The sequence below is a fragment of the Streptosporangiales bacterium genome (assembly GCA_009379825.1).
In the GTDB taxonomy this organism is placed as follows: domain Bacteria; phylum Actinomycetota; class Actinomycetes; order Streptosporangiales; family WHST01; genus WHST01.
Map to the genome: position 1 here is coordinate 55,955 of WHTA01000014.1, position 52,474 is coordinate 108,428.

Sequence of the window (52,474 nt, forward strand, 5' to 3'; positions counted from 1 at the left end):
CCGAGGTGGCGGTGAGCCGCGTCACCGAGCGTGGTGCGACGAGAGCCGACGACAGGACCAGTGAGGCAGCGATGGAAGACCGGAAGCGGGAGGGCTACTTCTGATGGACCTCCTTCGCTTCGCGACCGCCGGGTCGGTCGACGACGGGAAGAGCACGCTGATCGGGCGACTGCTCTACGACTCCAAGGCGATCTTCGAGGACCAGCTCGACTCCGTCGAGCAGGCCAGCCAGAAGCGCGGTGACGAGTACACCGACCTCGCGTTGCTCACCGACGGCCTCCGCGCCGAGCGGGAGCAGGGCATCACCATCGACGTGGCGTACCGCTACTTCGCCACCCCGAGCCGCAAGTTCATCATCGCCGACACCCCGGGCCACGTGCAGTACACCCGCAACATGGTGACCGGTGCGTCCACGGCGAACCTCGGCATCGTGCTGGTCGACGCGCGTACCGGGCTGTCCGAGCAGAGCAGGCGGCACGCGTTCCTGCTGAACCTGCTGCGCGTACCGCACCTGGTGCTCGCGATCAACAAGATGGACCTCGTCGACTACGACGAGGATGTGTACCGCAAGATCAGGGAGGAGTTCGAGGTCTTCGCCACCAGGCTCAGGCTGAACGACCTCACGGTCATCCCGCTGTCGGCGCTCAAGGGCGACAACGTCGTGGACCGCTCCGACAAGATGCCCTGGTACACCGGTTCGACGCTGCTCGGCCACCTGGAGAACGTGCACGTGGCCAGCGACAGGAACCTGATCGACGTCCGGTTCCCGGTGCAGTACGTGGTCCGGCCGAAGGCCAAGGAGTACCACGACTACCGCGGGTACGCGGGCACCGTCGTCGGTGGCGTGATGAAGGTCGGCGACGAGGCGCTCGCCCTGCCGTCCGGCTTCACCACCCAGATCACGGCGATCGACACGTACGACGGGCCGGTCGAGGAGGCGTTCCCCGACATGGCGGTCGTCGTCCGGCTGGCCGACAACATCGACATCTCCCGCGGTGACATGATCTGCCGGCCGCACAACCAGCCGCGCGTCACCCAGGACGTCGACGCGATGATCTGCTGGATGAGCGAGTCCGGTGGGCTGCGTGCCGGTGGTCGCTACCTGCTCAAGCACACCACCCGCACCACCCGGGCGATCGTCAAGGATCTCCAGTACGAGCTCAACATCAACACGCTGCACCGCGACGAGCACGCGGACTCGCTGGGGCTGAACGAGATCGGCCGGGTCACGCTACGGACCCAGCAGCCGTTGTTCTGTGACGACTACGGCCGGAACCGGGAGACCGGTGGCTTCATCCTCATCGACGAGGTGACCAACCAGACGGTCGCCGCCGGCATGGTCGGTCTCGACAAGAACTGACCGCGCTCGAACCCCCACGATGGAGCATCGTGGGGGTTCTTGCTGCCGTGGGTCAGATGCTGTGGCCGTGGCGGTGCAGGCGGGTCAGCAGGGTGTCAGGGCGCATCACTCCGGACGCGACGGCGAGCGCCAGGTAGGCGCGGGCCTCGCCGGGGTTGCGGCGTACCGTGCGGCCGGCCCACCGCAGTGCCTCGCTGCGGTGGCCCTGGGCGGCGGTGGCGAACGCGATCTGGCCGCTGATCCTGGCGCCGCCGACGCGGGCCTGGCCGAGCTCCGGGTACTCCTGCAGGAACCAGCGCAGCGCCTCCTCCATGCTCTGCCACCGGCGGACGAAGCGCGTGGCGCTGTGTCTGCGGACGCGCACGTGGACGCCGGGCACGTTGCGTACCCTGCCCTTCCTCGCCGTACGGAGCAGCAGGTCGTAGTCCTCGCCGAAGCTGCCAGGCAGGTCCTCGTTCACCATGCCGAGCCCGAGCAGCTGCTCGCGCCGGAACACGAACGACGACGAGTGCAGCTCGGCGTGCCGGTCGCGGATCAGCTCGTCGAGGGTCACCCAGTCGGTGCGCAGGGTGCGGTCGATCGTGCGGTCGCCGTACTCGATCCGCATCCCGCAGGTCACCAGGGCGGTGTCCGGCGACTCGAGCAGCGCGGGGACCTGGGTGCTGAGCTTGTCCGGCAGCCAGGCGTCGTCGTCGTCGCAGAACGCGATGAGCTCGCTGTTGGTGAGCATGATCCCGGTGTTCCTTGCACCGGCCAGGCCCGGCTGCCTGGTGTTGGTGAGCACCACGACCGGGCGGTCGCCGCCGCACGCCAGCGCGAAGTCGGGTTCCTCGTCGTCGTAGATCACCAGGGTCTGCACCTCGCCGCCGTAGTCCTGGGCGCGTACGGCGTCGACGGCGCGGCGGAGCAGCTCCGACCGGTGCTTGGTCGGCACGATGACGGTCACGGGTGGCAGCGCGGCGTTGGGCATGTCAGGCCAATCCGTGCGAAGACGACGGGGCGGGCGCGGACAGCGGTCGGTGCAGGAGCGCGCGGTGACCGCGTGCCAGAACGGGCTGCGACGTGAGCATGCCAACGTCCCCCAATTACTTAGTCCGCCCCGAGCTTGTCACTTCATGGCGCTGATGTCCGCTTCGTCGGTTAGAGGCTGGCGTGCTGTAGATCTGTCCACAACGGGCTGTGACGACCGGTCTGGCATGCCGCGTGGAGCGAGCAGTTTGGTGAACACTGAACCGCGCCGCTCCTGCCGGCGCTGTCGTCAGAAGTCGAGCCGCGGGGTGGCGGGGTCGAGGACCACGGCGCGGGGCGGGCCGCCCCAGGTCTGGGTGATTGCGGTTGCCAGGGTGTCGAGCAGGCGCGGCATGTCGGTGGCGGCGGTGGCGTGCAGTGCCTCGGCGACGACGAGGACGCTCTCGGTGCCTGGGCGTACGGCGGACTGGCCGCTCTGCCGGTTGGTCCAGCGGCGGGCGTGGGCGCGGCGGTCGGCGTCGGCGAAGATCACTTCCCCGGGATGGGGGTGTTCCACGTCGCCGCCGAAGGTCAGATACGTCTCGTCGCCGGTCGCGTAGCGCACCTCGAGGTGGTCGGTGACGGCGGCGGTATCCAAGACGGCGATGGGCACGGCGTAGGCCATGGACGTCGCGTTGCAGAGGTCGACGAGCGGGTGCAGCCGCGGCAGCGAGCCCTCCTTGCGGAAGCGGCGCAGCAGCGACTCGGCGGCACAGCGGTACTGCGTGGGTTTCAGGCCGAGGGTGGCGAACGTGCGGCGCCACGCCTGGATCTCCGGCAGCTCGCTCTCCGGCGCCGCGGCGAGCCGCTCCTTCGCGCGGGTGGAGAGGTCGGTGACCTGGGCCGTCACGTCGGCGTCGGCAGTGATGCCGTCGACGGTCAGCGCGACCGGCACCAGGTCGGGGAAGTCCCGCCAGATCGCTGCGCTGTGCTCGAAGTACACGGCGTCAGCCGGCGGCCTTCTTCGCCAGCCGGGCCTGGACCTCCGGCCGGCGCAGCGGCGGCATCGTCGGCGGTGGTTGCCGGCGTGCCGGCAGGTCGTCGAGCAGCCGGGCAGTGATGGTGGCGATCTCTGCCACGGCGGCCTCGAACGGCTCCCTGGTCGCGTCGGAAACGCTCTGGACGCCGCTCACCTTGCGCACGTACTGGCGGGCGGCGGCTTCGATCTCCTCGTTCGTGGCCACCGGTTCCAGGCCGCGGAGGGTGGTGATGTTTCTGCACATGCCGGCCAGGATACGCATCAGGCGTAACGGCGGAACACCTGTCGCACCGGCCGGCCACCCAGCCACGGCGTGGGGTCACCGGCGTCCAGCGCCTTGCGGTACGTGGCACACGCCTGCCCGACCACGTCCACGGTGCGCTCGATGTCGCGTTCCGACAGCGCGCTGCTGACCACGAACGACGGTGCCAGCACGCCGCCGGACAGCAGCTCGCGCAGGAACAGGGTGCGGTACTCCTGCGACGGCCTGAGGTCCTCGTCGAGGGTGGTGAAGACCAGGTTGCTCGCCCGGCCGCGCACGGTGACGTGGTCGGCCACGCCCATCGCCTCCGCCGCCTCGCGGACGCCCGCCGCCACGAGCTCACCGAGCTCGTGCAGCCGCTGCGCGGTGCCTTCGCCGGCGTAGACGTCCATCACGGCGATCGCCGCGGCGAGCGCATGGGTCTCCGCGCCGTGGGTGGTCGATAGCAGGAACACCCGCTCGTCGTGGTGCCGGATGCCGCCGCGTTCCATGTGCTCGCGGCGCCCGGCGAGCGCGGAGACGGCGAAGCCGTTCCCCAGCGCCTTGCCGAACGTGGACAGGTCGGGCTGCACGCCGTAGACGCCCTGCGCCCCTGCGGCGCTCCAGCGGAAGCCGGTGATCATCTCGTCGAAGACGAGCAGGCAGCCGTACCTGTCCGCGAGCGCGCGCATGCCGGCGAGGTAGCCGTCCGGCGGTTCGCTGTGGGTGGCGGGTTCCAGCACCAGACAGGCGACCTGGCCGTCGTGCAGCCGGAGCAGCTCGGCGGTGGCGTCCAGGTCGCCGTAGGGGAACGTGACCGTCAGCTCGGCCACCTGTGGGGGAATACCCGCGGCCATCGGCGTGGTCGCGATGAACCAGTCGTCGGTGGCGTAGAACGGGTGGTCGCGGCAGATGGCGACGAGTGGACGGCCGGTGACGGCGCGGGCCAGCCGTACCGCCCCCGTGGTGGCGTCCGAGCCGTTCTTCGCGAACTTCACCATGTCCGCGGTCGGCACGGTCGCAAGGAACCGCTCGGCCGCCTCGACCTCGATCGCGCTCGGCCGGACGAAGTTGGCGCCGCGGTGGAGCTGCTCCTGCACGGCGGCGACGACCCGTGGGTGGGCGTGACCGAGGCTCACCGAGCGCAGCCCGGAGCCGTACTCGATGTACTCGTTGCCGTCGACGTCCCAGACGCGGGCACCCGCGCCGTGCGAGATCACCGGGGCGAGGCCGGCCGGGTACTGGTCGTCGCCCTTGGCGTAGGTGTGCGCGCCGCCGGGGACCAGCGCGTGCAGCACCTCGTTCAGCTCGGCGGAGGACGCGAGTTCGCGGTGCGGTGAGTTCATAGCTGTGCCACCTCGGTGAGCCTGGGAGCCTGCCGGTCGCGTTCGGACATCGCGGTCACCGGCAGCGGCCAGGTGATCGCGAGGTCGGGGTCGTGGTACCTGATGGTCACGTCCTCCGCCGGGTCGTGCGCGCGGTCGATGCGGTACGACACGTCGGCGGGGTCGGTGAGTGCCTGGAAGCCGTGGGCGCAGCCGGCGGGCACGTAGAGCGTCGTCTGCTCCTCGCCGGACAGCTCGAACGACACCCAGTTCTTGTACGTGGGGGAGGCCGGCCGCAGGTCCACGACGACGTCGAAGATCGTCCCGTACGAGCAGCGCACGAGCTTGCTCTCCCCGGCACCGGCGCGCAGGTGCAGGCCGCGCACCACGCCGAGGGCCGAGCGCGACACGCTGTCCTGGATGAACGCGTTCGGGTCGAGCCCGGCGGCGCGGACCGCGTCGGCGTCGAAGGTGCGGCAGAAGAAGCCGCGCTCGTCCACGGCCGGGCGAGGGTGGAACAGGAGTACTCCGGTGACGCTGGCGACGTTCTGGACGCGCATGATCTCCTCAGCTCGGCTGCACGGACGGTTGGGCGGGTTCGGCGAAGAGCGTGGTCGCGAGGTCGTGGAACTGCTCCTCGAGCCGTTGTGCGTTCCGCGCGTTCGCCTCCCGGATGTCCGCGACGAGGTCGTCGCGTTCGGCGGCGAGCCGGTCGAACGAGGTGACCAGACGGCTCAGGTGGAGGCTGCGCAGTGGGTGACAGAAGTCGGCCAGCCCGGCGTCGGCGAGCAACGCATCGTTCTTCTCCGCGTAGCTGATCGACACCGTGGGCCTGCCGAGCAGCAACGCGGCGAGCAGGTTGTGGTAGCGCGACGCGACGACGTAGTCGACGTCCGCCATCGCCCGCAACAGGTCGTCGTAGGTCGTGGTGGGCACGACGGTGACGTCGCCGTGCGCGGGTAGCTGGTCGACGATGGCCCGCGTCACGTGTTCGTCGACGGCGTCACCGATGAACAGCCGCACCGCGTAGCCGTGCTCGGCGAGCCAGGCGACGAAGCCGCGCAGCGTGGTGCGGTAGGTGTCGTGGATGGTGTCCGCCTGCCGGCGGTCGAGCGTGGTGCCGTGGTACGCCATGACGCCGACCCCGACCGTGCGGCCGCGACCGCCGGTGGGCTCGGGTGCGGGGAGCGCGAACGCCAGGTCGGCGTACACGTGGTCGCCGGTCGTGTCGACCCCCATCCGCGTCATGGCGGCTTTCGACAGCGCGTCGCGGTACGAGCGGTAGTGCGCGAGCCTGGCGGCCATCGCGATCAGGTACCTGGTCACCGGCTGGGTGGTGTACGCGGCGCCGACGCAGACGTACGCGACCTTCGTGCCGAAGCAGCGCCCGGCGAGGCCCAACAGCACCAGCGCGTACGGCACCCCCCACGGACGCAGCGGCAGTGTCGCCTCGAGCACGCCCATGCCGGGCACCATGACGACGTCGTGTCTGCGCACCCAGGCCGCGGTGCGGAACGCGTCGGCCAGCTTGCCGAACGCCTTGCGCACCACTGCCGTTCGGCTACGGGTGTCGTCCGCGGAGTACCAGTGCATGGGAGTGGTCGGCAGGCCGTACCTGGTGGCGATCTCGCTGGGACCGGCGCACATGCAGCTGAGCTCGGCGTCGGGATACCGGGTGCGCAGCGCGGTGAGCAGTGCGGCCAGGGACGCGTCGTTGCCGGTGTTGCCCGAGCCGAGCAGCCCGAAGAAGCCGACCCTGCGCGGGACCGCCGCGGGCATCTAGGAGCCTCCCGCCTGCCCGGCGATGTCGGCGAACGCCCGCACCGCAGGGCGTTCGGCGACGGTGCCGACGTGCCGGTCCTCCATCCGGGTCGGCGCGCCGCGCCGCGATCTCGCCGGGATGGCACGGTCGGTGAGCCAGCGCGCGAGCTGGCGGTAGCAGCGCCGCCGCTCGGGCGGCGTGATCGGCGCTCGCCGTACGGCGGCGACGAAGCCCCAGATGTACTCCGCGAGCAACCGCGCGCGGGGGTGGCGGATGCGGTTCGCCCGCCGCGGGTCGAGGTTGGCGCACCTGGCGCGCATCGACGGTTGGGCGCGCTCGGCGCGGCCCGGGTGGTCGCGGCGGAAGTAGAGCACCTCGGGCACCTGGTGGAACCGGCCCTGCAGCGCGAGGTCGGCGACGATGACCCGATCGGCGTGGTGGAAGCTCTCCTGCAGTCTCGTCCGCCGCAGTACGTCGCTCCTGATGACGCCGTAGAAGTCGTCGCCGCCGACGGTGAAGAGCATGCTGGCGAACCGCTCCGCGGCCGTGGGCGCGTCGGTGGCGAGCGGGTAGTCGATCTGCTCGAGTACCTCGCCTTCGGCGCCGATCAACGCTTGCCAGGCGTGTGCCAGCACGACCTGCGGGTCGTCGTCGAGCGCCGCCACGCACTTCTCCAGCAACCGCCTGCCGTACAGGTCGTCGTGCGACGCCCACTTGAACAGCTCGCCGCGGGCCTGCCGGAAGACGAAGTTGTGGTTCTCCGCCGCACCGGTGTTGGTCGGCTGCCTGAAGTACCTGATGCGGTCGTCCCGTTCCGCGTACCTGGCGCAGATCTGCCGTGTCGCGTCGGTGGAGGCGTTGTCGGAGATGATCAGCTCGAAGTCGCGGTAGGTCTGGCCGAGAAGTGCATCCAGTGCCTCGCCGAGGTAGCGCTCGCCGTTGTAGACCGGCAGGCCGACGCTCAGCCGTGGCGTGCTCGTGCTCATGCTGCAGCCCCTTCCAGGTGTTCGCGTACCCCGGCACCGAGGTGCCACCACCACACGCCCGCGCCGATGAGGGTGGCGACCGCACACCCCCAGGCCGAGCCGACCGCACCGGCGGCCACGGCGCCGCCGAGGCCGCCGGTCACGTACGCCAAGGACACGACCAGCTGCGCCCGTACGCTCCTGCGCGCCGCACCGAGCGCGCGCAGGCCTGCGCCAGCGCCTGTGCCGAAGCTGGCGTTCATGATCGTCAGCGAGGCGGGCAGCAACAGCGCAGCCGCCGGTTCCCAGGACGCGCCGAGCAGCTCGCGGCCGACGGCGTCCGGCAGCAACAGGATGAGCGCCGCTCCCCAGAGCATTGCCAGCACCGCCTGTCCGGCGCCCAGCGCCAGGCAGAACGAAGTGAGCTTCTGCGTCGACCGCCGCAGCATCCGGGCCGCCTCGGGCACCGCGAACAGACCGACGCCCATCAGCACCATGAAGAACGGGCCGAGCAGGAGTTCCGCACCGCGCACCGCGCCGACATCTGCGAGCCCGGCGATGGCGCCGAGTCCGTACATCCGGATCTGCGCGCCGCCGCTGAGGCTGACGTTCTCTACCAGGTAGCGAGGAGCGAGGTCGCGCTGCTCGACGTACCAGGTGCGTACTGCCAGTGGCCTCGGCAGTATCCGGGTCTGCACGCAGCCGAACAGTGCTGCGACCCCGGCCGCGGCACCCCAGGCGAGCACGAACGCGGACACGCTCGGCACCATGCCGGCCACGGCGAGCGCGGGGACGAGTGCGGCCGCCCAGACCAGGTCGTTGGCGCACGCCCGGCCGCCCTTGCCTGCCGCGAAGAACCCGTAGCGCCAGGAGTCCTGGAGCAGGAGTGCGGGCAGTACCACGCCGAGTGCGAGCAGGGCGGCTCCCAGCTCGCCATCCATCGCGAGACCGATGAGCAGGCACAGCAGTCCCGCCGCGACGCCGACACCGACGGCAGCACCTGTCGACCTGGCCACCCCCACCCGCCAGGTGGCAGGCGCGACGGCGCTGTACCGCACCATGAGCGGGTCGGTGGCGAGCCCGCGGGAGATGTTCACGGCGAAGCCGTAGGTCACGAACGCGAGGCTGAACACCCCGAACCCGGTGATGTCCAGCGTCCTTGCCGCCACCACGCCCACGGCGAAGTTGGTCAGGCTGGACACGGCCTGGTCGGTGAGGCCCCAGGAGAGCCTGGTCACCACGCCGCGCAGCATGCGCGTGCGCGGCCTGGTCGCTTCGCTGACGTCCGTGCTCATCGCCGTGACAGCAGGTGGGGCAGCGGCAGCGGCACCAGGTAGCTCGCGCCCCAGCCGCCGTCGGCTTCGAGTTGCGTGATCACCTCGTCGGCGATGTCCCAGGTGAGGACGAGCACGACGGCGGGCCGTGCCGCACGCAGGGCGTCGACCGGCCTGATCGGGACGCCACAGCCGGGTATGCGCCGGCCGTGCTTGGCGATGGCCGCGTCCACCGTGAACGGCAGCAGGTCGGGGCCGACGCCGGCGAGGTCCAGCAGCACCGGCGCCTTCGACGGTGCACCGTAGCCGAGCACGGTCGTGCCGGCCGCGCGGTGCGCGGCGAGCCGTTCGTGCAGGGCCGTGGCGCAGGCCGTCGCGCTGTCGTGCAGCGCGCGCAGGGTGTCGGGGTCCGCAAGTCCCGCCGCGCGCTCGGCGTCGAGCACCGCCTGCACAGTGTCGTCGCCGGCCGGCAGTCGGCGCAGGGTCACCTGCAGGCTGCCGCCGAAGAGCGGCACGTCGTCCACGTGGACGACGGCGAGGCCGAGCGGTGCGGCGAGCGCACGCAGTGTCGAGACGGAGAGGTACGACCAGTGCCCGTGCCTGATGGTGTCGAACTGGTTGCCCTGCACCAGCGGGAGCAGATGGTGGAACTCGAGCACCAGCAGCCCGTCGGGGGCGAGCCGTTCGGCGCGTGCGCGCAGCGCCTTGCCGAGGTGCGGTTCGTGGGCGAGGCCATGCACGTCCACGACGAGTGCCGCCTGGTCGATGTCCGTCACCGGCCGGCAGCCGGCCGCGCGCAGGTGGTCGAGCCACGAGCCGCCGTGGTGGCTGGCGAACTCGTAGACGGTCGCGTCGGCGAGCTCCGGGTGCCGGCGCAGGATGGTGTCCACCGAGCGGACGGTGTGTGCGCGGCTGGTGGCCGACTCGATCGCCAGCGGCGGCTCGGGCAGCTGCGGCTCGACCGGACCGAGCTGCACCAGCGTGCAGCCACGGCACAGCCACAGCTCCAGCGGCCAGCGCGGGTCGGCGGCCGGGTTGCCGGTGGCGGGGAAGTGGTCGGCGCCCGGTTGCTCGCCGAGGTCGACCACCCGTTCCACGTCGGGTGAGCCGCAGCCGCGGCAGCCGGCTACCACGTCAGCCTCGCCTTCGTGATGGTGAACGCCTCGGCGTACCGGCTACGACACTCCATGCCGCGGATCCTGGCCAGGCCGTAGAAGACCTCGTCGTCGAACCAGTCCCGACCGGACTGCGACGGGTAGGCCTTGTTCAGCAGCTCGACCTTCGTCCGCATCACCTCGTCGTCGAGCGGTACGTAGAGCTGTGGGTTGCCGAGGTCGCCGTCCCACTTCGGTATCTCATAGCCGAGCACCAGCTGGTCGCGCCACACCGTCGGTGCGAGCTGCGCGAGCAGTCGGTGGTCCTGGTGGGCATCCGTGGGCGTGGGCGCGAGCACCAGGTCCGCGGTGCGGCCGGCGGCCGTGTGCTCGAGCAGGTCCTTGACGTCCTCCCAGTGCGCGGGCAGCCGGCCGTCGGGCAGCCCGCCCAGGTGCAGCCGTACGTCGCGGCCGGGCAGGAAGAGCTCAGCCGCGTGCCTGACCTCGGCGCAGCGCTCCGGCGACCCGGTCGCCACCACGAGCTCGGCGGACAGCCGTGGCACGGTCATGGTGAGCTGGAGCAGCGTGCCGCCGCAGCCGATCTCCAGGTCGTCCGGGTGTGCGGCGAGCGCGACGAGACGCAGTGGCGCGTCGGTCGAGTCCAGGCGCAACGGCAGCATCAGATCGCCAGCGCGATCCGTGACTCGTCGCTGGACGCGTACTCACGTGACCACACCATCCACGGCCGGTAGCCGCTGCGGAAATGGTCCTCCAGCATGTTGCGTTCCTTGAGGGTGTCCATCGGTGCCCAGAAACCGTGGTACGGCACGGCGAGCAGCTTGTTCATCGCGGCGAGCCTGGTGAACGCGTGGCCGACCAGGTCTTCGCCCTTGTGCAGCACGTCGAAGATCTGCTGCCGCAGGACGAAGTAGCCGCCGTTGATCCACAGCGGCAGGTCGGTGACCGACCGGATGCCGCCGACCCGCGCCTGGTCGTCGAAGTCGACCACGTGGAACGACGCCTGCGGTGGCACGGCGAGCAGGCTCGCCACCGTGTTGCTGGCCGCGAAGTCGGACACGATCTTGTCCATCGGTGCGTCGGTCAGCACGTCGCCGTAGTTGGCGAGGAAGATCTCGTCGTCGTCGAGGTGCCGGCGCACCATACGCAGCCGCTCGCCGATGCTCGTCTCGATGCCGGTGTCGACGAACGTGATCCGCCACTCGCTGATGTCGGAGTCGAGCAGCTCGATCTGCTGGCCGCCCTTGGCGAGCACGAAGTCGTTGGAGTGCGTCTCCTGGTACTGCAGGAAGTACTGCTTGACCGCGGTTGCGCCGAAGCCGAGACAGAGAATGAACTCGTTGTGCCCGAAGTGCGCGTAGTAGCGCATCACGTGCCAGAGCACCGGTCGGTCGCCGATGGTCATCATCGGCTTGGGTGCGGAGTCCACGCCGCTGCGCATCCGCAGGCCGAGCCCACCGCAGAAGAGCACTACCTTCATCGAGGTCCTCCTAAACGACTTCGAGCCGTGGCACGGGGACGACGAAACGCGCGCCCCACTCCCTGGCGTAGCCGAGCTGGTGCACGATCTCCTCGCGCAGGTTCCACGGCAGGATCACGATCAGCTCGGGCTTCGTCTCCGCCAACCGCTCAGGCGGGAACACGGGGATGTGCGTGCCAGGCAGGAACATGCCGTGCTTGTACGGGCTGCGGTCGACGGTGTACGGCAGCAGGTCCGCCCTGATGCCGCAGTGGTTGAGCAGTGTGTTGCCCTTGCCAGGAGCGCCGTAGCCCGCGACCGATCTGCCTTCGCGAGCGGCCGAGCCGAGCAGTGCGACCAGGTCGGTCTTGACCGTCAGCACCTCGTTGGCGAAGCCGAGGTGGCCCACCACCGAGTGCAGGCCGGCGTCGGCCTCGTCGTCGAGCACCTTGCGCACCAGGTCCGACGGCTCGCCGGCGGCGGCGGTCGGCCGGGCGAGCACGCGCAACGACCCGCCGTGGGTGGCGACATCCTCCACGTCGACGACGCGCAGGTCGCCGCCCGCCAGCGCTCTCGCCGCGGTGTGCAGGGTGAAGTACGAGTAGTGCTCGTGGTAGATGGTGTCGTACTGCCTGCCCTCGATCAGCCGGAGCAGGTGCGGGAACTCCAGGCAGACCACACCGGTGTCGGCGACGAGCGCGCGCAGGCCGGCCACGAAGTCGCGCAGGTCGGGGACGTGCGCGAACACGTTGTTGCCGATGACCAGGTCGGCCTTGCCGTACGCGGTGGCCAGCTCGGCGCCGGTGTCGGCACCGAGGAAGACGTTCTCCGTCGGGATGCCGCGCTCACGCGCGACCGCCGCGATGTTGCCTGCGGGCTCGATGCCGAGCGCGGGGATGCCCCGCGCCACCACGTGCTGCAGCAGGTAGCCGTCGTTGCTTGCCACCTCGGTGACCCGGCTGTCGCCGTCGAGGCCGAGGCGGTCGACCATCGTCGCCACCAGCTTCTCCGCGTGTGCGACCCAGCTGTCGGAGTACGAAGAGAAGTACGCGTAGTCGCTGAACACGTCGACGGCGTCGACATAGGAGGGCAGCTGCACGAGCAGGCACTCGTCGCAGATCCGCACGTGCAGCGGGTAGAAGGCCTCCGTGTCGTCCAGCTGGTCCGGCCGCAGGTAGCTCTCGCACGGCGGCGACATGCCGAGGTCGACGAAGGTGGTGCGCAGCGGCGTGGAGCACAGCCGGCAGGTCAGGATGTCGCTCATCGCGCCGCCTCGTCGGTCAGTTCCTCCGCCGGGACGGGGAAGGTGTCGTCGGTGGTACGGCGCAGCTCTTCGTCGAGCAGACCGAGGCGCAGCAGCTGCCGGATCCGCCCGAGCCGCACGAACCGGGGCGACCGCAGCTCCTGGTACGTCATCCCGTGGGCCAGGTAGGCGTCCACCAGCTCGGTGATACCGCCCTGGATGGTGCACGACAGCTCCAGCTCGGGGAAGGTGTCGGCGAGCTTGCCGAAGTCGACGCGGTAGTCCCGCAGGTCAGGAGCCGCGTCGGAGCTGAACGTGACGGTGGAACCCGGTACCGCGTCGCGCACGAGCTCCGCGATGTCGCGCACCTGCACGTTGTCCTGCGCACGCCCGACGTTGAACGCCTTGTCGTGCACCAGCTCGCGCGGCGCCTCGAGCATGGCGAGGAAGCTGCGGCTGATGTCCGCCACGTGCACCAGCGGCCGCCACGGCGTGCCGTCGCTCAGCAGCTCGATCGCGCCGGTGGTGACGGCGAGCCCGGTGAGGTCGTTGACCACGATGTCGGAACGCAGCCGCGGGGAGACGCCGTACGCCGTGGCGTTGCGTAGGTAGGTGGGGCTGAAGTCGTCGTCGGCGAGGGCGGAGAGCCGCTCTTCCGCGACGGCCTTCGTCTCGCCGTACGGGGTCACCGGGTGCATCGGTGCGTCCTCGGCGACGGCGGACGAGCCGGCCGTGCCGTAGAGGCTGCAGGAGGAGGCGAACAGGAACCTGCTCACTCCGGCGGCCTTCGCAGCGGTGGCGAGCTGCAGCGTGCCGTCGAGGTTCACGGAGAACGTGGTGGCGCGGTTGAGGTGCCCGAGCGGGTCGTTCGAGAGCGCAGCCAGGCAGATGACGGCGTCGTAGCCGGCCAGCAGGTCAGCGTTCACCGCTCGGACGTCCCGCGGGGCGCTGGTGGTCGGCACCGGCCCGTCGAGGAGGTCGCACCTCTCGTAGAGCCCGATGTCCAGTCCGTCGACGTCGTGTCCGGCTGTGCGCAGCATCGGCACGAGAACCGCGCCGATGTACCCGCGATCACCGGCGACCAAGATCCGCACAGCATCACCTCGTGTTCGAGCCTTCCGCCTGTTGGCGCCTCTTCCACCAGATCGCCGAGACGGCTGCCTGATACACCCGATTTCGCTGTATCAGGCGGCGGTCGTCACCGCTCTACTGGTGACGTTGTGCCGAAGTCCCGGCCATCACAATGGGGAGTCGCAGATGAAGGTTGCCGTTTTCGGCGTCGGTTACGTCGGGTCGGTGACTGCGGCATGTCTCGCTGCCGGCGGACACGAGGTGTGCGGGGTCGACGTCGATCCGTTGAAGGTCGACATGATCAACGCGGGGCACAGTCCCGTCGTCGAGCCAGGCCTGGACGACCTCGTCGCCAGCACGGTTGCCGCGGGCACACTCCGCGCGACCACCGACTGCGCCGAGGCACTCGACGGTGCCGACGTGTCGCTGGTGTGTGTCGGCACGCCGTCCACCGCGACGGGGAGTACCGAGCTCGCGCACCTGTGCAACGCCGTGCACGACATCGCCGCGGCGCTGCGGGTGTGCCGGCCGCCGGCGTCCGGTTTCCACAGCGTGGTGATTCGCTCCACGGTGCCACCTGGCACGGTGGAGAACGTCGTGCAGCCGGTGTTCGCGGCCGGCGGCGACGTGCAGGTCGGCACCGCGATGTGCCCGGAGTTCCTGCGGGAGGGCACCGGTCTGGCCGACTTCTATGCCCCGCCGTTCGTCGTGGTCGGCACGGCCGACGACCGGGTGGCCGCAGCGGTCGGCGAGCTGCTCGCGTTCGTAGGTGAGCCGGTGCGCGCGGTGGACGTGCGGTGCGCCGAGGCACTGAAGTACGCGTGCAACGCGTACCACGCGGTGAAGGTGTCGTTCGCCAACGAGATGGGGCGGATGTTCCGGCCGTTCGGCGTGGACGGCAGGGCGATGATGGAGCTCTTCTGCTCAGACACCACGTTGAACGTCTCAAAGGCGTACCTCAGGCCGGCGTTCGCATTCGGCGGCTCCTGCCTGCCGAAGGACCTCAGGGCACTGCTCTACCTGGCCCGGATGAACAGCGCAGACATGCCGCTGCTGCAGGGCACCCTCGCCTCGAACGAGCTCGTCGTGCGCGACGTCGTCGACCGGGTGGCCGCGGAGTCCGGGCGGGTCGTCGCCCTACTCGGGCTGAGCTTCAAGTCCGCGACCGACGACGTGCGGGAGAGCCCGAACGTCGAGCTGGCAGAACGGTTGCTGGGCAAGGGATACGAGCTGCGTATCTACGACTCGATCGTGAACCCGGTGGACCTGGTCGGGGCCAACAGGCGGCACCTGGAGTCGAAGCTGCCGCACCTGGAACGCCTCCTGACCGACACCCCGCTCACCGCACTGCGCGGTGCCGACCTGGCGATCGTGTCGTCCACCGCTGAGTCCGTACGCGACGCGCTCGTCGCCGAACCGCCGCGGCGCGTCATCGACCTCAGCGGCCGCCTCGGTGACCGGATCGAGGCACTGCCCGGATACCAGGGGACCGGATGGTAGCCGGCCGTCGCCGAGTGCTCATCATCGTGCAGAACCTGCCGGTGCCGTTCGACCGGCGGGTGTGGCTGGAGTGCCAGGCACTCGTCGCCGCCGGCTACGAGGTCTCCGTGATCTGCCCCAAGGGCGCCGGCGACCCGTCGTACGCCGTCGTGGACGGCGTGGCGCTCTACAAGTACCGGCCGTACGCCCCCGGCGGTGGCGCGGTCGGGTTCGCCCTCGAGTACGCCTACTCGTTCCTCGCGACGGGGTGGCTGGCGCTGCGGGTGCGCGGCAGGCGTCGGCTGCACGTACTGCAGGCGTGCAACCCGCCGGACATCTTCTGGCCGATCGCGATCCTGCTGCGGCTGCTCGACGGGTGCCGGTTCGTCTTCGACCAGCACGACCTCTGCCCCGAGCTCTACGAGTCCAGGTTCCCCACCGGGGCCAAGGCACCGTACCGCGCGCTGCGGGCGCTGGAACGCGCCACGTACCGCGCGGCCGACCACGTGATCGCGACCAACGACTCGTACCGCGAGGTCGCCATCGCGCGGGGCGGCAAGCGCCCGGACGAGGTCACGGTCGTGCGTACGGGGCCGGACCCTGACAGGCTCGTCCGCGGCGAGCCGAGCGAGCCGGTGCGGCGTGGCCACAAGTTCCTCGTCGCGTACCTCGGTGTGATGGGCCCGCAGGACGGCGTCGACAACGTGGTGCGAGCCGCAGCGCACGTGGTGCACACACTTGGACGAGACGATGTCGCGTTCACCGTCATCGGCAGCGGTGACTGTTTCGACGAGCTGGTGGCCCTGGCGGCCGAGCTCGGCCTCACCGACCACCTGGAGTTCACCGGGCGGGCACCCGACGGGGTGGTTGCCGAGGTGCTCTCCACGGCCGACGTCGGGCTGTCGCCCGACCCGAAGAACCCGCTCAACGACGTGTCGACGATGAACAAGACGATGGAGTACATGGCGTTCGGCCTGCCCGTCGTCGCGTTCGACCTGAAGGAGACGCGGGTGTCCGCCGAAGCCGCTGCGGTCTACGTCGAACCGGGGCGGGTGGACAGCTACGCCGACGCGATCGTCGAGCTACTCGACGACGACGAGCGGCGCGCGGAGATGGGCGCGTTCGGCCGTACAAGGGTCGAGGACGTGCTCGCCTGGCAGCACCAGCGTCCGGCCTACCTGGCGGTCTACGAGCAGGTGAGGGACTGACGATGTGTGGCATCGCCGGCAGCTACCAGCAGCGCGACGGTCGTGTGCTCGCCGCGGAGATGAACCAGCGGTTGGCGCACCGCGGCCCGGACGCCGACGGCACGTTCAACGTGGAGGAGCCGCATCTCGACGTGCACCTCGCCCACCGGCGGCTGTCGATCATCGACCTGAGCAGCGCGGCGGACCAGCCGCTGACCAAGCACGGCCTGACCATCACCTACAACGGTGAGCTCTACAACTACCGCCAGCTGCGTGCGGAGCTGCGGTCGGCGGGCGTCGTCTTCCGCACCGACTCGGACACCGAGGTGGTGCTCGAGGCCTGGCGGCGCTGGGGACCCGAGGCACTGCCGAGGTTCCGTGGCATGTTCGCGTTCGCGCTGTTCGACGCCGGCAGCGGATCGTTGGTGCTGGCGCGGGACCCGTTCGGCATCAAGCCGCTCTTCTACCTCCCTCGCGGACAGGGCGTGGTGTTCGCGTCCGAGCTCAAGGCGTTGGTGTCGGTGCTCGGGCCTGAGCTGCGCGTCGACCCCGGCGCGGTGGTGGCGTCGATGCTCTACTACTGGGTGCCGGAGCAACGGTGCGCGATCGACGGAATGCAGAAGCTGCCTGCCGGGTCGTGGATGGAGTTCTTCCCCGACGGCACCAGCCGGCAGGATACCTACTTCAGGGCCGCGGACCTGGCCGCCGAGATGGCGCACACGCGTCCCGTGGACCTCGCCGAGGTCATCTACGACTCGGTGGAGGCGCATCTCGTCTCCGACGTGCCGGTCGCCAGCTTCCTCAGCGGCGGGCTCGACTCCAGCCTGGTGACGGTGCTCGCACAGCACATCGCCGGCGAGTTGAACGCGTACACGGTGACGTTCCGGCCGCAGGACCAACGGCGGGAGGCGATGCCTGACGACGCCCGCTACGCCCGCAAGGTGGCGAACGAGTTCGGTGTGCGGCTGCACGAGATCGAGCTCGCCCCTGACGTCGTGCGCCTGCTGCCCCGGATGGTGGACATCCTCGACGAGCCGATCGGCGACCCGGCCGCCGTGAACACCCTGCTGATGTGCGAGGCGGCGCGGGCTGCAGGCGTCAAGGTGCTGCTGTCCGGGATGGGTGCCGACGAGCTCTTCGGTGGCTACCGCAAGCAGCTCGCCTGCGTGCTCGCGGCGCGCTACCAGCGGATGCCGGGCGGTGTACGTAACGGCGTGGTGCGGCCGCTGGTCGACCGGCTGCCCGCGGCAGCCGGTGACCGCGGTCTGCGTTATGCGCGCTGGGCCAAGCGGTTCCTGACCTTCGCCGAGCTCTCCGAGGAGGCGGCGTTCCGCAGGAGCTACACCATGTACGACCGGCCGGAGCTGCTCGACCTGGTCGGCCCCGACCTCGCGGCCGAGGTCGGCGGTGTGCTCGACGAGCACGCACAGATCTACCACGACAACATGCTCGACGACCACGTCAACCGGATGTGCCTCGCCGACACCCGGCTGTTCCTGCCAGGACTGAACCTCGCGTACACCGACCGGGCGAGCATGGCCACCTCGACCGAGGTGCGCGTGCCGTTCGTCGACCCGCGGGTGGCGCGCGCCGCGTTCAGCATCCCCGGTTCGCAGAAGATCCGCGGCAGGCAGAGCAAGCGCGCGTTGAAGCGGGCGGCACAACAGTGGTTGCCGCGCGAGATCGTGTACCGGCCGAAGGCGTCGTTCGGCGCGCCGCTGCGCGCCTGGGTGGCGGGCGAGCTACGCGAGCTGGTCGACGACACGCTGCTGTCCGGCGAGCTCGTGCAGAGCGGGGTGCTCGACCGCGGTGCGGTGCAACGCCTGGTCGAGCAGGAGCGGACCGGCAGGGAAGACCGCGCCAAGCAGATCTGGCAGCTGCTCAGCCTCGAGCTGTGGCACCGACACATGCAGGAGATGGGCGTCGGGGGCTGGACGAGTGTGGCGGCGGCACGGAGAGGGATGTGATGAGGCAGGTTGCGCAGAACTACCGCACCGGCGAGCTGACGGTGTTGGACGTGCCACGGCCGAGCTGTGCGGCCGGTGGCGTGTTGATCCGTTCGCTGTACTCGCTCATCTCGACCGGTACGGAGCTGACGAAGGTCGGCGAGGCGCAGCTGTCGCTGCTCGGCAAGGCGCGTGCCCGACCGGACCAGGTGCGCAAGGTCGTGGACGCGGTGGCGCGGCAGGGCGTGGCCGAGACGTACAAGAAGGTGATGACGAAGCTCGACTCGTACACGCCGCTCGGGTACTCGCTGTGCGGTGTGGTCGTCGACGTCGGCCGCGGTGCCGAGGAGTTCAGCGTCGGCCAGCTCGTCGCCGCGGCGGGCAACGAGTACGCGCTGCACGCCGAGTACAACTGGGTGCCGCGGAACCTGTGCGTCGCCGTGCCCGACGGGGTGCTGCCGGAGCATGCGGCGTTCTCCACCGTCGGTGCCATCGCGATGCACGGCGTGCGGCGGGCGGAGGCGCAACTCGGTGAGTCGGCGTGCGTCATCGGGCTCGGCCTTGTCGGTCAGCTCGCGGTGCGACTGCTCACCGCCTCGGGGATACGTGTCTTCGGGCTCGACCCGGTCGCCGACCGTTGCCGGTTGGCGGAGAAGGCTGGCGCGCTGCTCTGCGCCGCGCCGGACGCCGAAGGCGTGGACGCGGTCGACGAGCGGATCCGTGAGGTGACGGGTGGGATCGGTGTCGACCACGTCTTCCTGGCATCCGGGGGCAGCAGTGCCGGTCCGGTGCAGACCGCCGCGCGGCTGGCGCGCGACCGTGCCCACGTCGTCGACATCGGCAGGTGCCGGCTCGACCTGCCCTGGCACGCGTACTACGACAAGGAGCTCGACGTCAGGTTCTCCAGGTCGTACGGCCCCGGGAGGTACGATGCGAGCTACGAGGTGGACGGCGTCGACTACCCGGTCGGCTACGTCCGGTGGACCCAGCGGCGGAACCTGGAGTGCTTCGTCGACCTGCTCGCTCGCGAGCAGATCGACGTGGCGTCGTTGATCTCCGGGGTGTTCCCCGTCGAGCAGGCGGTGGAGGTCTACCAGCGGCTCGGCGCGCAGTCGGTGACCGGCGTGGGGTTCCTCTTCGAGTACCCGCAGGCGGCGGAACCCGTTGCGGCGCAGCAGACACGGCACATCACCCCGACCGGCCCGACCCGCGCGCGGCCGGCGCGCCACGACACGCTGCGGCTCGGCTTCCTCGGTGCGGGCAGCTACGCGTCCGGCGTACTGCTGCCGGCGCTTGCCGGCACCGCAGGCGTGACGCTGGCACACGTCGCGACGAGCACCGCGTTGTCCGCCGTCAATGCTCAGCGCCGGTTCGGATTCGCGGCTGCGTCGTCGGATCCGGCCGCCGTGCTCGACGACGACTCGCTCGACGCGATCTTCGTCGTCACGCGCCACAGCACGCACGCCGACCTGGTCTGCCGTGCGCTGCGTATGGGCAAGCCGGTGTTCGTGGAGAAGCCGCTCGCGCTCGGCACCGAGGAGGTCGAGCGCATCCGCGACGTGGTCACGGAGACCGGCAACGACCGGCTGCTCATCGGGTTCAACCGACGCTTCTCGCCGTTGTTCACCGAGCTGCGCGCCAGGTTCGGGTCCGGCGGGACGCCGGGATCAGCGCGCTACCTGGTGAGCGCGGGCGAGCTGACGGCGGGCAGCTGGTACGCCGACGAGCAACGCGAGGGGAGCAGGTTCGCCGGTGAGGGCGGGCACTTCATCGACACGCTCGGTTGGTGGTTCGACCAACGGCCGGTCGAGGTCTACGCGGTCGCCGGGCCGCAGAGTGCCGACAGGCACGTCAGCCTGCGCTACGCGGATGGCTCCGTGGGTGTCGTCGACTACGTCACCGCGGGCAGCAACAGGTTCCCCAAGGAGACCTTCGACGCGGCTGCCGGCGGCCGGAGCGCACGGCTGGACGACTTCCGCCGCGCCACCGGCTGGCACGGCCGGCAGCGGGTGGCGCGGCGGGCCCGCCAGCGCGACAAGGGCCAGGCCGAGGAGATGCGGCAGTTCCTGCACGCCGTTCGTACGGGCGGGCCGATGCCGATCGGCCTGAACGAGCTGATCGACACCACGAACGCGACGCTGGCCGTCGAGCGCAGCGTCGCCACCGGCAACCCGGAGTCGGTATGAGCGAAGGAGCTGAGGAGCTCACCGGAGGTACGGCTCGCGCCTGCTGCCTCGGCATGCAGGTACGCCCGCGCGAGACGTGCCGTAGGCGAGCGTGCGAAGCGGTCGCGGAGGCATGATGAGCAGACAGTCGCTCGGCTGGTACGTGCGCAGGCTGCAGCGGATGCGTCCGCAGGAGGTGTTCTGGCGGACTCGCGACCTCGCGTTGCACGTCGGCTGGTCGGCACGGCCACTGCACGCCGGCAGGTCGAGGTCCCGACCGCCGGCGGTCGCCGACCCGCGGTTCACCGCGACGCTGCCCGCGAACGCCGCCGACAGAGTGCCCACCGACGTGGCGAAGACGGTCGTGACCGCGGCGGACGAGCTGCTCGCCGGCCGGCTGTACGTACTCGGGGTGTGGCGGCTGGACCTCCGGCAGCCCGACTGGTTCCTCGACCCGATCACCGGGCGACGCAGCGATCCCACCAGGCACAGCTACACGATCAACCAACGGTCGGTCGACGAGGTGGGCAACGTCAAGCAGGTATGGGAGCTCTCCAGGCACCAGTACCTCACCCAGCTGGCGGCCGCGTACTACCTCACCGGTGACGACACGTACGCGGAACGGGTGCACGACCACCTCACGTCGTGGTGGCAGGCGAACCCGTTCCTGCGTGGGGTGCACTGGACGAGCGGGATCGAGGTCGGCATCCGGCTGCTCAGCTGGGTCTGGATCAGGCGGCTGCTCGACGGGTGGCCGCGGGTCACCGAGCTGTTCGAGCTCAACGATGCGGCGTTACAGCAGCTGTACTGGCACCAGCGCTATCTTGCGGCGTTCCGCAGCCGCGGCACGTCCGCGAACAACCACGTGATCGCGGAGGCCGCCGGTCTGCTCGCGGCGAGCTGTGCGTTCCCCTGGTTCTCCGCGAGTGCCGGCTGGCGCGCAGACGCTACTTCGTTGCTGCAGCGGGAGCTGGCGAACAACACCTTCGCCGACGGCCTGAACCGCGAGCTGGCGACCGAGTACCACCGGCTCGTCACGGAGCTCGGCGTGCTCGCGGCGGTCGAGGCGGACGCCGCCGGCGCACCGGTGGACGCAGAGACTTGGACCAGGCTCACAGCCATGTTCGACACTGCGGCGGCCGTCGTCGACGAGACCTGTCGTGCGCCGCGGCAGGGCGACGGCGACGACGGGCGCGCACTGTTGCTCGAGCCGCGGGCGGAGTCGGACGACTGGTCGGCGCTGCTCACCCTCGGGTCAGCCGTCGTCGGCGCGCTTCCGTGGTGGCCGTGCAGCCGACCTGACCTCGTCAGCGACCTGGTGTGCAGCCTGACGGCGCGGCCGCCGGTGGCGGCAGCACGGCGGCCCGTGCGCCGCGCGGACCACTTCGCCGACGCCGGGCTCACCCTGCTGCGGACGAACGATCCCGAGCGTGCGGAGATCTGGTGCAGGTGCGACGGCGGACCGCACGGCTTCCTCGGCATCGCGGCGCACGCACACGCCGACGCGCTCTCGATCGAGCTGCGGGTCGGCGGGATCGACGTGCTCGCCGACCCCGGCACGTACTGCTACCACGACCAACCGCGGTGGCGTAGCTACTTCAGGAGCACGATCGCGCACAACACCGTGGAGCTCGGCTGGCGGGACCAGTCGATCGCCGGCGGCCCGTTCCTCTGGTCGCAGCCCGTCGACGGCAGCAGTCTCGACGTCGCCGTCGGCTCGCATGCCAGCCGGGTGCGGTGGTGCGCCGAGCACACCGGCTACTGGACGCTGTCTACGGGCACCGGGCACCGCCGTACGGTCGTGCTGGACCGCGAGCGACGCGTCCTCGAGGTCGGCGACCACTTCGACGTCGACGGCTCGCCGCCGGCGATCCGGATGGCGTACCACCTGGGGCCGGCCGTCGACGTGTCATTGCGCGGCAGCACGGCCACGTTGAGCTGGACCGCTGTGGACGGCGGCGGCAACGGCGCCACCGTCGAGCTACCAGAACGGCTGTCGTGGTCGTTGCACCGCGGTGAGACCGAGCCGATCCTCGGCTGGTACTCACCGAGCTTCGGGGAGCGGGTGCCGACGTACACCTTGCTCGGTACCAGCCTCCGGCTGCCCGCCGACCCGCTACGCACCGTCGTTCGGGTGTACGGAGACGTCCGATGAGCAGCCAACAGCTGGACCTCAGCAGGTCGTGGGCCGCGCTGCGCCGGAAGCGGAAGCTGATCGTGCTGCTCGCTCTGCTCGGTCTCTGCTGCGGGCTGGTGCTCGCCGCGGTGTTCCCCGCCATGCCCACCGGCAAGGCGCTCGTCGTGCTGGCGCCACCGGAACCTGGGAAGGACGGTGTCGCGCCTGAGCGCGACATCCAGACGCAGGTGCTGGTCGCGAACAGCACACCCATCCTGGACAGCGCCGGTCGGCAGGTGCAGCCACCGCTGCGGTCCACGGTCGTCAAGAAGCGGGTGCGCGTCACCGCCGTCACGCAGGAGATCCTGGAGATCGAGGCGGCCGGCACGTCGCCGAAACAGGCCAGGCAGCTCGCCAACGCGGTCGCGGGGGCCTACGTCGGCTACGTCACCGAGAGCCGACACAGCCTGCCGAAGGGATCGGCGCAGCGCGTCGACGCGCGGATACTCGAACCCGCGACGACCACCACCGGTGGCAACGTCTTCATCCACCTGGCGATCTACGGTGCGGTGGGCGCGGCAGCGGTGACCCTGCTCATGGTCATCACGGTGCTCGTCGCGGCGCGCGGCGATCGGCGGCTGCGGTTCCGCGACGACATCGCGGACGCGGTCGGCATCCCTGTACTCGCCTCGTTGCTGACCCGGCGGGCGACGGACGTCGCCGGGTGGGCGGAGCTGTTCGAGCGCTACCGGCCGAGCGCCGTCGACGCGTGGAACCTGCGCAAGATGCTGCGCCACTTCGGCGTCGGCGGTGACGAGCCGGTCGCCGTCACTGTCGTGTCGTTCGTCGAGGACCCGCGCGCGCTCGCCGTGGGCCCGCAGATCGCCGCGTTCGCCTCGTCGATCGGTGTGGCGACCGAGCTCGTCGTGCAGACCAAGCACGAGGCGGTGGCGTCGCTGGTCGCCGTCGAACCCGCGGTGCTCGCGGTGTGGGACGGTCCGCGGCTGCGTACCGGAGAGACCGCTACCACGCCGCACGACGCGCTCGCGCGGACGGAACCTGCGTTGCGGTTGCGCGTCGTCGTCGTCGGCAGGGAACGCCCGCGGTTCGTCGACCCGGATGACGGCAGCTCGACGGTAGTGGCGTTGACCGCCGGGCGGGTGACGGCGGAGGAGCTGGCCAGGATCGCGGTGGCGGCGGCCGACAGCGGCCGCACCGTCGACGGGCTCCTGGTCGCCGACCCCGACCCCACCGACCGCACGACCGGCAGGGCGCCGCACACCAGACGGTACGCGGCATCGAGCACGGCGACGATACTGCCCGGGGTGGTCAGGGGGATCCGACGGTGAGTGACCGGTGGGGCGTCGACAGGTCGGCCGCGGACCTCGACTGGGTCGGGGAGGACGAGACCGCCGTCGAGCCACCGGTCGGCTACCTGCCGGACGGGTTGGTGACGCTCCGGTACGTCTGGGACGCGGTACGCCGGCACGTGCGGCTGTGGGTCGCGATCGCGCTCCTCGGTCTGCTCGTCGGTTCGCTGGTGCCGGTCGTGTTGCCGCCGCCGAGCGAGGCCACCACGAGGCTGCTCCTTTCCCACCGCGAAGGCGTCGACACGCTGCAGGCGATGGCAACGGACGTCAAGCTGGTGACCACGCGCACGGTCGCGTCGCGGGTGGTCGAGCAGCTCGGCCTGGAGGAGTCGCCCGACGAGCTGCTCGAGCAGTACGACGTGGCACAGGTGACCGACCGCATCGTGGAGATCTACGTACGGGCACCGACGGGTGCGGAAGCGAAGCTGCTCGCCAGCACCATCGCGAACACGTTCCTCGAGTTCCGCGTCGAGCAGGTGAAGGCACACCTGCGGCCGATGAAGGCGCAACTTTCCGCCGCGCAGGGCGACTTGACCGCGCTGCAGGAACGCATCGAGCGGCAGCAGGAGGAGCCCGACGTGGCCACGGAAGCCAGGCTCGGGCGACTTGAAGACCGGGTTGCCCAGATGCGCGGACGGGTGGAAGACCAGCGGGCTGCCCGCGTGCTGGTGAGCAGCAGCCGCATCCTCGACCAGGCTGCGTTGACACCGAGGTCGAAGCTGAAGACCGTGGTGCTCGACGTGGCCACCGGTATCGCCGGTGGGCTGGTGGTCGGGCTCGGCCTGGTGATCCTGCGCGCGCTCGTCTCCGACCGGGTCTGGCGGCGCCAGCTGATCGCGGACGCGCTTGGCGCGCCGGTCGCCGTGAACCTGTCCTCCATCGGCCGCCGGCGTGGGCTGCTGCCCGCGCGGCTCAACCGGTCGCACCGGGCCCGCGTGGAGCTGGAGGTACAGGGCGTTGCGCGGCACGTTCGCCGGCTGCTCGGGGGCTCTCCCGGTGGGGACCCTGCGCTGTCCATCGTCGCCTTGAGCGACGAACGCACGGTGGCCTGGCTGACGGCGGAAGTGCTCCGGACGTTGGCCGACGCCGACACCAGGGTGCTGGCTGCCGATCTCTCCAGCGGCGGCTGGTTGGCCGGCGAGCTCGAGCACGCGACGGGCATCGACGTCTTCGTGCCGGACAGCGCGGAACGACCACCTGAAGGCCTGTCGGTGAGCGGTGAAGGCTCGCCCACCGAGGAGCTGCCGGCGGAGCTGCTCGCGGCCTGGGACGAAGCCGACACGATCATCGTATTCACCGACGTCTCGTTGCTGCAAGGCCTGGACCACCTGAGCACCTGGGCGGACGAGGCCGTGGCCGTGGTGTCCGCAGGCGCCTGCACGGCGACCAGGTTGCGTACCACCTCCGAGCTGCTGACCCTCGCCGGCGTGCGGCTCGACTCGACCGTCGTGCTGCGTGGCGACCGGACCGACGAGACCGCCGGCATCCCCGGTGACGCGGCGGCCGAACCCACCGTCGCGCGGATACTGCGGACGACCGTCCGATGACGAGCACGACAGCGTTCGAGCCCACGCTCCTCGACCCCGGGCAGGTCGAGTTGCGGCGCTGGCGCAGTACCAGCCGGCGGGTGGCGCTGATCTGGGCGCTGTTGGTCCTGAACGTGCTGACGTTCTACGACGAGATGCCGCGGCTGCTCCCGCTGCCCGGGATCGTCGGCACGATGCTCACCCAGGGGGCACTGGTCGCGGCGATGGCGCTCGCGCTATCGGTGAACCGCCCGGTGGCGGTGCGGGCCAACGTCTACCTGCTGGTGCTCAGTGCTCTGCCGCTGCTCGCCCTGCTCACCAGTCTCCGCGCGGAGTTCGTCTTCGGCGCGCTGTTCCGCACCGGGCGGCTGGCGACGTTCGTGGCCGTGCTCTGGTTGCTGTCGCCGTGGTGGGGGAGGCGCGACCTGCTCCTCGTGCGCGCGCACCTGACCGCGCTGTGGGTGGTGCTCGGCTCCGTCGTCCTCGGCGCCGTCCTGGCCGGTGGGATGGCGTTCGAGCAGAATCGGCTCGCCGGCGTGCTCTGGCCGATTCCCTGGACCCAGGTGGCTCACTACGCGGCGGTCGCCGCGGGACTTTCGGCCGTGCTGTGGATGACGGGTGTTCTGCGGCGTGCGCCGGCGTTGACGGCCGTGGTCCTGGCGACGACGATCATGTTGCTGACGCAGACCCGGACTGCGCTGTTCGCCGTGATCGCCGGCGTGGTCGTGGCCGGCGTCAGTCTGTTCACCGCACACACCCGGGTGCGTCGGGCGTTCGCCATCGCGGTCGTGGTCGCGACGCTCGCGGCGTCCACCGTGTCGTCGGTCATCACGGCGTGGCTGGCGCGGGGCCAGAGCACCAACGAGCTCGGCGAGCTGACCGGCCGGACGAAGGTCTGGACGGCGATCCTCGACGAGCCGCGGACGGTGGTGGAGGCGCTCGTGGGGTTCGGGCTGTCGAACAAGTCGTTCGACGGGTTGCCGATCGACAGCAACTGGCTGGCGACGTTCCGGGATCTCGGGTTGCTCGGCGTCGGGTTGAGCGTCGCGCTCGTGCTCGTCATCGCCATCGCGGCGACCGTGCGTCCGCAGGGCCCACGCCGTGCCCTTGCGCTTTTCCTCGTGACGTACTGCAGCGTCGCCTCGTTCACCGAGACCGGGCTCAGCGACGCGTCCGCGTACCTGCTCGAGCTCAGCCTCGCGGCATCGCTGGTGATGCGGCCCGTCTCGCCGTGGAGGCGGGCATGAAGGTCATGGTCGTGCACAACAGGTACCGGTCGGCGGCGCCGAGCGGTGAGAACCGGGTGGTCGACCAGGAGAGCCGGCTACTCGAGAACGCGGGGCACCAGGTCGCACACTTCGAGCGCGAGAGCGACGAGATCGACGACTGGTCGGTGTGGCAGAAGGCGTCGTTGCCGGCGCGGGTGGTGTGGAACCCGGCGACCCGCACGGCGCTTGGCGAGGCACTGCGCGGCTTCCGCCCCGACGTGGTGCACGTACACAACACCTTCCCGTTGCTGAGCCCGTCGGTCCTCACCGCGTGCCGTACGGCCCGGGTACCCGTGGTGGCCACACTGCACAACTACAAGACGCTGTGCGCGAGCGGTGACTTCTACCGGGCAGGCCAGGTGTGCCATCGCTGCGCGAACGGCTCACCCGTCGCCGCGCTCGTGCACCGCTGCTACCGGAACTCGGTTGCAGCCACCACCCCGGTCGTGGTGAGCGGGATGGTGAACCGCTCCGCCTGGCGGCGGCTGGTCTCCGCGTACATCTTCATCTCCGCCTCGCAACGGCAGCTGTTGACCGAGTTACGCGCACCGCGGGAGCGGTGCTTCGTCAAGGCGAACTTCGTGCCGCGGATGGACACCGTCCCCGCGGTGGCCAAGCAGCCGATGGTGCTCTACGCCGGCAGGCTGGACGAGGCGAAGGGCGTGCCGCTGCTCCTCGCCGCCTGGGACCGCTACCGTGCGGCTGCCGGCGACGGCGGTCTGCGGCTGTGCATCGTCGGTGGTGGACCACTCGCCGGTGACGTCGAGCGGTGGGCGGTCGGTCGGCGTGACGTGGACGTCGTCGGGTTGACCGACCGCGCCGAGTGCCTGCGGCTGCTGGCGCAGGCCAGGGCGGCGATCCTGCCGTCGCAGTGGGAGGAGACCTTCGGTCTCGTCGCGGTCGAGGCGATGGCCGTGCGGACACCGCCGGTCGCTCCCGCGCACGGCTCGTTCCCCGAGCTCATCACGCCCGGTGTCGACGGCGCGCTGTACCGTCCCGGCGACCCGGCCGACCTGGCGCGGGTGCTCGCCGACATCGACACGCACCCGGACCGCTACGCCGGCTACGGGGCAAACGCGGCCGCCACGTACGAGCGCAGGTTCCGTCCGGAGGACAATGCCGAAGAGCTGGTCAGGATCCTCCGGTTCGCTATCGAGCATCCGGTGTTCCGGAGTCGGGGTGGGCGATGACCATACGTTCGCGGATCGTGGTGCTCGTGGCGGTGCTGGCCGTCGCGCTCGGCGTCGTGCTGCTCGGGGCCGTTCGGACGCCCGACGACGGCGGGAAGGCGGCGAGGCCGACCGCCAGCGATCCCACGACGCCACCCGCGCAGCCGCTGGCACGTGTCTGCGGGAACCGGGACGCGCTCGACGGCCCGCGACGGCCGCCGGCGGGCGCCGTCACCGTCGGCACCGACGAACCGCTCGACGACGTAGCGGGCGCGCACCCGCCGGGTACGACGTTCTGGCTGGAAACCGGAGTGCACAAGCTCGGCACCGGGAAGTTCGACCAGATCGAGCCGGAGGACGGCGACACGTACATCGGTGCGCCCGGTGCGGTGCTCGACGGGCAGCGGCGGAACAGCTACGCGTTCACCGGTAGCGCCAGCGCGGTCACCGTCGCCCATCTCACCGTGCAGAACTTCGGCGCATCGGCGAGCAACAACGACGAGGGCGTCGTCAACCACGATGCCGCGCCGGGTTGGACGATCAGGGACAACACCGTGCGCAGGAACGCAGGTGCCGGCGTGATGCTCGGCAGCCGCAACGTGCTGCGCGGCAACTGCCTCAGCGACAACGGGCAGTACGGGTTCAGCGCGTACCACCCGGACGGTGTCCGGCAGCTGACGCTCGCCGGCAACGAGGTCGTAGGGAACAACACCGACGACTGGGAACGACGCCGGCCAGGGTGCGGGTGCTCCGGCGGCGGGAAGTTCTGGGAGGTGACCGGCGCAGACGTACGGGCCAACTGGGTGCACGACAACCGTGGCGCCGGACTGTGGGCCGACACCAACAACGCCGGGTTCACCATCGAACGCAACTACATCGCGCACAACGACGCCGAAGGCGTCTTCTACGAGGCCAGTTACAACGCGGCGATCAGGTACAACACGTTCGCACGCAACGGCCGGGTGAAGGGCAAGGAGAGCGCGAGCTTCCCCACCGGCGCCATCTACCTCTCAGAAGCGGGCAGCGACTCCCGGGTGAAGACCCGGCACTCGGCCGCCTTCGAGATCACGGGGAACCTGTTCCTCGACAACTGGTCCGGCGTCATCCTCTGGGAGAACGCGGACCGGTTCGTCGGATCGCCGGCGAACACGAGCACCGGCTCGAGCACCTTGGTGAACCCCGACACCGTGACCGCGGAGACCTGCAACCGCAAGAACATCAGGAAGAAGCCGTACTACGACGACTGCCGGTGGAAGACGCAGAACGTACGGGTCCACGACAACGACTTCCGGCTAACCCGGCGAGCCGTCGGGAACACCTGCACGGCGGACACCGGGTGCGGGTACAACGGTGTCTTCGCCAACTGGGGCACCTATCCCGCCTGGTCGCCGTACCGCAACGACGTCATCCAGGAGCGGATCGTCTTCGAGCAGGACAACAGGTTCTTCGCCAACAGGTACCGGGGTCCGTGGCAGTTCGCGGTCGGTGACCAGGGCACCCGGGTCCCGTGGTCCAGCTGGCGCGCGGCGCCGTACCGGCAGGACGAAGGCAGTGTGCACACGCCGAAGTCCGGTTCGTCGACGGGCGACTGACCGGACCTCGGCGGGCAGCGGCTCAGTAGTCGAGCAGCTTGCGCAACTTGGCCAGGGAACGCGCGCGGAGCGGCCCGATGCTGCCGATCGGCATGTCCAGGGTCGCCGAGATCTCCGCGTACGGCACCGGCGGGTCGGCCATGGACAGGTGCAGCAGCTGCTGCCAGCGTTCCGGCAGGCCGGCCATCGCACGGCGCACCGCCTGTGCGCGTTCGTGGCTGAGCAACGACTCGTCGACGGCGGCGCTGCCGTCGGCGATCTCGGTGAAGGAGTCGTCCTCGTAGGTGAGCAGCATCCGCTTCCGCTGCGCGAGCACCCGCAGGCACTCCCGCCTGGCTGTAGTCGCGAGCCAGGGGGCGACGCGCTCCGGGTCGATGCGGTGGATGTGTTCGAACAGCCGCAGCCAGGTCGTCTGTGCCACGTCTGCTGCGTCGCTGTCGCTGATCCTGAAGTCACGGGTGATCGACCAGACCAGCCGCGCGTAACGGTCGACCAGCGTGCGCCACGCCTGGTGGTCGCCGTCCTGTGCCGCCGCGACGAGCGAGGCGGTGTCCGGCTGCCGTACTCGTGGCGTCGAGGTGTCTGTCGTGATGGTCATCAGTACGCCCCCGACCTGCGCAGCACTGCGCCGACGGTGCGGCAGATGATGAGGATGTCGAGCAACAGCGACCACTGCTCGACGTAGCGGATGTCCAGTCGTACCGCCTCGTTCCACTCGAGGTCGGACCGTCCGCTGACCTGCCAGAGTCCGGTGATGCCAGGACGTACGGCGAACCGTCGGTGTACCTCCCACTCGTACTGCTCGACCTCGCGGGGCAGCGGTGGGCGTGGGCCGACCAGCGACATCTCGCCGCGCAGTACGTTGACCAGCTGCGGCAGCTCGTCCAGGGACAGCCGCCGCAGCAACCGACCGACCTTCGTGACCCGCGGATCCGCGCGCATCTTGAACAGGACGCTGCCTGAGTCGCTGGAGGTGAGGAGGTCGTCGAGCATGTCCTCGGCGTCGACGCGCATGCTGCGGAACTTGTACATCTCGAACCGGCCGCCGCGGAGGCCGACCCGTTCCTGGCGGAAGACGACCGGTCCGCCGTCGGTGAGCTTGACGGCGCCGGCGATGGCCAGCATGAGCGGCGCGGCGAGCACCAGCAGCAGTGCCGCGCCCAGCCGGTCGAAGGCCGACTTGAGCACCCAGCGCCACCGGGTGAGCTCGATGTGCTCCACGTGCATGAGCGGTAGGTCGGCGACCGGTCGCACGCTGACCCGTGGGCCCGCTACCTCGAGGAGCACCGGCGCCACCAGCAGGTCGGTGCCCGACTCCTCGAGTCCCCAGGCGAGCCGGCGCATTGCCGGACCGTCGAGCTCGGGGCAGCCGAGCACCACGACGACGTCGGCGCCCGACCTGCTCACCGCGGCGGGCACGTCGTCGAACGCGCCCAGGATGGGGATGCCGCAGTCGGCGATGATGCCGTCCGACGCGGCGAGCCCCGCCGGTGGCAGGCAGGCACCGACGACCCTCAGCCCGTGGTAGTGGTTGTTCTGCAGGGTCCGGTACAGGTTCGCCGTCGCTCGCTGGTAGCCGACGACGATCGTGCGGTGCATGTACTGTCCCCGCCTCGCCCGCCGCCGGTGCAGGTGCTTGCGCCAGGCGTAACGGACCAGCAGCGTGCCCACGGTGAGCGGTGGCACAGTGAGCAGCACCCAGCCGCGGGCGACCTCGAACTTGCCGGCATACGAGATGAGCGCGATGAAGACGAGCAGGGTGCCGCCGGCGACCACGACCCGGCGGAACTCCTCCGTGCCGACGAACAGGAACCGCGGTTCGTACGCACGGACGGCGGCGAGTAGCAGGACCCAGCAGAACGGTAGTAACACAGTAGAGATCAGGTACGGCACGGCGCCGTACTCGGACATGTCACCGAACCGTGCCCAGAACGCCAGCGCGGCGATCACCGCGCCTGCGACCAGGTCGGTGTAGCCGATCCGGCGCTGGTAGTCGTGTTGCCAGCGTTGGACGTTCTGTACGGCTGCGGTGGGTTCTGTGCGTTCGGCGGCAGCTGCTTCCGCTGTGTTGTCGACGACTGACACGCATGGCTCCTCTCGTCCCCTAGAGAGCTCCAAGTAATCGTTCTTTAGCGCTGAGCGATTCCCGGCATGTCGACATCAGCGGTCAATGGGCAGACGATGTCACAACCCGCATTTACAAGAATCGAACCGGGGAAAATTCCGCATTGGTCGAACGGATCGTGACGCGGCTTCTACCAACGAGAACGTGCCTGTGAAACCACTACGGCACGTTGCCGAAACAGCGTTCTCGAAGCAGGACCAGGGGTCCGGGAAGTAGGGACTTTAGGCTCTGGTCGAAATGATCATGCGCGGTGCCAGGAACTGCATGGTGGAAATGAATTTGTTACGCAAGACGGTCAGATGCTGCGGCCGTGCCGGTGCAGGTAGGCGAGCAGGGTGTCGGGGCGGAGCGCGCCGGACGCGACGGCGAGCGCCAGGTAGGCGCGTGCCTCGCCGGGGTTGCGGCGCACCGTGTGGGCGGCCCACCGCAGCGCGTCGCTGCGGTGTCCCTGGGCGGCGCTTGCGAACGCGATCTGGCCGCTGATCCTGGCCGCGCCGGTCCGCGCCCGGTCGAACTCCGGGTACTCCTGCAGGAACCACCGCAACGCTTCGCCCATGGTCTGCCACCGGCGGACGAAGTGCGACGCCCGGTGCCAGCGCACGCACAGGTGCACCGCAGGTACGTTGCGGATCCGGCCCTGCCGAGCCGTACGCAGCAGCAGGTCGTAGTCCTCGCCGAAGCTGCCGGGTACGTCCTCGTTCACCATGCCGAGCCCGAGCAGCTGTTCGCGCCGGAACACGAACGACGACGAGTGCAGCTCGGCGTGGCGGTCGCGGAGCAGGTCGTCGAGCGTCACCCAGTCACCGGCGGACGCGCGGTCGACGCTCCTGTCGTCGTACTCGACGCGCATGCCGCAGGTGACCAGCGCGGTTTCAGGCGCGTCGAGCAGGGCGGGTACCTGGGTACCGAGCTTGTCCGGCAGCCACGCGTCGTCGTCGTCGCAGAACGCGACGAGCTCGCTGCCACAGAGCACGATGCCGGTGTTCCTTGCGCCGGCCAGGCCCGGCTGCCTGGTGTTGGTGAGCACCACGACCGGGCGGTCGCCGTCGCGTGCCAGCGTGAGGTCGGGGTCCGTCCCGTCGTAGACGACCAGGGTCTGCACGTCGCCGCCGTAGTCCTGGGCGCGGATTGCGTCGACGGCGCGGCGGAGCAGCTCCGGCCGGTCCTTCGTGGGTACGACGACCGTGACGGCGGGCAGCTCGGCGGGCATGTCAGGTGTATCCGTACTTCAGGCGCAGCGGGAGGGTGAGCGCGGAGACCAGCCGGGTCGCGGCGGACGAACGCTCGCGCCGCCAAGCTTCGTCGGGAGTGATGGAGACGGCACCGTCGAGGAACCGCATCGGGTTGCCGGACACGGAGTGCGACGCGGCGAGGTGCGCAGTGTGGTCGCTGACCAGACCGGGCGGCGGTTCCGGGCAGTCGAGGAAGCGGCACACCGCGCGCAGTGCGGCCATCGGGTCGTCGACCAGGTCCTCGTAGCGCAGCAGGTGTACCGGGTTGCCGCGGCGGCCGAGCGCCTCGATCAGCCCGTTCTCCAACGTCCACAGCGCGGCGGACCGCAGCGGCGAGTACACCGGCATCACCGACGGCTGCGCGGCCTCCGGGCGTTGCACCGTGCGCTGCCAGGAGTACGCGACCGCTCTGCTGTCCCGCACGCAGTGCACGATCCGCAGGTCGAGCTCGCGCGCGTGGTGCAGACAGAACGCCAGCGAGCCGTGTTTGCTCGAGTCGAGGACGAGGTCGCAGCCGGAGATTTCACTGATCGCCGCGTAGAGCTGCTCGTGCACCCGCAGGTAGTCGATGAGCAGCCGACGCGTGGTGCGCGGCGGTCGGGCGAGCTTGGGCACGTGCCTGGCCCGGTCGACCTGGGAGCGCAGGTAGCCGATCCGCGTGACGTCGACGTGCTGCCAGCCGCCGAAGGCGCGTTCGCCGACCGCCTGCCAGAACGGGCAGTCGTGGAACGCGCGGCCGCAGCCACACCGTTCGTCCGCGACGACACCGCGTTCCCACAGGTGGCAAAGCTCGCCGACGTCGCAAACACCCGGCAGGCTGCCGAGCAGCCGCGCAAGCAACGTCGTGCCGCTGCGGCCGAGGCCGCCGAGATAGCCGACCCGCAGGTCGGTGCGGTGGCGTGCCTGGGCGCTGGTCACCGGGGCTGTTTCACCTCATGGTCCCTGACGTTGAAGTACGGGTCGGACAACCAGGAGTGGAACGCCCTGCGCCCGCTCGCCGAGTTGTCCAGCGCGAACTGTCGAGTGGGCCCGTCGTTCATGTCGCCGTTGAAGTAGAGCACGGCCTTGATCTCGGGGTTGTCCTTGACATAGGTACGCGCGGCGGCGAGCCAACCGGGCCGGTTGCCGCCGCGGTGGGAGAGACCGAACTCGGCGATCATCACGGGCTTGTTCTCGTGGCGTCGGGCGAAACGCATGAACGCCGCCATGACGGTGCCGAACGGCCGCACCTCCATGCCGGTGTACGCGTCCACGGCGATCCAGTCGACGTGCTCGTCGCCGGGGTAGAAGTCCTGCGCGTAGCCCTTGGTGAAGCCCTCAGCGGTCGGTGCCCACACCCAGCCCACGTTGGTCGCACCGACCTCGTCGAATATCCGTTTCGTCCGCTTCCAGGCCGCGACGTAGTCGGCCGCGGAGCCGACCTCGCCGCGCAGGTTCGGTCGGTCCATCTCCCACCGGAAGGCGAGCATGACCGGCTTGCCGAACGCCTTCACTTCCCTCGCCCGTTGCCTGATCAGGTCGTCGTACTCACCCGCGGCGATGCCCGGGCAGTCCGAGCCGGCCCAGCCGGTGAGCAGCTGGCGCCCGGAGTAGACGAAGTACGCGTCCACCTCGTCGGGGAACGGGTCGTGCCACTTGTGGTACGTGTGCACGACGTCGAGCTGACGGCCGGTGTCCTGCTCGAACTCGTCGTACGCGCGGATGCGGCCTGGTGGCGTGTACTCGTCCGGCGTGACGGCGGCGCCGAGCCAGCTTCCCTGCGCAGGCGGCTCGGGGCCGGACACGTCGTAGTGCGTGGGGGTGTGGGTCGGTGGGCTGCTCGTCTTCTGTGCCTGACCGGCACCGGACTGGCAGCCGAGGAGCGCTACGCATCCGGCGATCGCAGTCAGCAGGCATGCGATGTGGCGGGTGCGTGCCATCATTCCCCTCGTCAGAGACGCCGGCACGAGCTTGGCAGCTCCCGGCGTCGCTGTCGGTGACGACCGGTTGGTAGGTGCCCACCTGCACTCCGCTCCGTTACGGCCTGCGTAGCACCCGTGCGTTACGTAGTGGCTCCACCACCGGGGCGGTCGGGCCGCGTTGACAATTCGGTTGACCGAGCAACTTCGTGCACACTGATGTACTCGTCGCCGAGGGTGTCCCGTCGTCGCCCCTTTCATCGATCGACACCTGCGAGGTAACTGAGTGCGTGCCCTGGTCACCGGTGGTGCCGGTTTCATCGGTTCCGCCCTGGTTCGTGACTTGCTGGCCGACGGCGCCGAGGTGCTCGTCGTCGACGACCTCTCGGTAGGGCAGGCGGTGCCGACACCGGGTCCCGGTGTGACGGTGGTGACAGAGGCGGTCGACAGCCCCGCCGCCGGCCGTGCGGTGGCGGAGTTCGAGCCCGACACGGTGTTCCACCTCGCCGCGCTGCACTTCATCCTGTGGTGCGAGCGGCACCCGGAAGCCACCCACCACGCCAACGTCGAAAGCACCAGCCGGCTGCTCGACCTGCTGCGTGTGCAGCGACCGGCGCGCGTGCTGTTCGCGTCCAGCATGGCCGTGTACGGCTTCCGCGACGAGCCGACGACCGAGCAGGCCCCGCGCAGCCCGAGCAACGTCTACGCCACGACGAAGGTGCTGGGGGAGGACCTGATGACGGGCTTCGCCGCCGAGCACCCGGCGTGCACGGTGGCGATGCCGCGCCTGGCCAACGTGTACGGACCCGGTGACCTGAACGACCACCTGATCCCCTCGCTGTGCCATGACCTGGGTGGCGAGATCCGGCTCGGCAACCGGTGGCCGCAACGCGACTACGTGCACGTACTGGACGTGGTGTCCGCCATGCGGCGGCTCGCGGACCTGCCGGCGGGTGTGCACACCTACAACGTCGGCACCGGCGTGGGCACCACGGTGGACGTGATCGTCGACACGTTGACCGAGCTATCCGGCGTACCGCGAAACGTGGTGCCCGACCCGGCGCGGCAGCGCCGTGACGACGGCCACCTGGTCGCCGACTCGACCGCACTGCAGCGTGCGACGTCCTGGCGCCCGCAGGTGGACCTGACCGAAGGGCTGGCCGACGTGCTCCGCAACATCCCCGACCACACACCGACGGGAGTCCGGTGAGCGCACCTCTGCACTCGCACGAACAGGAAGCCGCCGTCGAGCGGCCGACCGTGGACGTGCTCGGCGTGCACGTACACGCGACCACGTTGGCCGAGTTCAGCTCGGACGTGGCCGTGGCGCTGGAACGGCGCAGCCGGCTGACCGTCACGTTCGCCAACCCGAACTACCTGATGGCGGCGTCCGACGACCCGCCGCTGCGCGACCTGGTCAACTCGTTCGACCGGGTGCTTACCGACGGTTGGGGCATCATGCTCGCCGCCAGGATCCTCGGCCGCAGGATCCCCGTGCGGCTTGCCAACGACGACATCGTGCGGCCGCTGTTCGGCCTGCTCGCCGAGCATCGCAGCCGGGTCTTCTTCCTCGGCTCGGCGCCTGGCGTCGCCGACGAGGCCGCGCGGCGGATGAGCGACGCGTTCCCCGGCCTGGTCGTGGCTGGCACCATGCACGGCTTCCTGGACGTCGAGGAGGGCACGCCGGGCACGTACTCGCCCGCGGCGTTCGACCGCATGGTGGCAGCGGTGAACGAGGCCCGTCCGGACTTCCTGATCGTCGGCATCCCCACGCCGAACCAGCAGCGCTTCGTGGTGGACAACCTGCGCCGCCTGGACGTCCCCGTCGTCATGACCGGCGGTAGCTGGATCGACCACCTCGCCGAGCGGCTGCAGTTCTACCCGACGCTCGTGAGCAAGCTGCGCCTGTGCTGGGCGTACCGGTGGATGCGTGAACCGCGCCGGCTCGCGTACCGGTACTCGGTCGAGTTGCTGAAGTTCGGCCGGCGGGTGCTCGCACAGCGCCGTCAGTAGGCTCCCGACCTGCGCAGCACGGCGCCGACGGTGCGGCAGATGATGAGGATGTCGAGCAACAGCGACCACTGCTCGACGTAGCGGATGTCCAGTCGTACCGCCTCGTTCCACTCGAGGTCGGAGCGTCCGCTGACCTGCCAGAGTCCGGTGATGCCAGGACGTACGGCGAACCGCCGGTGCACCTCCCACTCGTACTGCTCGACCTCGCGGGGCAGCGGTGGGCGTGGGCCGACCAGCGACATCTCGCCGCGCAGTACGTTGACCAGCTGCGGCAGCTCGTCCAGGGAGAACCGCCGCAGCAACCGACCGACCTTCGTGACCCGCGGGTCCGCGCGCATCTTGAACAGGACGCTGCCTGAGTCGCTGGAGGTGAGGAGGTCGTCGAGCATGTCCTCGGCATCGATGCGCATGCTGCGGAACTTGTACATCTCGAACCTGTTGCCGCGGTAACCGACCCGCTCCTGACGGAAGAGCACCGGACCGCCGTCGGTGAGCTTGATGGCCAGCGCGACCGCGGTCATCAGCGGTGCGGCGAGCAGCAGCCCCAGCGCCGCGCCGATGCGGTCGAACGTCGACTTGAGCAGGCGGCGCCACTGGGTGAGCTCGGTGTGCTCGACGTGCATCAGCGGGAGGTCGGCGACCGGTCGCACGCTGACCCGCGGGCCGGCCACCTCGAGGAAGATCGGTGCCACCAGCAGTTCGGTGCCGGTCTCCTCGAGCCCCCACGCGAGCTGTCGCATGGCAGGACCGTCGAGCTCCGGGCAGGCGAGCACGACGACGACGTCGGCGCCGGACTCCCTTACGGCCGCTGGTACGTCCCAGAACCCACCGAGCACGGGGATGTCGCAGTCGGTGATGACACCGGTCGTCGTCGCGAGCCTGGCCGGTGGCAGGCACGCGCCGACCACGTCGAGACCGTGGTACGGGTTGAGCTGCAGCGTGCGGTAGAGGTTCGCGGTGGCGCGCTCGTAGCCGACCACGATCGCCCGGTGCATGTACTGCTTGCGCGTCGCGCGTCGCCAGTGCAGGTGCTTCCGCCACGCGTAACGGGCGACCAGTGTCGCCACCGTCACCGGTGGCACGGTCAGCAGCACCCAGCTCCTCGCGACCTCGATCTTGCCCAGGTACGAGATGAACGCGATGCCGACGAGCAGGATCCCGCCGGCGACGGCAGCGCGGCGGAACTCCTCGGTGCCGACGAACAGGAACCGCGGCTCGTAGGCACGTACGACGGCGAGGAGCAGTACCCACCCGAACGGGAAGAGCGCGGAGCCGACCAGGTACGGCACGCTGTAGTCGACCACGTCGAACCGTGCCCAGAACGCGAGACTGCCGACCAGGGCACCGACGAGCAGGTCGGTGCAGGCGATGCGGCGCTGGTACGTGCGCTGCCAGCGCATGACCGAGCGGCTGGCTTCGACGGTACGCGTTCGTGGCTCAGCAGTGCCTGGAGTGTTGTCGACGACCGACATGCACTAACCCCTCTTGCCCCCGATGGGCATCGGTGATCGTTCCAAGCGCTGAGCGAGCCCGGCATGTCGGCTGCAGCGGCAAGTGGCCATGACCTTGCCACGGGAGGGGGAGGCAGAGATCTCTACGCGTGCTCCGTCGAACGGAGCGTCACCACGAATTCACCGAAATGATCTTGCTAGGAACGCAACGTAGTGTGTTTAGGAAGTCGAGCGGTCGCGGAGGACGTCGAGCGACGCAGGGACGTCGTCCACGGTGATGGCGTCGACGCCGGCGGCGACGTAGCGCTCCAACTCCTCGGGCGGCGGGGCCCACACGCCGAGTTCGAGGCCGGCTTTGTGCGCTATGTCGATGACGTCCTCGGGCTGGCGTCTGCCGGGCAGCTTCGGCGGGTCGTAGCTCGCGGTGTGCACCATCAACGCCTGTACGCCGAGGTGCTTGGCGCTCGCCACCGCCATGTCGAACGGGAAGCTCAGCCAGGTGATGTAGCCCAACGGTACGTCCCGTACCTGTTCGCGCACCTGCAGCAACGAGGTCGGGTCGAAGGACGTGACGAGCAGCGGGCGGTTGCCGCGTTCGCGGGCGAGGTACGGGCACAGCAGTGCGGCGGTGGTGTCGTCCGGTGCGACCAGGGCGTCCTCCGCGGACGGCTTCACCTCGATGTCCGCGCCGATCGTGACGGGGATCGTGGCCAGCGCGTTCTCGAGCGTGATGATGCCGAGCTCGGCGAGCTGGGCGGCCGTGTGCTCGACGACCAGCGTGCCGTCGTCGGCCGCCGGGTCGTGCAGCACCACCAGCTGGTCGTCGGACGTGCGGCGCACGTCGAACTCGATCCAGTCGACGCCGGCTTCTGCGGCTGCGTGCAACGACGCCACGGTGTTCTCCTGCGGGCGCCCTTCGGCGTTTTTGCCGAAGCCGCGGTGCCCGATGACGGCCGGTGGGTCGCTGAAGAGGCGGTCGTCCATATAACCACCCTATTGGGTCTTTTCACGCACCAGACTCTGGGCAAGGACGTCCAGGTGCAGTGTGCGCCTGAACAGCCAGAGACAGCACGGGTATCCCACCAGCGCGATCGCCGCCGTCAGCGCAGCCATGGTCGGTGCGGGGCCGGTGAGAAGTGTCACGCCGAGCGGTAGCAGCCCGAACCAGCCCGCGGCCAGTGCGGCGGCCGTGCCGCTGCCGCGGTCGAACGGATGCAGCCCGAGCGTGCGCCAGATCTGCGCCAGCGGCAGGACGTTCTTCACCACGATGGCGACCGCCCAGGCAACGGCCGCGCCGACGATCCCGTACGCGGGGATCAGCAGGACGTTCAAGGTGACGTTGACGACCACGGCCACGGTGACGTTGGCCAGGTTCCACGTGGTGCGGCCGGCCATGTTGAGCATCACGTCGACCATGCCGCACGCGGTGGCGGCGAGCATCGCCAGGCAGAGGATCACGACGACGTGCTGCCCGGCCACGTAGTCGCGGCCGAACAGCAACAGGATCTGCGACGCGAAGCCGGCGACCAGCAGGTAGAACGGCCACGCGAGCAGCACCAGCCACGCCGTCGACGAGCGGTACACGCGGTTGGCGCCGGCCGGGTCCTCGGTAGCCAACAGCCCGGCGATCCGTGGCTGTACGGCCATCGAGATGGCCTGGTTCGCGAGCTGCCCGACGACCAGGAGGCGGGTGGCCGCGGCGTAGACCGCCGCGTCCACCGGTCCGCGCAACCCCGCCACGATGAGGATGTCCAGCCGCTGCAGCGCGAGCTGCCCCACGCTCGCGAGGGCGCGTGGCAGCGCGAAGCTCCAGTACTCCCTGGCCACCGAGGCGGTGGGTTCGTCCCTCGTCGCGTGGTTGCGGCGCATGCGGTACAGCCACCAGCACGCGACGGCCGCCGCGGGCAGGTACGGCAGCGCCCAGCCGGCCGCCAGCGCGTAGCCGCCTGCGCCGGCGAGTGCCGTGACCGCGGCGATCTGGGTGACCGGTCGGCCGAGCTTCTCCACCAACGTGGTCGGCCGCATGGTGCCGTAGCCACGTGTCGCCGCCAGGCAGAGGTTGGCGAGTACGGCCAGCGGGAGGAACACCGCCACCTGCCGCAGGTAGCCAACGGCCAGCGCATGCTGGTCGGCCGCGAGCATGTCCGCGAGCGGTGACGCGAGCAGCGCCAGCGCCACTGCGGCCGCGGCGCTGACCGCTGTTGCAGGGCGGATCGCGGCGGCGAGGTAGCTGCGCGCCAGGGCAGGACGCTGCAGCGCCCGGACGCGGGCGAGGAAGTAGACCAGCCCGGTGTCCGAACCCAGCTGCCCGACGGCGACCAGCAGGATGAACAGCGACGTCACGGTGAAGAAGACGCCGGCGGTGGACTGTGGCACCAGGCGGGTGACCACCACGGTGAGCGCGAGCCCGGCGAGACCGGTGACCGCCGCACCCACCAGGTTGAGCGCGCCGCCCCTGGCGACGACGCGCAGCTCGGTGCGTTCGGTCAGCGTTGCCACGCGACCGCCTCCTCGCTTACTCCGGCGGGTGCCGCGGAGGGGTTGGCTGCTGGGGGCGGCCGCGTCGCGGCCCCCGCCTCCGGTGCGCTCGTCGGCTCCTTCGCTCATCGCAGCCAGCTCGGCTGCCAGCCCAACCACGTCGCCAGCTGCTCGTCGTGCGGGGCGAAGTAGGCACGCAGCCGTTCGGCCGTCGCGGCGTCCAGGTCGGTGCGCGGCCGCGCGTTGTGCTGCTCGTGGTGGACCGCGGGCCAGTCAGGGAGGCCGAGGAACGCCACCACCTCGCGGTACGTCGCTGCCGGATCGGTGAAGAAGTCGCCGGAGTCGACGACGTGCACGCGGCCGCTGCCGACCGCAGCGGTTAGGTTGGCGAGCTGCTCGGCGTACCGGCCGCGCGCGAGGTAGGCGTTGTGCCGGTGCGCGTGGCTGATGTAGCCGGCATCCGCGTGGATCCGCGTCTCCTCACCGGCCAACCGCTCCTCCTCGAGCGCGAGCGCGTCGGCGAACTCCGCCGTCTCGAAGCCGCGCGCCCGTTCGTGCGTGTACGCGGAATAGGCGCGTGCGATCGGATCGCGCAGCATCACGACGACCCGTACGCCCGGCAGGTCGCGCGCGAACCGCGTCGCCGCCAGCGGGTGGAACATGTAGTACGGGCTGGACTCGATGGCGATCGGCGGCACGCCGACGCGTTGTGCGAGCCGACGTACGGAGGCGCGCAGCGGGAAGTGCCCCTGGTACCAGTCGCCGCCCTGCGGGTAGCTGACGTCGAAGTAGTGCACGCCCTTCTTGTGCAACGGCCCGAGGATCGCGGGGTGTTGCAGCAGCGTCCTGTGCAGCGACGTGGTGCCGGCCCGCTGCGCGCCCACGATGAGCGCAGACGGGAGGATTCGCGCGCTACTGGTGAACTTGCCCGCCGTACGCACCACCGTGCTCACCGGACGGCGTACGGCCGGTGGCAGGTCGTTGAAGAACCGCGGCACTCAGCTCACCTCATAGCCCGGCGAGGAACTCGAGCAGCTCGGGGAGGACGTCGTGCAGCTCGCCCATCTCGTCCTGCCTGTCCGCGACGTACCTGGTGGCGATCTCGACGAGGTACAGCTTGATGACCAGCGTGGCTTCGTCGCGGTCGAGGGCCATCGGTGCCAGTAGGTTGGGTGACCGGTCGATCAGGCCGGTCAGGTACGCGGACACGTCGTCGTGCCGCGCCAGGATGTCGTGCTGCACGTAGTAGTGCGCGAGGTCGTAGCCGACGGGGACGCCGGCGCCGTAACGTTCCCAGTCCCACACCAGCACCTTGTCGTGCAACACCGCGAGGTTCGCCCTGGTGAAGTCGCCGTGCCACGCGCCGAAGCGCAACGTGCCGTCGCCGGCGGCGTCGAGCGCGGCGTCGAGTGCCTGCCGCAGCTGTTGTGCGGCGGGCTGGCGCAGCCGACCGATCCTGACCCGCAACGCCGCGACGTAGCGGCTCTCCCGCGCGACGGTCTCTGCGGTTGTCGCGGTAGCGGCGATCTCGCTCGCCACGCCCGCGAGCCTTGCCGGTGCTGCCGGCGCCCGTGGCGCATCGACGGGGAGCGCCGTCACCGTCAGCACCAGCAGGCCACGCCAGCTGCGGAAGTCGAGGACCCTGGGGACGGCGAACGTCGTCGTGCGCTGCCGACCGAGCATGCGCAGGTTGCGTTCCTCGGCGGCCACCAGCGACCTGGTGAGGTCGCCGGTGCCGATCTTCGCGACCGCACGCAGCTGCCCATGTGTGGTGAGCGCCTGCACGACCGGCTTCCGGTTCGCGCGCGGTCTGGTGAGATGCAGGCCGACGAGCGCCTGCTCGCCGAGTACGTCGCAGAGCAGCGTCTCGACGGTGTCCAGCTCGGCGCTCGGTTCGTCAAGCGGCAGTTCGATGCGCAACCGGCTGCGGAACAGTGCCTGCGCGACACCGGTCGAGGTCGCGAGCGACATCGCGTGGGCGCGGGCCTTGCGTCCCAGCGAGCGCGGCTCGGCGTACCTGAGCGCCACCGCTGCCGCTGCGCGGCGCGCGCGCAGCGGCAGCAGCAGGCGTGCGTCGGCCAGGCTCGGCAACACGAGGAACTCGCTCACCACGCGGTTCCCGTTGCGCGGCCCGGTGTTGACGACGGCCGGCGGTGGCCACAGCAGCTGCGCGGTCTCCGCCAGGTAGCGGGCGCGTGCCGTCTGGTCGTGCTCCGTCACGACGACACCACCTCTCCCGCAGGTTGCGCGTTGCGCCACAGCAGGCCCATGGCGACGAAGCTCAGCGTGAGCGGCATGCCGATCGCCCCGTAGAACGGCAGGTAGACGAACGAGAGCACGAGTACGGTCGACGCGGCCACGCCGATCGGAGTGTAGTCGCGCCGGTGCCGCCACAGGTTGTAACCGAAGAAGCCGAGGTACAGGGCGGCGCCGACGAACCCGTGCGCGAAGAGCAGCAGCCAGATGTGGCCGGCGCCGCCGGTGGACGAGTTGCCGCACTTCGGGCAGGAAGCGCTCTTGCCGATGGCGATCGACTGGCGGCTGCCGGCCATGTTGCGGGTGCTGCCGTACCCGATGACCGGCGAGTGCAGGGCGCCGACGACCGCGACCTTGTCCTGCGCGAACCTGCCCTGGTCGCTGTGCGGGTTGTTCAGCCGCTCGACCACCACGCCCTGCAGTGGCGTGGCGACGATCACCGCGCCACCGACCACGACCGCCGTGACGATGCCGGCGAGCACACGGACGTTGCCGCGCAACGCCATCCGCGCCGCGACGTAGACCAGCGCGACCAGCAGGCCGATCCATACGCCGCGGTTCACCGAGTAGATGACGGGGATCGCGGCCACGGCGACGCCCACGGCGGCGAACACCTTGTGCCCGGTCGTCCGGCGTGCCCACTGCCAGGCGACGAACCACACGAGCAGCACCGAGGTGACGTTGCCCCAGGCGTTCGTGTAAGGGAACGGCGCGGCCGGCCGTGCGGACAGGTCGCCGAGCACCGCCATGTTCTGCGCGAGCTGTGGATGCACGAGCCCGCTGACGAACCCGTTGTTGCGCAGCGACTCCGGCAGCAGCAGCTCGAACGGGGACGCGAACTCGCCCTGTGGCCACAGCAACGCGACGCATCCGAGCAGCACCACCTGCAGGAAGAAGACGCCGAGCAGCGCCACCACCCGGCGCTTGGGCAGCTCCTCTTCGGTGAGGTTGCCGAGGTAGAGGATGACGACCGTGACGGCGACGTAGTTCACCATGCGGTAACCGGCCGCCATGGTCCTGGTGGCGACGTCGCCGGAGAGCGTGTCCGGGGCCTCCAGGTTCAGGGCCGCGACGCTGATCGCCACCCAGCAGAGGAACAGCAGCCACAGCGCGAACCCGCGGGGGACCCGCACCGGACGGCGCCGCCAGATGCCGACGGCCATCGGGAGGGCGAGCAGCGGCAGGATGAACTCGCCGAGCCCGAGCGCCCACCAGACGGGGAAGAGACCGAGCAGCGCGTAGAGCGGCCACCCGGCGGGCAGCGGCAGGTACCGCACGGTCGGCAGCCGGTCGGGGCGCACGGTCATCCGCCCCCGTGCTCCGGTGGCGAGTCGATGCTGTGCGGTGGCTGTCACCCGCTCCGTCCCGCGTCGCGCATCACCGGCTGCTGTTCGGGCTCGTCGACGGCCGGCTGTTGGGGCTGCGTGGGCGGCTGGGCCGCTCGCCGCTGGGCGCGGTGCTGGCTCGGGGGCGCAGCCACCGGGTGGGTGGACGAGTGCGGGTAGCGCTCCGGCGGCACGCTGTGGTCGTCGTTCTTCTTGTGCCGCGGCAGTACGACCAACCCGAGCACCTCGCAGCCGACCAGCTCCATCTGGTTCACCGCGTCGAGCGCGTCCTCGCGCAGGGTGTGCAGCCGCTGCACGGCCAGCACCGCGACGTCGCTGTGCTGTGCCCACGCCTGGGCGTCGGCGGTGACCGTGGTGGTCGGTGCCTCGATCACCACGTGGTCGTAGCGGTTCGCCAGCAGCCCGACGAGCATGCTGAGCCGGTCGTTGGGCAGGTCGCCGGCGTCGCCCGTACGCAGGCCGGGGGCGAGCAGGTGGATCCGCGCGTTGCCCGGCGCGACCTGTGTCACCGTGTCGACCGGCCGGCTCTCCAACAACACCTCGGCGAGGCCGGGGGCGTTGCGCAGCCCGAGCATCCGGGTGCCCGCCTCGCTGCCGAAGTCGGCGCAGACGTGGATGACCTGCTTGCCGGAACGGGCGAGGCTGGCCGTCAGGTTCGCCGCGAGCAGCTGCGTCGCCGGGCCGATCGACGCGCTGGTGACCAGCACCGTCCTGCGTGCCCCGGCGCCGCCGGTGATGACGTGCTGCAGCTGCCGTATCTCTTGCGCGGCACCGCTCTTCGACGGCAGCAGGTTGGTCCACACCGAGGTGCCCTCGGGCAGCTCGATGTCGGCGAGCACCGGCAGGTCGAGCAGCGACGTGACGTCCCTCGCGTCCCTGATCCTGTGGTCGTTCTTGTCGCGCAGCACCGCGAGGAACAGCCCGGCGAGCAGGCCGAGTGCGGCACCGCTGACGAGGAACAGAATCGGGACCGGCTGGCTGGGTTCGGTGGGCGGCGCGGCGTCGGTGATGACCCTGCCGGGGTCGACCGACGGGTCCTGCAGCGGCGTGAGCTTCTCACCGAGGTCGGAGATCTGCGAGGTGAGCGACCGCTTTTCCGCGCCGGCGAGGTCGCGCTCCGTCCCCTCGGGCAGCGTGGCGATGTCCTCGTTGAGACGCTTCAGCTTCTTCTGCAGCCGACCGCGCTGTCGGTCAAGTGACTCGGCCCGCTGGTCGGCCTGTCGCTCGGCCGTGGCCTTCCGGTTCGTCAGGTACGACTTCGCGAAGGCGCGGGCGCCACGGGCGGCCTTGGCCGGCGTGTTGTCCGAGTAGGTGATCGAAAGCACCGCGGAGTTGGGCGGCACGGTGATCTCGACCCGTTCGGCCAGGTCGGCGCCGGTCTCCCTGGAGTGCATCAGCTCCCCGGCGGGGTTCGACACGCTGGCGGACGTGACCAGCTGGGCCTCGGTGTCCAGGTTGATGGCGTCCTGGGTGCGGCCACCGGCGACGTTGCCCGTTGTGCCCGGTACGCCGGTCGGCAACACCAGCACGTTCGTGGTCGCTTCGTAGGTGGGCGGCACTACCCGCATGGTGACGAAACCGACAACGGCGCCGAGGAGCAGACCGGCCGCCACGATCCGCCAGCGTCGTCTGAGCAGCAAGCCATAGTCTGCGAGGTGATCCGGTCCGGTGTCGTCGGGCTTACTCATCTGCCGGTGCCCCCCCCCGAAGGTCGTCGAGCAGGTGTCGAGCGCGTTGCGTGACGGCGAACTCTCGACGGTAAGACCGTACGGGTGATCGCACCCCCGTGTGGAACACAGCGGCCGAAGCGCCACCCAGGCGTTATGTGCGCTCACGTTACGTACCGCTCACACACCATTTGTCCAGCACAGCGTGCAGCACCGCGTCACACTGGGCCGCGGCAGGAAGGGGAGCGGATGGGTGCGCACGGCCAGCGGGGGCCGGCTCAGCGACTGGGGCGCAGCCTCGTCGACACGCACGAGTTCGTGTTCGTCGGTGGTCTGCACCGCAGCGGAACGTCACCATTCGCGGCAACCCTGGCACGTCATCCCGAGGTATCCGGCTTGTCCAGTACGGGCGTGAAGGAGGACGAGGGCCAGCACCTGCAGGACGTCCTACCCGCCGCCCGGGTGCACGGCGGCGCCGGCCGGTTCGCGCTCGATCCCGGTGCCCACCTGACCGAGGACTCCCCGCTGGCCACCGAGGCCAACGCCGAGCGGATGGCCGTGCAGTGGGCGCCGTACTGGGACCTGGCGCGACCCTTCCTGATGGAGAAGTCGCCACCGACGATCGTGCGGACCCGGCTGCTGCAGGCGCTCTTCCCCCGCGCACGGTTCGTCATCATGGTGCGCCACCCGGTCGTCGTCACGCTCTCCACCAGGAAGTGGCGCAAGACGGCGTCGTTGGCGAGCCTGTTCGACAACTGGTTCGCGGCACACCAGACGCTGTTCGGCGACCTCGGCAGGCTCACCGACGTACAGGTGCTGAAGTACGAGCACCTGGTGCAGGCGCCGCGACCGACGCTGGCCGGGCTGGCCGACTGGCTCGGGCTGCACGGCGAGGTGCCTGCCGTGGGCATCCACGCGGACGCGAGCGCCGGCTACGAGGAGCTGTGGCAGCGGTGGGCGGGCAGCCGCGTGCCGTGGCGGCGGGCCGAGTACGCACGGCTCGTCGAGCGGTACGAGACGCGCGCGAACGCCTTCGGCTACTCGCTGACCGACTTGGCCGCCTGCGAGGCGTTCCCCTCGCCGACGGAGGTCTGACCGTCGTCGTCGCGCTGAGCGCGGGCGCGTTCCTTGCGCGCGGTGGCCGGCATGCCGTGGCTGCGCCTGACGAGCATCCAGCCGACGGTCGTGCCGAGCGCGGCCGCGACCGTGCCGGCCACGACGACCAGGTTCGGCGCACCGAGCATCTTCAGGCCGGACGCCGCCAGCACGAGGATCAGCAGCCGGCGGACGATGCCGCCTGGCAGTCGGCTCGAGCCGAGCGCGCCGAGCAGCACGCCGGGGATCGCGCCGAGGAGCACCGACGCGGTGACCGTGAACTGGAAGTCGCCGAACATGACGTGCCCGACGGCGGCGGCGATCACCAGCGGCACCGCCTGCACCAGGTCGGTGCCGACGAGCTGGTTCGCGCGCAGCGCCGGGTAGAGCGCGAGCAACGCGACGATGATGAGCGATCCCGAGCCCACCGACGTCATCCCGACGACCAGCCCGCCGATCACGCCGACGATGACGGTCGCGAGCGGCCGTACGGCGATGCTCTTCGGCACCTTGCTGCCGGTGCCGTCGCCGCACCTGCGTTCGCGCAGTGACGTGTACGCCTTCGCGCCGATCCCCGTGGCCGCGAGCAGCAGCGCGACGCCGAGCGCGATCTGCACGCCACGCTCCACCGCCTCGCCGTGGCCGAACAGCTTGATGAGCAGCGCGCCGGCGAACGCGGCGGGCACCGAGCCGATGCACAGCCACTTGACCAGGCCCAGGTGCACCGTCTTCCTGCGCAGGTGCACGAAGCCGCCGAACGGCTTCATGAACACCGACGCCACCAGGTCGCTGGAGACCGCAGCCAGCGGCTGCACGCCGAAGAACAGCACCAGCATCGGCGTCATCAGGGCGCCGCCGCCCATCCCCGTGAGCCCGACGACGGTGCCGACGACGAAGCTGCCGAGCGTCATCGCCAGGTTCATGGCAGTGTCACCGTCGCCTGGGACGTGTCCTGCAGCCAGCCGTGCTTCGTGAGGTAGTCGAGGATCCGCTGTACGGACTCCTCGACGGGCAGCTCGCCGGTGTCGAGCGTGAGCTCCGCGTCGGTCGGCATCTCGTACGGGTCGCTTACCCCGGTGAACTCCTGGATCTCACCCGCACGCGCCTTCGCGTACAGGCCCTTGCGGTCGCGCGCTTCGCAGACCTCGAGGCTGGTCGCCACGTGCACGAGCACGAAGCCGCTGCCGTGCTCGGTGACCATCCGGCGCACCTCGGCGCGGGTGCTCCGGTACGGCGCGATGGGAGCGCAGATGGCCAGCCCGCCGTGCCGGCCGACCTCGGCGGCCACGTAGCCGATGCGCAGCACGTTGCGGTCGCGGTCGGCGCGGGAGAAACCGAGCCCGGCCGACAGCATCCGCCTGACGATGTCGCCGTCGAGCAACGTGACCGTGCGGTCTGCGCGCTCGGCGAGCGCGTCGTGCAGGGCGCCCGCGATGGTCGACTTGCCGGCGCCGGAGAGGCCGGTGAGGAACACCGTGCAGCCGCGTTCGGGCAGCGGCGGGCGCACGTGCCGCAGCTCGGCGGCGACGGCGGCGGGGGAGAACCAGGACGGCAGCGGGTCGCCTGCGGCGAGCAGCTGCTCGACCTCGGCCGGGGGCAGGCTCGGCAGCCGGCCGTCGGCCGCGACGTCGTCGGCGGGCAGCCAGTAGCCGCTGTTCGAGTCGTACGCGACGGCGGGCAGCGCGGCGAGCGCGACGGCGGCGTGCGCGGTCAGGTGCGTGTCGTCGCGGTCGTGCAGCAGTGCGGTCGCGCCGTACTGCGCGGCCACGGCGGCGGTGAGCAGCAGGTCGTCGTCGGCGTCGCTGCGCCGGTCCAGCCGTACGGCCACCACCGTGGCGTCCGCCAGCTCCGCGGCGGCCGCGAGCGCGAGACGTACGAGCGACTCCGCTGGCAGCTCCCGGCCACCGGCCGTCGGCACGAGGAGCAGCAGGTGCCCACCGTTCGCGGCGAGCTTCGCCGCGGCGATCGTGTCGTAGTGCAGCGGCCGGTCGACGAGTACGGCGTAGACGTCGCCTGCGGGCAGCTCCGCGCGGACCTCGGCGGGGGTGCGGTGCAGGCGGCGGAACACGCCGGCCGCCGGCGGCCGCAGCGGCTGCACCGGGCCGGCCAGCCGGCTGACGCCGTCGTCCTGCCAGCTCTCCTCGACCTGCAGCTGGGCGACGGGAGTGCCCTCGGGGTCCTCGAGCACGAGGGCGCCGCCCGTGGTCACGTTCGCGGCGACCTCGTCAGGGACGTCGAGGGTGATCGGCACCGGCCACGGGGTGCCGTCGGCGAGCGTGCGGCCGCTGCGTACGGCGGCGACGTCGGCACTGCCGAGGAAGCCGCGCAGCGGCGCGAACGCGCCGGCCAGGAGCAGTTCGGTGTCGGCGAGCGCTCCCGCACCGAGGGCGTACGACGGTGTGCCGCGCGTCACCTCGGACAGGTCCACGCTGCTACTCGAGTTGTTCGACATCTCCTACCCGGCAAATCGACATTTCCTACCTGACAAGTCGCCTTCGACACTGTGCAGTGTGCCACTGCGCGCCGGAGGGGTGACGACCGGCCTCGCGCACGAGGGCCGCCACGGCGCGGACCCGTGGCAGACGGCCGCGACGCCACCACTGTACGTGGCCCCTCGGGGCGCGCCGCCCGGCGGGAGCTGGCAGGGACATACGAGATGCGTGAGCATCGGCGTGACGCTGAGTGAACGGCGCGGAAGGGTGCCGTTTCCTGCTTGCTATCCGTGATCTTGAACTACCGGTTGTCGCTCGGGCTGCGTGCGTGCCCGCCGTCTTCCCTAGAGTTTCCGCGCTCGTTGGGGCGTCCGCATCGTGATCCGTAGGGGAGTTCTGTGCGTCCGGTTTGGCTACGCATGTCCGCGTTGCTGTCTTCAAGTGTCCTGATCGGTGCGGGTTTGGTGGCCGTCGCGCCTGCCGCGTCGGCGTCGCCCGCCACCCAGCTGGTGAATGAGCAGCCGAGCTCGGACACCCCGAACATCAAGGACGGCACGACGTACGACATCACCGAGGTCGGTGACAAGGTCGTCGTCGGCGGCAGCTTCACCGAGGCGGCCAGCCGCGGCAGCAGCCAGCGGCAGCCGAGGAACATGTTGCTGGCGTTCGACCCTGACACCGGCAAGCTCGACCCGGACTTCACACCTGACGTGGACGGGAAGGCCGTACGAGCCGTCCTGCCCGGGCCGACCGACGACACCGTCTTCGTCGCCGGCACCTTCACGTCCATCAACGGGACGGCAAGGCGACACCTCGCCCTGCTCGACACCGACACCGGCGAGGTCGTGCCCGGGTTCGACCCGCCGTCCATCAGCCACACCGTGAAGACGTTGCGCAAGGCGAACGGCCACCTGCTCGCCGGCGGCAACTTCCGCACGGTGGGCGGCACCAACCGGCACGGGCTCGCGTCGTTCGACCCCGAGAGCGGCGCGCTCGACGACTACCTCGCCGTCGCGCTCGACGGCCATCACAACTGGAGCGAGGGCTCACCCGGGGCCAAGGGGTCGGTGGGCGCCAAGGCCATCGACGTGCAGCCGAACGGCGACTCGCTCGCCGTCATCGGGAACTTCACCAGCGCCGACGGGCAGGCGCGCGACCAGATCGCCCGTATCGACCTCGGCGCCACGGCGGCGACCGTGGACGAGGACTGGTCGACGTCGGCGTTCGAGACCTCGTGCAATGCGAACAGCTTCGATAGCTACGTACGCGACGTCGACCACTCGCCCGACGGTTCGTACCTCGTCGTCGCCACCACCGGTGGCTGGGGCGGTGAGGGCGAGATCTGCGACACCGCGACCAGGTTCGAGACGGACGCCACCGGCGACGTCGCCCCGACCTGGGTCGAGTACACCGGCGCAGACACGCTGCGGTCCGTCGCGGTCAGCGCGAGGTCCGTCTACGTCGGCGGCCATCAGCGGTGGCAGAACAACAGCCCGGACGCCCGCGGCGTCGCGGGTCCAGGTGCGGTGCCGCGCCCGGGGATCGCCGCGCTCGACCCGCGTAACGGCGTACCGCTCGAGTGGAACGGCGCCAGGCACCCGCGTGGAGTGGGCGCCGACGTGCTCCGGCTGACCGACTCGGGGCTCTACGTCGGCCAGGACACGAACTACACGGGGAACAGGGAGCACTACCGTGGCAGGGTCGCGTTCTTCCCGTTCGCAGGCGGCGCCACGGTGGCGGACGAGAACACCGGCTCGCTGCCCGGCGACGTCTACCTGGCCGGGGCGGACGGCGAGCCGATCGCGCGGCACGTCGACGGCACCACCGTTGGCGACGACCAGCCGGTCGACGGCGGCGGGACGTGGGCGGACGTCCGCGGTGCGTTCATGGTGAACGACACGCTGTACTACGGCTACCGCGACGACCTGCTGCGCAAGCGGACGTTCGACGGCGACAGCTTCGGCGAGGCCAAGACCGTCGACCCGTACAGCGACCCGAAGTGGTCCGACGTACAGACCGGCTCGGGGCAGACGTACCGCGGCACACCGCCGGGGTTCTACGGCGAGCTGTCCGCCGTGACGGGGATGCTCTACACCGACGGCCGGCTCTACTACACGACGTCCGGCAGCTCGCGGCTGTACTGGCGGTCGTTCAACCCGCGCAGCGGCGTTGTGAACGGCACCGCCCACGTCGCGTCCGAGATGGACCGGTGGAGCATCGCCGGCGGCATGTTCCTCGACGGCGACACCCTCTACGTCACCAACCGCGACAACGGCAACCTTTACAAGACGACGTGGTCCGACGGCCGCCCGGAAGGCACCCTGACCACAGTCAGCGGCCCCGCCGTCGACGGCAAGAGCTGGGCCACAGGAACCACGTTCCTGCTGGGGAACTAGACCGCCCCGGCGGTCCGCCATTGGTGGGCGGGCCGGCCGAGCAGCCGTGGCCCAGCCATGCCACCGGGAACGGCTGGTCGGGGACGGCAGGCTAGAGCGGCCAAGCAACCGCTCCGGTCAGGCCACTGGCACTGCGCGCGTGGCTGGGTGACCAGGCAACAGGGCCCCGGCCAGGCAGCCCGGTCCCGGTGGACCAGGCAGCCCGGTCCGGCCGAGCAACGGGCGGCCATGGCCCAGCCCGGGGTAGGCCGGGCGAGCGAGGTGCCCTGTCAGACCATCGGCGCGGGCGCCTGTCAGACCACAGGGTGACTGTGCTCGTCCGGCCACCGGGCGCGGGCGCCTGTCAGACCACAGGGTGACTGTGCTCGTCCGGCCACCGGGCGGGCGCCTGTCAGACCACAGGGTGACTGTGCTCGTCCGGCCACCGGGCGGGCGCCTGTCAGACCACAGGGTGACTGTGCTCGTCCG

General features: G+C 70.4%; 43 protein-coding genes (1 of these 43 only partly in view). 16 read left to right on the forward strand and 27 right to left on the reverse strand.

The annotated features are described in order from the left end of the window. Both cysD and GEV07_09940 read left to right on the forward strand, forming a co-directional pair. A protein-coding gene (gene cysD, locus GEV07_09935) for a sulfate adenylyltransferase subunit CysD (GenBank protein MQA03017.1) crosses the window boundary here: on the forward strand, nt 1-104 show its final stretch. 811 nt of this gene lie to the left of the window's left edge; 104 of the gene's 915 nt are visible here — the last part of the coding sequence; its start codon lies off the left edge, out of view; its stop codon occupies nt 102-104. Continuing rightward, entirely contained in the window at nt 104-1,360 is a 1,257-nt protein-coding gene (locus tag GEV07_09940) for a sulfate adenylyltransferase (protein MQA03018.1), read from the forward strand. The genes cysD and GEV07_09940 overlap by 1 nt, the downstream gene beginning before the upstream one ends. Before the next feature lie 52 nt (nt 1,361-1,412). Here the strand turns inward: GEV07_09940 and GEV07_09945 are convergent, their stop codons facing one another. The 13 genes from GEV07_09945 to GEV07_10005 all read right to left on the reverse strand — a co-directional run bounded on the left by GEV07_09945 (nt 1,413) and on the right by GEV07_10005 (nt 13,822). Continuing rightward, a complete protein-coding gene (locus GEV07_09945) occupies nt 1,413-2,330 on the reverse strand; it encodes a glycosyltransferase (protein ID MQA03019.1) in 918 nt (305 codons plus the stop codon). Nucleotides 2,331-2,618: 288 nt separating this feature from the next. Continuing rightward, nucleotides 2,619-3,311 carry a hypothetical protein gene (locus GEV07_09950; protein ID MQA03020.1) on the reverse strand — a complete coding sequence of 231 codons (693 nt, stop codon included), beginning with the start codon at nt 3,309-3,311 and terminating at the stop codon, nt 2,619-2,621. 4 nt (nt 3,312-3,315) lie between these two features. Beyond that, complete coding sequence (locus GEV07_09955; protein ID MQA03021.1) at nt 3,316-3,591, reverse strand: DUF2277 family protein; 276 nt, start codon at nt 3,589-3,591, stop codon at nt 3,316-3,318. A 17-nt stretch (nt 3,592-3,608) separates the two neighbouring features. After that, nucleotides 3,609-4,934, reverse strand: coding sequence for a glutamate-1-semialdehyde 2,1-aminomutase (locus tag GEV07_09960; GenBank protein ID MQA03022.1), 1,326 nt, complete (start codon nt 4,932-4,934; stop codon nt 3,609-3,611). Beyond that, nucleotides 4,931-5,473: a dTDP-4-dehydrorhamnose 3,5-epimerase gene (gene rfbC / locus GEV07_09965; GenBank protein MQA03023.1), complete on the reverse strand. Its 543-nt coding sequence runs from the start codon at nt 5,471-5,473 to the stop codon at nt 4,931-4,933. The genes GEV07_09960 and rfbC overlap by 4 nt, the downstream gene beginning before the upstream one ends. A gap of 7 nt (nt 5,474-5,480) precedes the next feature. Continuing rightward, the gene (locus GEV07_09970; GenBank protein ID MQA03024.1) at nt 5,481-6,692 is read right to left on the reverse strand and encodes a hypothetical protein; all 1,212 of its coding nucleotides are present in this window, start codon (nt 6,690-6,692) and stop codon (nt 5,481-5,483) included. Continuing rightward, nucleotides 6,693-7,661: a glycosyltransferase gene (locus tag GEV07_09975; protein MQA03025.1), complete on the reverse strand. Its 969-nt coding sequence runs from the start codon at nt 7,659-7,661 to the stop codon at nt 6,693-6,695. After that, a complete protein-coding gene (locus GEV07_09980) occupies nt 7,658-8,935 on the reverse strand; it encodes a hypothetical protein (GenBank protein ID MQA03026.1) in 1,278 nt (425 codons plus the stop codon). Before GEV07_09980 ends, GEV07_09975 begins: the two co-directional genes overlap by 4 nt. Then, nucleotides 8,932-10,047, reverse strand: a complete 1,116-nt coding sequence (locus GEV07_09985; GenBank protein MQA03027.1) for a hypothetical protein — start codon at nt 10,045-10,047, stop codon at nt 8,932-8,934. The genes GEV07_09980 and GEV07_09985 overlap by 4 nt, the downstream gene beginning before the upstream one ends. Beyond that, nucleotides 10,041-10,688, reverse strand: coding sequence for a PIG-L family deacetylase (locus GEV07_09990; GenBank protein ID MQA03028.1), 648 nt, complete (start codon nt 10,686-10,688; stop codon nt 10,041-10,043). Before GEV07_09990 ends, GEV07_09985 begins: the two co-directional genes overlap by 7 nt. Beyond that, nucleotides 10,688-11,506 carry a glucose-1-phosphate cytidylyltransferase gene (locus tag GEV07_09995; protein ID MQA03029.1) on the reverse strand — a complete coding sequence of 273 codons (819 nt, stop codon included), beginning with the start codon at nt 11,504-11,506 and terminating at the stop codon, nt 10,688-10,690. The genes GEV07_09990 and GEV07_09995 overlap by 1 nt, the downstream gene beginning before the upstream one ends. Before the next feature lie 10 nt (nt 11,507-11,516). After that, a complete protein-coding gene (locus GEV07_10000; protein ID MQA03030.1) occupies nt 11,517-12,740 on the reverse strand; it encodes a methyltransferase domain-containing protein in 1,224 nt (407 codons plus the stop codon). Between the two features lie 5 nt (nt 12,741-12,745). Beyond that, nucleotides 12,746-13,822: an NAD-dependent epimerase/dehydratase family protein gene (locus GEV07_10005; protein ID MQA03031.1), complete on the reverse strand. Its 1,077-nt coding sequence runs from the start codon at nt 13,820-13,822 to the stop codon at nt 12,746-12,748. Between GEV07_10005 and GEV07_10010 the strand changes: the two genes are divergently transcribed. The 10 genes from GEV07_10010 (at nt 13,728) to GEV07_10055 (ending at nt 29,617) form a co-directional block, all read left to right on the forward strand. Beyond that, nucleotides 13,728-15,299, forward strand: coding sequence for a nucleotide sugar dehydrogenase (locus tag GEV07_10010; GenBank protein MQA03032.1), 1,572 nt, complete (start codon nt 13,728-13,730; stop codon nt 15,297-15,299). The two genes, GEV07_10005 and GEV07_10010, sit on opposite strands and share 95 nt — an antisense overlap. Beyond that, nucleotides 15,293-16,486, forward strand: a complete 1,194-nt coding sequence (locus GEV07_10015) for a glycosyltransferase (GenBank protein MQA03033.1) — start codon at nt 15,293-15,295, stop codon at nt 16,484-16,486. The genes GEV07_10010 and GEV07_10015 overlap by 7 nt, the downstream gene beginning before the upstream one ends. A 2-nt stretch (nt 16,487-16,488) precedes the next feature. Beyond that, nucleotides 16,489-18,432, forward strand: coding sequence for an asparagine synthase (glutamine-hydrolyzing) (asnB, locus tag GEV07_10020; protein ID MQA03034.1), 1,944 nt, complete (start codon nt 16,489-16,491; stop codon nt 18,430-18,432). After that, complete coding sequence (locus tag GEV07_10025; GenBank protein MQA03035.1) at nt 18,432-20,597, forward strand: zinc-binding dehydrogenase; 2,166 nt, start codon at nt 18,432-18,434, stop codon at nt 20,595-20,597. The genes asnB and GEV07_10025 overlap by 1 nt, the downstream gene beginning before the upstream one ends. A gap of 115 nt (nt 20,598-20,712) precedes the next feature. Beyond that, entirely contained in the window at nt 20,713-22,731 is a 2,019-nt protein-coding gene (locus GEV07_10030; protein MQA03036.1) for a heparinase, read from the forward strand. Beyond that, entirely contained in the window at nt 22,728-24,041 is a 1,314-nt protein-coding gene (locus GEV07_10035; GenBank protein ID MQA03037.1) for a hypothetical protein, read from the forward strand. Before GEV07_10030 ends, GEV07_10035 begins: the two co-directional genes overlap by 4 nt. Further along, nucleotides 23,990-25,609 carry a hypothetical protein gene (locus GEV07_10040; protein MQA03038.1) on the forward strand — a complete coding sequence of 540 codons (1,620 nt, stop codon included), beginning with the start codon at nt 23,990-23,992 and terminating at the stop codon, nt 25,607-25,609. The genes GEV07_10035 and GEV07_10040 overlap by 52 nt, the downstream gene beginning before the upstream one ends. Further along, nucleotides 25,606-26,835 (forward strand): O-antigen ligase domain-containing protein, encoded by a 1,230-nt coding sequence (locus GEV07_10045; protein ID MQA03039.1) that lies wholly within the window; start codon nt 25,606-25,608, stop codon nt 26,833-26,835. The genes GEV07_10040 and GEV07_10045 overlap by 4 nt, the downstream gene beginning before the upstream one ends. Then, entirely contained in the window at nt 26,832-28,046 is a 1,215-nt protein-coding gene (locus GEV07_10050; protein MQA03040.1) for a glycosyltransferase, read from the forward strand. The genes GEV07_10045 and GEV07_10050 overlap by 4 nt, the downstream gene beginning before the upstream one ends. After that, nucleotides 28,043-29,617, forward strand: coding sequence for a right-handed parallel beta-helix repeat-containing protein (locus GEV07_10055; protein ID MQA03041.1), 1,575 nt, complete (start codon nt 28,043-28,045; stop codon nt 29,615-29,617). Before GEV07_10050 ends, GEV07_10055 begins: the two co-directional genes overlap by 4 nt. Nucleotides 29,618-29,639: 22 nt before the next feature. On the opposite strand, the gene GEV07_10060 is transcribed toward GEV07_10055, so the two are convergent. The 5 genes from GEV07_10060 to GEV07_10080 form a co-directional block, all read right to left on the reverse strand. Continuing rightward, entirely contained in the window at nt 29,640-30,215 is a 576-nt protein-coding gene (locus GEV07_10060) for a sigma-70 family RNA polymerase sigma factor (GenBank protein MQA03042.1), read from the reverse strand. Next, complete coding sequence (locus tag GEV07_10065) at nt 30,215-31,735, reverse strand: exopolysaccharide biosynthesis polyprenyl glycosylphosphotransferase (GenBank protein ID MQA03043.1); 1,521 nt, start codon at nt 31,733-31,735, stop codon at nt 30,215-30,217. Before GEV07_10065 ends, GEV07_10060 begins: the two co-directional genes overlap by 1 nt. A 302-nt stretch (nt 31,736-32,037) precedes the next feature. Then, the gene (locus tag GEV07_10070) at nt 32,038-32,952 is read right to left on the reverse strand and encodes a glycosyltransferase (protein ID MQA03044.1); all 915 of its coding nucleotides are present in this window, start codon (nt 32,950-32,952) and stop codon (nt 32,038-32,040) included. Between the two features lies 1 nt (nt 32,953). Next, entirely contained in the window at nt 32,954-33,859 is a 906-nt protein-coding gene (locus GEV07_10075) for a sulfotransferase (GenBank protein ID MQA03045.1), read from the reverse strand. A 29-nt stretch (nt 33,860-33,888) separates the two neighbouring features. Beyond that, complete coding sequence (locus tag GEV07_10080) at nt 33,889-35,193, reverse strand: hypothetical protein (protein MQA03046.1); 1,305 nt, start codon at nt 35,191-35,193, stop codon at nt 33,889-33,891. On the opposite strand from GEV07_10080, the gene GEV07_10085 reads away from it, so the two are divergent. Both GEV07_10085 and GEV07_10090 read left to right on the forward strand, forming a co-directional pair. After that, entirely contained in the window at nt 35,159-36,082 is a 924-nt protein-coding gene (locus tag GEV07_10085; GenBank protein MQA03047.1) for an NAD-dependent epimerase/dehydratase family protein, read from the forward strand. The genes GEV07_10080 and GEV07_10085 overlap by 35 nt on opposite strands. Nucleotides 36,083-36,090: 8 nt before the next feature. Then, complete coding sequence (locus GEV07_10090; protein MQA03048.1) at nt 36,091-36,885, forward strand: glycosyltransferase; 795 nt, start codon at nt 36,091-36,093, stop codon at nt 36,883-36,885. Here GEV07_10090 and GEV07_10095 read toward each other — a convergent pair. The 7 genes from GEV07_10095 to GEV07_10125 all read right to left on the reverse strand — a co-directional run bounded on the left by GEV07_10095 (nt 36,879) and on the right by GEV07_10125 (nt 46,104). Continuing rightward, on the reverse strand, nt 36,879-38,285 hold the full coding sequence (locus GEV07_10095) for an exopolysaccharide biosynthesis polyprenyl glycosylphosphotransferase (GenBank protein ID MQA03049.1): 1,407 nt from the start codon (nt 38,283-38,285) through the stop codon (nt 36,879-36,881). The two genes, GEV07_10090 and GEV07_10095, sit on opposite strands and share 7 nt — an antisense overlap. A 270-nt stretch (nt 38,286-38,555) precedes the next feature. Next, nucleotides 38,556-39,320, reverse strand: a complete 765-nt coding sequence (locus tag GEV07_10100; protein MQA03050.1) for a glycerophosphodiester phosphodiesterase — start codon at nt 39,318-39,320, stop codon at nt 38,556-38,558. A gap of 9 nt (nt 39,321-39,329) precedes the next feature. Next, nucleotides 39,330-40,943, reverse strand: coding sequence for an oligosaccharide flippase family protein (locus GEV07_10105; protein MQA03051.1), 1,614 nt, complete (start codon nt 40,941-40,943; stop codon nt 39,330-39,332). Continuing rightward, the gene (locus tag GEV07_10110; protein ID MQA03052.1) at nt 40,940-41,791 is read right to left on the reverse strand and encodes a sulfotransferase; all 852 of its coding nucleotides are present in this window, start codon (nt 41,789-41,791) and stop codon (nt 40,940-40,942) included. The genes GEV07_10105 and GEV07_10110 overlap by 4 nt, the downstream gene beginning before the upstream one ends. A 31-nt stretch (nt 41,792-41,822) precedes the next feature. Then, on the reverse strand, nt 41,823-43,034 hold the full coding sequence (locus tag GEV07_10115; protein MQA03053.1) for a phosphotransferase: 1,212 nt from the start codon (nt 43,032-43,034) through the stop codon (nt 41,823-41,825). Next, the gene (locus GEV07_10120) at nt 43,031-44,377 is read right to left on the reverse strand and encodes a hypothetical protein (protein MQA03054.1); all 1,347 of its coding nucleotides are present in this window, start codon (nt 44,375-44,377) and stop codon (nt 43,031-43,033) included. Before GEV07_10120 ends, GEV07_10115 begins: the two co-directional genes overlap by 4 nt. A 44-nt stretch (nt 44,378-44,421) precedes the next feature. Next, nucleotides 44,422-46,104 (reverse strand): hypothetical protein, encoded by a 1,683-nt coding sequence (locus tag GEV07_10125; protein MQA03055.1) that lies wholly within the window; start codon nt 46,102-46,104, stop codon nt 44,422-44,424. Nucleotides 46,105-46,239: 135 nt separating this feature from the next. Between GEV07_10125 and GEV07_10130 the strand changes: the two genes are divergently transcribed. After that, nucleotides 46,240-47,178 (forward strand): hypothetical protein, encoded by a 939-nt coding sequence (locus tag GEV07_10130; GenBank protein ID MQA03056.1) that lies wholly within the window; start codon nt 46,240-46,242, stop codon nt 47,176-47,178. Here GEV07_10130 and GEV07_10135 read toward each other — a convergent pair. Together GEV07_10135 and cysC are read right to left on the reverse strand one after the other, a co-directional pair. Next, complete coding sequence (locus GEV07_10135; protein ID MQA03057.1) at nt 47,121-48,089, reverse strand: TSUP family transporter; 969 nt, start codon at nt 48,087-48,089, stop codon at nt 47,121-47,123. The genes GEV07_10130 and GEV07_10135 overlap by 58 nt on opposite strands. An 8-nt stretch (nt 48,090-48,097) precedes the next feature. Further along, entirely contained in the window at nt 48,098-49,630 is a 1,533-nt protein-coding gene (gene cysC / locus GEV07_10140; GenBank protein ID MQA03058.1) for an adenylyl-sulfate kinase, read from the reverse strand. A 399-nt stretch (nt 49,631-50,029) separates the two neighbouring features. Here cysC and GEV07_10145 point away from each other — a divergent pair, with 399 nt between their 5' ends. Beyond that, the gene (locus GEV07_10145; GenBank protein MQA03059.1) at nt 50,030-52,006 is read left to right on the forward strand and encodes a hypothetical protein; all 1,977 of its coding nucleotides are present in this window, start codon (nt 50,030-50,032) and stop codon (nt 52,004-52,006) included. The last annotated feature ends 468 nt before the right edge of the window (nt 52,007-52,474 follow it).

What these genes read in the sequence shown, in the direction of transcription:
- GEV07_09940 (MQA03018.1), top strand. Translation starts at nt 104, where the DNA reads ATGGACCTCCTTCGCTTCGCGACCGCCGGGTCGGTCGACGACGGGAAG.
- GEV07_09945 (MQA03019.1), bottom strand. Translation starts at nt 2,330, where the DNA reads ATGCCCAACGCCGCGCTGCCACCCGTGACCGTCATCGTGCCGACCAAG.
- GEV07_09955 (MQA03021.1), bottom strand. Translation starts at nt 3,591, where the DNA reads ATGTGCAGAAACATCACCACCCTCCGCGGCCTGGAACCGGTGGCCACG.
- GEV07_09960 (MQA03022.1), bottom strand. Translation starts at nt 4,934, where the DNA reads ATGAACTCACCGCACCGCGAACTCGCGTCCTCCGCCGAGCTGAACGAG.
- rfbC (MQA03023.1), bottom strand. Translation starts at nt 5,473, where the DNA reads ATGCGCGTCCAGAACGTCGCCAGCGTCACCGGAGTACTCCTGTTCCAC.
- GEV07_09970 (MQA03024.1), bottom strand. Translation starts at nt 6,692, where the DNA reads ATGCCCGCGGCGGTCCCGCGCAGGGTCGGCTTCTTCGGGCTGCTCGGC.
- GEV07_09975 (MQA03025.1), bottom strand. Translation starts at nt 7,661, where the DNA reads ATGAGCACGAGCACGCCACGGCTGAGCGTCGGCCTGCCGGTCTACAAC.
- GEV07_09980 (MQA03026.1), bottom strand. Translation starts at nt 8,935, where the DNA reads ATGAGCACGGACGTCAGCGAAGCGACCAGGCCGCGCACGCGCATGCTG.
- GEV07_09990 (MQA03028.1), bottom strand. Translation starts at nt 10,688, where the DNA reads ATGCTGCCGTTGCGCCTGGACTCGACCGACGCGCCACTGCGTCTCGTC.
- GEV07_09995 (MQA03029.1), bottom strand. Translation starts at nt 11,506, where the DNA reads ATGAAGGTAGTGCTCTTCTGCGGTGGGCTCGGCCTGCGGATGCGCAGC.
- GEV07_10010 (MQA03032.1), top strand. Translation starts at nt 13,728, where the DNA reads ATGTCCAGTCCGTCGACGTCGTGTCCGGCTGTGCGCAGCATCGGCACG.
- GEV07_10015 (MQA03033.1), top strand. Translation starts at nt 15,293, where the DNA reads ATGGTAGCCGGCCGTCGCCGAGTGCTCATCATCGTGCAGAACCTGCCG.
- asnB (MQA03034.1), top strand. Translation starts at nt 16,489, where the DNA reads ATGTGTGGCATCGCCGGCAGCTACCAGCAGCGCGACGGTCGTGTGCTC.
- GEV07_10025 (MQA03035.1), top strand. Translation starts at nt 18,432, where the DNA reads ATGAGGCAGGTTGCGCAGAACTACCGCACCGGCGAGCTGACGGTGTTG.
- GEV07_10030 (MQA03036.1), top strand. Translation starts at nt 20,713, where the DNA reads ATGAGCAGACAGTCGCTCGGCTGGTACGTGCGCAGGCTGCAGCGGATG.
- GEV07_10035 (MQA03037.1), top strand. Translation starts at nt 22,728, where the DNA reads ATGAGCAGCCAACAGCTGGACCTCAGCAGGTCGTGGGCCGCGCTGCGC.
- GEV07_10045 (MQA03039.1), top strand. Translation starts at nt 25,606, where the DNA reads ATGACGAGCACGACAGCGTTCGAGCCCACGCTCCTCGACCCCGGGCAG.
- GEV07_10050 (MQA03040.1), top strand. Translation starts at nt 26,832, where the DNA reads ATGAAGGTCATGGTCGTGCACAACAGGTACCGGTCGGCGGCGCCGAGC.
- GEV07_10055 (MQA03041.1), top strand. Translation starts at nt 28,043, where the DNA reads ATGACCATACGTTCGCGGATCGTGGTGCTCGTGGCGGTGCTGGCCGTC.
- GEV07_10060 (MQA03042.1), bottom strand. Translation starts at nt 30,215, where the DNA reads ATGACCATCACGACAGACACCTCGACGCCACGAGTACGGCAGCCGGAC.
- GEV07_10070 (MQA03044.1), bottom strand. Translation starts at nt 32,952, where the DNA reads ATGCCCGCCGAGCTGCCCGCCGTCACGGTCGTCGTACCCACGAAGGAC.
- GEV07_10080 (MQA03046.1), bottom strand. Translation starts at nt 35,193, where the DNA reads ATGAAACCGGCACCACCGGTGACCAGGGCACGCACTCAGTTACCTCGC.
- GEV07_10095 (MQA03049.1), bottom strand. Translation starts at nt 38,285, where the DNA reads ATGCGCTGGCAGCGCACGTACCAGCGCCGCATCGCCTGCACCGACCTG.
- GEV07_10100 (MQA03050.1), bottom strand. Translation starts at nt 39,320, where the DNA reads ATGGACGACCGCCTCTTCAGCGACCCACCGGCCGTCATCGGGCACCGC.
- GEV07_10105 (MQA03051.1), bottom strand. Translation starts at nt 40,943, where the DNA reads ATGAGCGAAGGAGCCGACGAGCGCACCGGAGGCGGGGGCCGCGACGCG.
- GEV07_10120 (MQA03054.1), bottom strand. Translation starts at nt 44,377, where the DNA reads ATGACCGTGCGCCCCGACCGGCTGCCGACCGTGCGGTACCTGCCGCTG.
- GEV07_10125 (MQA03055.1), bottom strand. Translation starts at nt 46,104, where the DNA reads ATGAGTAAGCCCGACGACACCGGACCGGATCACCTCGCAGACTATGGC.
- GEV07_10130 (MQA03056.1), top strand. Translation starts at nt 46,240, where the DNA reads ATGTGCGCTCACGTTACGTACCGCTCACACACCATTTGTCCAGCACAG.
- GEV07_10135 (MQA03057.1), bottom strand. Translation starts at nt 48,089, where the DNA reads ATGACGCTCGGCAGCTTCGTCGTCGGCACCGTCGTCGGGCTCACGGGG.
- cysC (MQA03058.1), bottom strand. Translation starts at nt 49,630, where the DNA reads ATGTCGAACAACTCGAGTAGCAGCGTGGACCTGTCCGAGGTGACGCGC.
- GEV07_10145 (MQA03059.1), top strand. Translation starts at nt 50,030, where the DNA reads ATGTCCGCGTTGCTGTCTTCAAGTGTCCTGATCGGTGCGGGTTTGGTG.